Annotated in this window: 33 protein-coding genes (1 of these 33 only partly in view); 21 read left to right on the top strand and 12 right to left on the bottom strand. The window is 53.3% G+C overall.

The annotated features are described in order from the left end of the window. Positions 1-1,189 carry the 3' portion of an aminopeptidase P family protein gene (locus B036_RS0104085; protein ID WP_020567414.1) on the top strand. The gene continues 599 nt to the left of window position 1, outside the view, so only the last 1,189 of its 1,788 coding nucleotides appear in the window; its start codon lies beyond the left edge, outside the window; the stop codon is at positions 1,187-1,189. 297 nt (positions 1,190-1,486) lie between these two features. Here B036_RS0104085 and B036_RS0104080 read toward each other — a convergent pair whose 3' ends face one another. Further along, entirely contained in the window at positions 1,487-3,982 is a 2,496-nt protein-coding gene (locus tag B036_RS0104080) for an outer membrane beta-barrel family protein (protein WP_020567413.1), read from the bottom strand. A 248-nt stretch (positions 3,983-4,230) separates the two neighbouring features. On the opposite strand from B036_RS0104080, the gene B036_RS0104075 reads away from it, so the two are divergent. Continuing rightward, complete coding sequence (locus tag B036_RS0104075; protein WP_020567412.1) at positions 4,231-5,250, top strand: sensor histidine kinase; 1,020 nt, start codon at positions 4,231-4,233, stop codon at positions 5,248-5,250. A 102-nt stretch (positions 5,251-5,352) separates the two neighbouring features. Here the strand turns inward: B036_RS0104075 and B036_RS0104070 are convergent, their stop codons facing one another. Continuing rightward, positions 5,353-6,402: an MBL fold metallo-hydrolase gene (locus tag B036_RS0104070; RefSeq protein WP_020567411.1), complete on the bottom strand. Its 1,050-nt coding sequence runs from the start codon at positions 6,400-6,402 to the stop codon at positions 5,353-5,355. Between the two features lie 77 nt (positions 6,403-6,479). After that, entirely contained in the window at positions 6,480-7,997 is a 1,518-nt protein-coding gene (locus tag B036_RS0104065; protein ID WP_020567410.1) for a M20/M25/M40 family metallo-hydrolase, read from the bottom strand. A 507-nt stretch (positions 7,998-8,504) separates the two neighbouring features. On the opposite strand from B036_RS0104065, the gene B036_RS0104060 reads away from it, so the two are divergent. After that, positions 8,505-9,308 (top strand): pseudouridine synthase, encoded by an 804-nt coding sequence (locus B036_RS0104060; protein ID WP_020567409.1) that lies wholly within the window; start codon positions 8,505-8,507, stop codon positions 9,306-9,308. Between the two features lie 133 nt (positions 9,309-9,441). On the opposite strand, the gene B036_RS0104055 is transcribed toward B036_RS0104060, so the two are convergent. Both B036_RS0104055 and B036_RS0104050 read right to left on the bottom strand, forming a co-directional pair. Then, positions 9,442-10,260, bottom strand: a complete 819-nt coding sequence (locus B036_RS0104055) for a mechanosensitive ion channel family protein (protein WP_020567408.1) — start codon at positions 10,258-10,260, stop codon at positions 9,442-9,444. Positions 10,261-10,425: 165 nt separating this feature from the next. Beyond that, positions 10,426-11,241: a mechanosensitive ion channel family protein gene (locus B036_RS0104050; protein WP_020567407.1), complete on the bottom strand. Its 816-nt coding sequence runs from the start codon at positions 11,239-11,241 to the stop codon at positions 10,426-10,428. Between the two features lie 105 nt (positions 11,242-11,346). Here B036_RS0104050 and B036_RS0104045 point away from each other — a divergent pair, with 105 nt between their 5' ends. The 6 genes from B036_RS0104045 to B036_RS0104020 all read left to right on the top strand — a co-directional run bounded on the left by B036_RS0104045 (position 11,347) and on the right by B036_RS0104020 (position 22,659). Next, positions 11,347-11,832, top strand: a complete 486-nt coding sequence (locus B036_RS0104045) for a regulatory protein RecX (protein WP_020567406.1) — start codon at positions 11,347-11,349, stop codon at positions 11,830-11,832. 161 nt (positions 11,833-11,993) lie between these two features. Beyond that, on the top strand, positions 11,994-12,353 hold the full coding sequence (locus B036_RS0104040) for an SET domain-containing protein-lysine N-methyltransferase (RefSeq protein ID WP_026231672.1): 360 nt from the start codon (positions 11,994-11,996) through the stop codon (positions 12,351-12,353). A gap of 73 nt (positions 12,354-12,426) precedes the next feature. Next, the gene (locus B036_RS27980; protein ID WP_020567404.1) at positions 12,427-13,188 is read left to right on the top strand and encodes a hypothetical protein; all 762 of its coding nucleotides are present in this window, start codon (positions 12,427-12,429) and stop codon (positions 13,186-13,188) included. Positions 13,189-13,697: 509 nt separating this feature from the next. Next, a complete protein-coding gene (locus tag B036_RS0104030) occupies positions 13,698-20,849 on the top strand; it encodes an Ig-like domain-containing protein (RefSeq protein WP_020567403.1) in 7,152 nt (2,383 codons plus the stop codon). Between the two features lie 5 nt (positions 20,850-20,854). After that, a complete protein-coding gene (locus tag B036_RS0104025; protein WP_026231671.1) occupies positions 20,855-21,802 on the top strand; it encodes a PorP/SprF family type IX secretion system membrane protein in 948 nt (315 codons plus the stop codon). A gap of 119 nt (positions 21,803-21,921) precedes the next feature. Then, positions 21,922-22,659: a hypothetical protein gene (locus B036_RS0104020; protein WP_020567401.1), complete on the top strand. Its 738-nt coding sequence runs from the start codon at positions 21,922-21,924 to the stop codon at positions 22,657-22,659. A 112-nt stretch (positions 22,660-22,771) separates the two neighbouring features. Here the strand turns inward: B036_RS0104020 and B036_RS0104015 are convergent, their stop codons facing one another. Then, on the bottom strand, positions 22,772-23,068 hold the full coding sequence (locus B036_RS0104015) for a DUF3817 domain-containing protein (RefSeq protein WP_026231670.1): 297 nt from the start codon (positions 23,066-23,068) through the stop codon (positions 22,772-22,774). 514 nt (positions 23,069-23,582) lie between these two features. Here B036_RS0104015 and B036_RS0104010 point away from each other — a divergent pair. The 3 genes from B036_RS0104010 to hisA all read left to right on the top strand — a co-directional run bounded on the left by B036_RS0104010 (position 23,583) and on the right by hisA (position 27,767). Next, on the top strand, positions 23,583-24,746 hold the full coding sequence (locus tag B036_RS0104010) for an acyl-CoA dehydrogenase (RefSeq protein WP_020567399.1): 1,164 nt from the start codon (positions 23,583-23,585) through the stop codon (positions 24,744-24,746). Between the two features lie 143 nt (positions 24,747-24,889). Continuing rightward, positions 24,890-26,605 carry a hypothetical protein gene (locus B036_RS0104005; RefSeq protein ID WP_026231669.1) on the top strand — a complete coding sequence of 572 codons (1,716 nt, stop codon included), beginning with the start codon at positions 24,890-24,892 and terminating at the stop codon, positions 26,603-26,605. A gap of 448 nt (positions 26,606-27,053) precedes the next feature. Continuing rightward, on the top strand, positions 27,054-27,767 hold the full coding sequence (hisA, locus tag B036_RS0104000; RefSeq protein ID WP_020567397.1) for a 1-(5-phosphoribosyl)-5-[(5-phosphoribosylamino)methylideneamino]imidazole-4-carboxamide isomerase: 714 nt from the start codon (positions 27,054-27,056) through the stop codon (positions 27,765-27,767). Between the two features lie 188 nt (positions 27,768-27,955). Here the strand turns inward: hisA and B036_RS0103995 are convergent, their stop codons facing one another. From B036_RS0103995 to B036_RS0103980, 4 genes are all read right to left on the bottom strand, one after another. Beyond that, complete coding sequence (locus B036_RS0103995; protein ID WP_020567396.1) at positions 27,956-29,185, bottom strand: alpha/beta hydrolase; 1,230 nt, start codon at positions 29,183-29,185, stop codon at positions 27,956-27,958. Positions 29,186-29,469: 284 nt separating this feature from the next. Beyond that, positions 29,470-30,090: a hypothetical protein gene (locus B036_RS0103990; RefSeq protein WP_020567395.1), complete on the bottom strand. Its 621-nt coding sequence runs from the start codon at positions 30,088-30,090 to the stop codon at positions 29,470-29,472. Between the two features lie 91 nt (positions 30,091-30,181). Then, positions 30,182-30,757 carry a Crp/Fnr family transcriptional regulator gene (locus B036_RS0103985; protein ID WP_020567394.1) on the bottom strand — a complete coding sequence of 192 codons (576 nt, stop codon included), beginning with the start codon at positions 30,755-30,757 and terminating at the stop codon, positions 30,182-30,184. A gap of 419 nt (positions 30,758-31,176) precedes the next feature. Then, complete coding sequence (locus B036_RS0103980; protein WP_020567393.1) at positions 31,177-39,030, bottom strand: Kazal-type serine protease inhibitor domain-containing protein; 7,854 nt, start codon at positions 39,028-39,030, stop codon at positions 31,177-31,179. A gap of 419 nt (positions 39,031-39,449) precedes the next feature. On the opposite strand from B036_RS0103980, the gene B036_RS27975 reads away from it, so the two are divergent. From B036_RS27975 to B036_RS0103960, 3 genes are all read left to right on the top strand, one after another. After that, a complete protein-coding gene (locus B036_RS27975; protein WP_020567392.1) occupies positions 39,450-42,602 on the top strand; it encodes a PQQ-dependent sugar dehydrogenase in 3,153 nt (1,050 codons plus the stop codon). A 230-nt stretch (positions 42,603-42,832) separates the two neighbouring features. Then, positions 42,833-45,649, top strand: a complete 2,817-nt coding sequence (locus B036_RS0103970) for a M16 family metallopeptidase (protein ID WP_020567391.1) — start codon at positions 42,833-42,835, stop codon at positions 45,647-45,649. A 273-nt stretch (positions 45,650-45,922) separates the two neighbouring features. After that, positions 45,923-47,050, top strand: coding sequence for a serine hydrolase domain-containing protein (locus B036_RS0103960; protein WP_020567390.1), 1,128 nt, complete (start codon positions 45,923-45,925; stop codon positions 47,048-47,050). Between the two features lie 10 nt (positions 47,051-47,060). On the opposite strand, the gene B036_RS0103955 is transcribed toward B036_RS0103960, so the two are convergent. Both B036_RS0103955 and B036_RS0103950 read right to left on the bottom strand, forming a co-directional pair. Continuing rightward, positions 47,061-47,573, bottom strand: coding sequence for a DUF6155 family protein (locus tag B036_RS0103955; RefSeq protein WP_020567389.1), 513 nt, complete (start codon positions 47,571-47,573; stop codon positions 47,061-47,063). Between the two features lie 481 nt (positions 47,574-48,054). Further along, positions 48,055-51,723: a BamA/TamA family outer membrane protein gene (locus B036_RS0103950; protein ID WP_020567388.1), complete on the bottom strand. Its 3,669-nt coding sequence runs from the start codon at positions 51,721-51,723 to the stop codon at positions 48,055-48,057. Positions 51,724-52,439: 716 nt separating this feature from the next. Between B036_RS0103950 and B036_RS0103945 the strand changes: the two genes are divergently transcribed. The 6 genes from B036_RS0103945 (at position 52,440) to B036_RS0103920 (ending at position 57,615) form a co-directional block, all read left to right on the top strand. Further along, positions 52,440-52,877, top strand: a complete 438-nt coding sequence (locus tag B036_RS0103945; protein WP_020567387.1) for a thioredoxin family protein — start codon at positions 52,440-52,442, stop codon at positions 52,875-52,877. Continuing rightward, positions 52,874-53,866 carry an FAD:protein FMN transferase gene (locus B036_RS0103940; protein ID WP_020567386.1) on the top strand — a complete coding sequence of 331 codons (993 nt, stop codon included), beginning with the start codon at positions 52,874-52,876 and terminating at the stop codon, positions 53,864-53,866. Before B036_RS0103945 ends, B036_RS0103940 begins: the two co-directional genes overlap by 4 nt. Next, positions 53,859-54,071, top strand: coding sequence for a DUF4266 domain-containing protein (locus tag B036_RS0103935; protein WP_020567385.1), 213 nt, complete (start codon positions 53,859-53,861; stop codon positions 54,069-54,071). The genes B036_RS0103940 and B036_RS0103935 overlap by 8 nt, the downstream gene beginning before the upstream one ends. 164 nt (positions 54,072-54,235) lie before the next feature. Next, positions 54,236-55,555 carry a DUF3570 domain-containing protein gene (locus B036_RS0103930; protein WP_020567384.1) on the top strand — a complete coding sequence of 440 codons (1,320 nt, stop codon included), beginning with the start codon at positions 54,236-54,238 and terminating at the stop codon, positions 55,553-55,555. 120 nt (positions 55,556-55,675) lie between these two features. Then, positions 55,676-56,353 carry a response regulator transcription factor gene (locus B036_RS0103925; RefSeq protein ID WP_020567383.1) on the top strand — a complete coding sequence of 226 codons (678 nt, stop codon included), beginning with the start codon at positions 55,676-55,678 and terminating at the stop codon, positions 56,351-56,353. Beyond that, positions 56,350-57,615 carry a sensor histidine kinase gene (locus tag B036_RS0103920; RefSeq protein WP_020567382.1) on the top strand — a complete coding sequence of 422 codons (1,266 nt, stop codon included), beginning with the start codon at positions 56,350-56,352 and terminating at the stop codon, positions 57,613-57,615. The genes B036_RS0103925 and B036_RS0103920 overlap by 4 nt, the downstream gene beginning before the upstream one ends. Positions 57,616-57,671 lie beyond the last annotated feature (56 nt).

The following is a 57,671-nucleotide window of genomic DNA, read 5'->3' as shown; positions in this document are numbered from 1 at the left end:
GCTACTCAACCTGCGGGGTTCCGACATCGATTTCAACCCGTTGTGCGTGGCCTACTTCGTAGTTGGCCGTAAGGGGGACCATACCCTGTTTGCCGCGCCTCGCCCCGGCTTTGAAGCCTGGACCGACAACCTCCCCGACGGCCACCGGCTGGAAGTGCATGACTACGACAAGATCAGCAGCTTCCTCCGGCGAACCAACGCCATCAACGCCGACATCGGCCTCGACCCCGCCACCATCTCCGCCCGGTTGGCAATGCACGCCGGCGAAGACAAAACCACCGAGGTCTCCAGTCCGATCCCCGCCTGGAAAGCGGTAAAGAATGACAAGGCACTCGAGCACCTGCGGGCCACAATGGCCCGCGATGCCGTGGCCCTGCTGCGGCTGCGCCGCTGGCTCGACGGCGCCATCGCCGCCGGTGTCGATGAGGCCGCCGTGGCCCACAAGCTCCACGCGCTGCGCGCGGAAGACGAACACTTCATCACCGACAGTTTCCCAGCCATCGTCGGCTACGCCGGCAACGGTGCCATCGTGCATTACCGCGCGCCAGAGGAAGGGTCGGCTAAACTGAAGGCAGAAGGCTTATTACTTCTCGATTCCGGTGGGCAGTACACCACTGGTACTACCGACATCACCAGAACCTTCGCCGTCGGCGAAACGACGGAGGAGATGCGCCGCAACTTCACCCTCGTGCTGCAGGGCCACATCGAACTGTCGATGGCGAAGTTCCCCGTGGGCACCTGCGGTGCTCAACTCGACCCGCTGGCCCGCATGCCGCTGTGGCGGCATCAGCTCAACTACGGCCACGGAACGGGCCACGGCGTTGGCTTCTTCCTCAACGTCCACGAAGGGCCGATGAGCATCAGCCAGCAGACCAAGTCGCCCAACGCCCAGTATCCCCTTGCAGCAGGCATGGTGGTAAGCAACGAGCCCGGCTACTACAAAGTCGGTGCCTACGGTATCCGGGTGGAGAACCTCGTCGCCGTCCAACCCGCCTCCACCGATGGTTGGCTGGAATTTGAAACACTGACCTACTTCCCCATCGAACGAAGCCTCATCGAACAGCACATGCTGACCAAAGACCAGGTGGACTGGGTCAATACGTATCACGCGATGGTGCTTGAGCGGGTGGGGCCGTTGCTGGAGGGGGAGGAGTTGGAGTGGTTGGAGGAAGGATGTGCTGAAATTTAAATCGCTTGTCATGAAAAGCTTTCAAGACTGTTACTGATCAATGTAATCCATTCTAATCAGCGATTCCAAAACTACTAGAATAGCCAAATAACCGCTTGTCAAGAAACACTTTCCAGGCGGTCACGAATCAGCGTCAATCAGTGTAATCCGCTCAAATCTGCGATTTGAATACTGCACTACAACCCCTCTACTGCACCCGCGTCCCCGCCCAAAAAAAGTTCCGCCCAGCTACCAAATGGTAACCGGGCGGGCACTGTTATCAAACATCTCACTAGTAATAAGTCTTTTGGCAGCGCACTAGAAATCATCTCCGCCACCATCATCTCCGCCACCACTCCGTTGGCGGTTCTGCTTACCCTTCACTTCGCGAAGGCTGTACTGGAAGCCAACGTACACAATCCGGCTTTCCCGCTGGAATTCGCTGATGGTGGACAGGCCGCTGATTTCGGTGGTATAGCCGAATTTGCGCTGGTTGAACAAGTCGGTTACGCGGAGTGTGATGGCTCCGAGATCGTTCAGGATCGGCTTACGAAAACCAAGATCAAAGCTCTGCATGGCGTTCAGTCGCCCCTGGGAGGTGACACCTGGGCTGCGGTAGAAGTAAGTGAATTGGCTTTTCACGTTCCACGGCATTTCGTAGGAACCTTGCAGGCGCCCGCTGAAATTATACCCGTTGGCCTGTACGGCACCTTCCTGGAGCGTACCGTCAATTTCTGTCCGGTAGGCGTTGGCGGAGGCCGTCAGGTCAAACTTTTTGCTGGGCCGCAGGGTCGTAATCAGTTCTACGCCATAGTCGCGGCCGCTGTCCAGGTTTGCCTGGGTGCCAATCTGGATACCGCCGGGCAGGGTTTCCGTTACGCGGGTGATCAGATCTGATTTTGCGCGGTAGTAAACACCCCCGGTAAAGGTGCCCATTCCGAAGCGCTGCTGAAGGTTCAGCTCGTAGCTGTTGATGATCTCGGGCAACAGGAAGGGGTTACCCGTCCGCAGGTTGAGGGGGTCGCCGCGGTCAACGAAGGGGTTAAGGTCGCGGTCGCGCGGGCGGCTGACCCGGCGGGAGTAGCTGGCCTGGATGGTCCCGCTTTCACTCACTGCGTAGCCCAGAAAAACGCTCGGGTACACCTTAAAGTAATTGTTCTCAAAGGTCTCGCCCGTTGGCTCAGCCAGGAAGCTGGTCGTATAGACCTGCTCGGCCCGGAGACCTCCGCTGAAGGTGAATTTATCAACCTTCCCGCCAAAAGTGGAGTAAACAGCGTGGACGTCTTCGTCGTAAAAGAAGCGGCTGCTGTTAGAGTCTACCCGGAAGAACTCCTGAGAATCCTCATCGTAGATATTAAAGTCCGCCACATTGTCGATACGTTGCATGGTGGAACGCCAGCCGGCTTCAAATTTGAAGTCTTCGCCGATCTTTTGGGAGTAGTCCAACTGACCGATGTACTGCGTGCGGCCGTTGGCCGATGGGCTGTTTTGAAAGGACTCGTCGAACAGGTCACCTTCAGGCCCGAAGATCGATTCGTCGTAGTTTTCAACTTCTGTTTGGTCGCTTTCGCTGTATTGGAAGCTGGCAGAAAGGTTGCGTCCGGGTTTGGCGAAGGTGGTGTTATAGTCGGCCCGCAGTTCATAATTTTCGCGCTCCTGCGGCTCGACTTCGGTACGGTAGCTGACGGAATTAAGGTCGCCGTTATCGTCGAAGAACTGAGTGGATCGCAGGTTAGTGCTTTCGCCGGTGCTGGTCCGGTAATTACCGCTAATGCCCAGGGAAGAATACTTGTTAATGGTGTACTCCGTGCCGAGGTTGAAGCCCTTACTTTCGTTCTGACGAAGACCGTCGAAGGTAAAGTAGCGGCTGTAAGTGGTATCTGCAAAAGTGGCGGTTTGCTCGCGGAACCCGCGAAAGAAACGCTCGTCGTAGCGGCCGTTTACACCTAAGGTGGTGTTGAACTTACCCTTGCGCCAGTTGGCGTCAACGCTGCCGTCGAATTTGTTGCCGGTACCGGCGTTGAGGTTAACCGTGGCGTTAAAGCCGTCCTCTGTTTTCTGTTTCAATACGATGTTAACGAGCCCTGCCGTTCCTTCGGGATCGAACTGGGCACCGGGATTTGTAAGCACTTCAACGCGTTCGATATTGGAAGCCGTCAGGGTTTGCAGGAAGCCGGCTTGTTGGGTAATTGCGCTGGGCTTACCGTTGATCAGGAAGCGGACACCGGCAGAGCCGCGCAAAGAGACATTGCCCTCCAGGTCGACGGTGATGCTGGGAATTTCGCGGAGCAGGTCTTCGGCGTTGCCGCCGGCGGCGGCGATGGACTTCTCTACGTTAAATATCTTACGGTCCAGGCCGAGTTCCATTACGGCGCGTTCGGCGGTAACGGTAACTTCGTCGAGGTTGTTCCCTCCTTCACTGAGGACAATGGCGGGGAGTTCGACCGTCGTCTTATCATTGGTCAGGGTCACCATCTGGCTTTGGGTGGCGTAACCTAAGAAACTTGCTTCCAACCGGTAGGTACCGGCAGGCAAATCAATAATTTCATAACGCCCGTCAATATCGCTGCTGGTGCCTTTCACTAATTTATCGTTCGCGTCGTATAAACTTATGTTGGCAAAACCCATTGGCTCCTGGTTGGTACCGTCCGTAAGTTGGCCTTTAATGCTCTGGGCGCTGACGCAGGTGCCGAGGAAGAGGGCAAAGAGCAGGGTTAGCATTGTGACGTAGCCCCGATTCCGCCCGACGCTGTGTGTCTGGCTCCAACCCGGGTTGATGGATGGGATTGATAGCGTTGTGATTTGCTTTTTCATTTTTTTGTTGTTTGATGAAGCAAACTTAGGGTGAATGACAGGGCACTATGAACCCGTTCGACCGTAGGGTAAAAAGTATCGACAGGACAGCTTTTCCACCTAAAGACTACAAAATGCCGGATGGTAGAGGAGAATGGGGGGATGGTAGAGCAAAAGGTTAAGTAAGCACCAACTCAACTACCTTAGTGGCATAAAGGGGCGACCAATGGTCGCTTTCACCAGTTTGCTGCCTCCGGCAGCTTAGTCCAATGCCAAACTTTTTTCAACGGTACAACAAGCATTTACTTCACGTCGCCTTTTGGTTGATGTACGCTTCCTATTTTTTCTATGCCCTCAGTTTTGGCAAACGAGGAGACCTGGACTGGGTACGGCTGGTTCCTGATTTTTTCTTTCACATCATCATGTTGCTCATCGTTAGCTACCTGAACTACTTCTACTTCCTGCCCCGGCTGATTCGTGACAGGAATGCCGCCCGCTACCTACTGGGGTTCCTTCCCGTATTCGCAGCATTATCCTATTTACTCCTACTGGGAAAACGGTTTCTCATATCGGGTATTGGCGATGGTAACGATAGCTGGGCCTACTCTACCCGCTTCGGCCTCAGCGTCTTCATGGCCGTGTTTTTCGTAACGGCCTTCGTGGGGTTACTACGGTTCATCGAGGATTATTTTGAACTCGAAAACCGCCAGCTGACGTCGGAATTACGGTTTCTGAAAGCGCAGGTGAATCCTCACTTCCTCTTCAACACCCTGAATAATCTTTACTACCTGGCGGTGAACCAGTCGGAGCAAACTCCCGAGGTGATAGCTAAACTCAGCGGGATGATGCGCTACATGATTCATGAGAGCAATGAGGAAAAGGTTCCACTGAACCGGGAGGTGGAATACATGGAGAACTACCTGGACCTGGAGAAACTACGATTGAACGAAGATATCCCCATCACTTTCGAAGTACACGGAGAAATCGCCAGTGTCCGGATAACACCGCTTATCCTGATCACCTTCCTGGAAAATGCCTTCAAGCATGGCATCGGTAACGCCGGCAAAGGTTCCTGGATAACGGTCAGTTTAAAAATGGAAGGCAACACCCTGCACTATATGGTGGCCAACAGCATTGTCGGGCAAACAGAAAAGACGGTGCGGGAAGCCTCGGGCATTGGCCTGACCAACGTTCGACGGCGCCTGGAACTGAGTTACCCCGGAAAGCACAACCTTACCGTAACGGAAGATGCTGAACGCTATCGGGTCCACCTCACCATTGACCTCTGACCAACCATGCCTGCTGCAGCCGATCACTTTTGAACGGTTCTTCAGGTACGCAGAGAAGGTCCGTTTCGTCGCTCTGCTTACGCTCCGAGGTTAAGCGCGCGTCTAAAACCACCACGCCTCCCCCACCGCAGGCTGTACCAACCGTTCCACCATCCCGTTTTCAGCCATCAGCTCAGTCGCCCAGGTGATCGGCTCACTAGCCGGTTCATTGCTCAGGTCGTAGGTGCCATGGTGCATGGGCCACCAGCGTTTCGCCCCCAGATCGAGGAAGCCCCGGTGGGCTTCCTCCGGACTGGCGTGGTTCTCCTGCATCATGTAGTCCGGCTTGTAGGCACCAATACCCAGCATGGCGACATCAATGTCGGGGAACATGTCTCCGATCTCTTTCCAGTAGCTGGTTTTGGCGGAGTCTCCGCCAAAGTAGATGGTGTGGCCGGCTGGCGCGCCTGCTTCTCCAACTTCCTCTGCACCTGCGGCCCCGCCCAGATCCTGTACTTCCAGCATAAAACTACCCCACAGCACCCGGTTAAAGTCCGTCAGCCCCCGCCGGCACCAATGGCGGCTGGGTAAAAAAGTGATGCGAACGCCGGTAGTTCCAGTCTCAAAAATCTGGTACCAGCCCGCTTCTTCGATCGGAATATCTTCCACCCATTTTCCGATCACGCTGGAGAGTTTCAGCGGACAAAGTACTTTCCTGATCGGATTGTTTTTACAGATCGCCCGGATGCACTTTTCATCTACGTGGTCCCGATGATCATGGCTAAACAGCAGGTAATCGACGTCCCGGATTTCCTCATAGGTGAATGGCGGAAAAACCCGTCGGGGTACGAGGGGCATGTCCGTCAGCTGCGGATCTACCAGGAAGCGAACGCCATTGAATTGAAACAGAAAACAGGCATGCCCCAGCCAAACGATCCAGTTTTCGGTGCGGTTTTCGAGGTAACCGACGCCGGTCGCCACCGGTGGCGTCCAGGTATCGGCTTTTTTCTCCGCACGTTGGGGGTTACGGGAAAAGATCATTCTTAGCAGTACACTCCAATCGGGTCGGAAGGGGTCGCGGTCGTATTTGAATTCTTTGCCTTCGAATGGGTTACCGGTCCAGCCAATTGGCTTAGCGGGATGGAAAGGAAGGGCGGGGTTATTTATGATCATACGAGGAAGCGGAAAGGCCTGTTGGCCAGGCTTATAACTGGTAGAGCCGGCGCGGCCCTCCGCCCCATAACGGGCAGTTACCGGATCGGTTCAACCAGCACCCCATACAAAGTCTCCGCCCCCGAGAAATAATTCTTCAAGAGAATGTTCTCGTTCGGACTGTGCTGGTTATTATCTGGGTTGACGAGTGGCAATACGATGGCCGGCACATCGAGCGTCGTTACGAAGGGCGCAATCGGCACGGAGCCACCCATCGTCCGGATCAGGACCGGGTCCTTTTTGAAGGTGTTGCGCAGGGCGCTTTGCAGCCATTTCCCGGTTGGGCCATTGAGGTCGGTACGGAAGGCACCGTAGCTCGTGTTACCAGCAAAACTGGCCAGGCGGGGGTGGTTGGCGCGTTCCTCATCGGTGGGTTCGCGGCCCTCGGGGATGATGTAGAAGCCCTGTGCTTCGAGGTAACTTCTGATGAGATCCAGCAGACGATCACCGTCGGACTCTTTGACCAGGCGAAGGTCCAAATTGGCCACCGCGGTACTCGGGATGATCGTCCGGGCGGCGCTGCCGACCCAACCGCTCTGCATTCCGCGGATGTTGAGGCTGGGATACTGCAAGGCTTCCTGCAGGTTAGTGCCTACTCCATCCGGCTGGCTAAAACCAATGCGGGCGTGAGTGGCGGGAAGGTCGTCGGGCACACCCGCCAGCAAACGACGGGTATCGGCGTCAATCCTGATCCCGTCGTAGTAACCGGGAATGGTAACGCGGCCAGCCTCGTTTTTCATGCCGGCCAGCAGCTGCGCCAGGCGCAGGGCCGGGTTGGGGGCGTAGTTGCCGTAGTGGCCGCTGTGTTGCGACAGTTTCGGGCCGTAAACCGTGAGGCGCGCCGTAGCAATGCCCCGGGCACCACCGACGATGGTGGGCTGGTTGGTGGTGTGTACCGGTCCGTCGAGGATGATCAGGTGGTCGGCCGCCAGTACTTCGCGGTGGGTTTCCACGGCGCCGGGCAGGTCGGGGCTGCTGGCTTCTTCCATCGGGTCAACGATGAATTTGACGGTGTAGTTTGGCCGTTTGCCGTCGGCGATCATTTGGTCCCAGGCCACGAGGAAGAGCATGATCGGTGCCTTGGCGTCGGAGCTGGCGCGGGCGAACAGGCGGGTCTCGGTGGTTTCGGGGTTCGCCGGCAGGGAGGCGACTTTGTCGTATTTGGTGGTGCCGTCGGCCATGCTGGTCATGTGACCGTAGACGGGTTTGAAGGGCGGAGAGAGTATCCATTTCGAGACGTCTACCGGCTGGCCGTCGACGTGTCCGTAGAACAGGACCGTTTCTGGGTCCACGGCCGCTGCCTGGAAGGTAAAAAGCAGCAGGTCAATGCCGGCATTTTTAAGGCGTTTACCGGTAAAGCCCCGTTTCCCGAATTCCTTCTCGAGCCAAACGAGGTTGGGCTCCAACTGTCCGTCGATGCGGGCATCGTTGGGAATGCTCAGGAACTGCTGGTAGGTATCCAGGCTTTCCAGCGTGCGTTGATTCAGCGTTTTTTGGGCGCTGACGCAGGTGCTTAGGAAGGTTAGTAGGAGCAGGGGGAGGAAGGTCTTCGACATGTGGCTAAGGTAGGAAAAGTCGTTGATTACCCAGAGCCGTGAGATTATGCGTTAAAAAGTATCATAAATAGCAAATGTGACCTGATTTCGCGTAGCGAATAAACATTGGTTACTCTGGACGAAGTCCGGGGTAACCGACTAACCGTTTTTCTATACGACGCGCAGTGTCGTTATACTTCGGTGGTACTATCCGTTGCCTGGGACTGCGTCGTGCCTCCTTGTCCCAAGCAACCTAAGGGGTGGTCGCTACGCGACAACATTACCCTCATTTTCTTGAAGGCTTCAATTGGATTTTCACACATAAAAAATGCCTTTTTCTTTACATGAATCCAATAACGTGTAAAGAAAATTGAGTTTTCTTTATACGTTGGTTTTTAATACACTGCCTCACAAATCTTCCCCTTGCACCTGCGGCCGCGCCAAAATAAAGTCAAACAGTCAGGGAGTCAGATAGCCAAGCAGTACCTTGCCCCCTCTCTGACTCCTTGACTCACTGACTCCTCGACCATGAAAACCCCCAGACGCTTTCAACGCTCCCAGGCCCGTAACGGCGGAAAACCGCCCGGCCGGGACCGCTCTGCCGATTCCATCATCGGCATGCGGCTCAACAAGTACCTGGCCCACTCCGGCGTAGCCAGCCGTCGGCAATGCGGTGACATGGTAAAAGCCGGGATGGTGCAAGTGAACGGCGAAAAGGAAATCAACCCGGCTTACCAGGTAAAGGAAGGCGACGTAATTGCCTACAAGGGTAAGGTGGTCAGCCCCGACGAACAGTTCGTTTACATCTTGCTGAATAAGCCCAAAAACGTGATTACCACGACTTCGGACGAGCACGACCGGATGACCGTTATGGACCTGCTGGCCGACCCCGAGCTGAAAAACTACCGGCTCTTCCCCGTTGGCCGACTCGACCGCGACACCACCGGCTTACTCCTCATCACGAACGACGGGGACGTGGCCAAACGCCTCACCCACCCCAGCCACGAGGTTAGTAAAATCTACCACGCTACGCTAGACAAGCCCTTCACTCAATTGGACCTGGCGCAGATGGAAGTCGGCTTCGAACTCGAAGACGGCCCCTTTTCCGTCGACTGGGTCCGCTACGCAAAAGAGGACGATCCGCTAACGGTCGCCCTCCAGATTCATATCGGTCGTAATCGGATCGTCCGCCGCGCCTTTGAGCACTTTGGTTACACTGTAGAGCGGCTGGACCGGGTCTACCTCGCCGGACTCACCAAAAAAGATTTACCCCGGAGTTTTTACCGGTATCTTAGTGAGGAGGAGGTGCGAATGATCCGGCACTTTAGCTGAGTTGGTGAGTCACTGAGTGGCTACCGCAAGTACCCGTTCGCGGCGCTTCGCTTGCTCACCTTAGTCGAATACGCGCAGCGAAGTGAGTGGTAACAGCGGCAGCAACTCAGTAACTCACAGACTCAACAACTCACTACTTAACCTGGTGCATGTGCACATCCCGCTGCGGGAATGGAATGCTGATGCCTGCTTTGTCAAACTCCTTTTTGACGTTCTCCTGCATGTAGAAGAAGGTATCCCAATAGTGCTCGCTCTTACAGAACGGGCGGGTGGCGAGGTTGACGGAACTGTCTCCGTGCTCAGCAACAACCACACCCTGCTTGGGGTCATCAATTATCCAGGGACATGCTTTACCTACGGCAAGGATCACTTCGCGGGCTTTGTCAATGGAATCGGTGTAGCCGATGCCATAGGTCAATTCGACACCAATCGTCCCCTGACCACTGATGTTAGTGATGATGTTGCTGGAAACGGTACCATTGGGGATGATCACCTTTTTGTTATCAAGGGTAGCCAGGATGGTATTGAAGATGCCCAACTCGGTAACGGTACCGGTTTGGCCGCCACCGATGTTGACGAGGTCGCCTACTTTATAAGGTCGGAAGAAAAGCAGCATTACGCCAGCAGCAAAATGGCTCAGGGTACCCTGTAAGGCAAAACCAATGGCAAAAGTCAGGGCGCCCAAAACGGCAACAAAGCCAGTAGCCTCGATACCTACCTGGCTTACCGCAACGAGTACAATGAGGATTTTCAGGCCCGTACTCACCAATGATTTGGCAAATTTCACCACAGTTGGATCCACCTTGTTGCGCTCCAGCTGTTTGCCGAAAATTTTTGTCAGGCGATTAGCTACCCAAAAGCCAATAATGAGGATTAAGAGAGCTACGGCAATCTTGATGCCCCAAGCCATAATCAAGGCCTTATGTTCGTCGGTAATAAAAGTTAAATCCATGGATGTAGATAGTGAAAGAAGTGATTGATTAAACTAGTGGATACCGAAACTTTCATTGAACAAAAAATGATTTTTCGAACATAAGGTTGCGGATCGTACAAGCATGTGACGACCAAATTATGAAAAAGTTACCTGGAACCTATGAAAAAGTTAATGCCAGCAAGCTTATTGCTTGATGTGCACATCCATTTGCGGGAACGGAATACCAATACCTGCCTGATCGAATGATTTCTTGACGTTCTCGGTAATTGAGAAAAATGCTGGCCAGTAGTTTGCATTTTCGGTCCAGACCCGCACGGCAAAATCGACGCTGCTGTCGTTCAGGGTTTTTACGAAAATGTCGTAGCCTTTAGTCAGGTCCACTACTTCCGTCGCTTCAATAACCTGGCTGATCACGGCGCGGGCCTTGTCAATGTCATCTCCGTAGCCAATGCCGAAAGTCATGTCTACCCTCCGGATACCCTGAGCGGTCATGTTTTCGATGGCGTTACCCATTACTTTACCGTTGGGGATCAGGATTAGGCGGTTGTCCAATGTAGTAAGGATGGTATTGAACACCTGGATGTCTTTAACGGTACCGGTGTAGCCATCGGCGGTGACGAAGTCACCTACTTTGAAGGGTCGGAACGTCAGCAACAGAATACCACTGGCGAAGTGCCCCAGGTTGCCCTGCAGGGCGAGCCCCACGGCAAGGGACAGGGCAGAAAGGATGGCAATAAAAGAGGTGGTTTGGATACCGAACATCCCGGCGATCGATAATATGAGCAGCACCTTCAGGCTGATCCCGATAAAACTGGTCAGGAAGCCTGCAACGCTGACGTCAACCTGGCGGAGTTCCAATATTTTTTTCACTTTTCTTGTTAGCCAGTTGATCAGCCAAAAGCCTACAACCAGGATGAAAATGCCGGAGAGTACCTTAAAGCCAACTGCCAGGAGTACTGGTTCGTAATTCGTCCAGAATTCGTTCAAATCAAAATTCATTCAACACAAAATTTAGCAAGGCCAACCGGCCCTAACCAACACAATGGAAAGGTGACACCAAATGTTTGCAAACATTTTACTACATTTGTATAAAATACGCACAATTTGTTCGCAAAAGATAAAAAGGTTGCTTACACCTACGAGCAAGCACTCGATGCTTTACAGCAGTATTGTGCCTACCAGGATCGCTGCCACAAGGAAGCCCGACAAAAAATGCGCGAGCTTGGCTTTTATGGTGACCCGGCAGAGGAAGTCATTTGTGAACTGATCAAAGACAAATACCTGGACGAAGAGCGCTTCGCGCGCTCCTTTGCCCGGGGCCGTTTCAAAATGAAACGGTGGGGCCGGCAGAAGATCACCCGCGAGTTGAAACAACGTGAGATATCTGCTTACTGCATCCGCAAGGCCATGACAGAAATTGAAGAAGAGGATTACCTGCTGGTTATTGAAAACGAGTTATTACGGCGGGATCGGATCGAGAAAAAAGCAAGTCACCCTTACCTTCGACGGAGAAAACTCGCGGACTATATGTTTCAACGAGGGTTCGAATCACACCTGACCTGGGAGGCCATCAACCGGCTGGAGCTTTAGAAGCTATCTGTATTTTACCCTTCGGGCTACCCGCGCCACCACACAGTAGTCGCGAAGCTAAATAATGTACTGACCATCGTCCTAGTCATTAAGGTATTATCTTATCGCTGGTCAGACGTTCCTGACCAACTAAATCGCTGTGTATCCTTCATCTCCCATTTTTGTACTTAGCCCCCAGCAGTCGTGGTGGTCGTGGTGTTTTTACCGGACAGGAGATCATGGCCGGCACCACCATTGAACTGGCCCACGTTATTTTACTCTCTGCCGCTGACCGGAAGATCATCCACGAAACCCGCCTACACGATTATTACTTTCAGTGGGACGGAGACCGGGCGGCGATCGCACTTGGTTTGGGCTCATTGTACAACCATTCATCGGCAGCTAATGCCGAGTTTGAACTCGACTACGATTTTGAACAGATCAAATTCAAAGCATTACGCCACATCAACCCCGGAGAAGAGATTACGACCGATTACCGAGTCGGCAATCCAGAGATGAAGCTTTGGTTTGAAGAGGAATAAGGGGTTGGACACTTACATTTGTCACTTGTTTTGAAAGACAGCACTTGAAAAAAGTCCTGTTAAATACTCTTTTATGATCTACGGTACCCGCGCTAAACACCTCGGCAGTTTCCAGGTGAAAGAAATTCCCTGCCCATACTGTGAGCACACCGGAGACCAGAACATGTCCATTTTCGGTCGGTATGCACACGTTATGTGGATCCCTCTTTTCCCGATCGGTAAAACGCCAATCGCAGAATGCGTTCGCTGCAAACGCACGTATGACAGTACTGAATTTTCCGACAAAATGCACCACATTGGAAGTGAGCTGGGTGGCCGGGTAAAACCGCCCACCTGGATGTGGGCTGGCCTGATCCTGATTGCGGGTGTATTAGTGCTGGGTGTCGTTTTCAGTGCCATTGCTGACCGCCTGCCCAAAGACCCCAGAGACGAAATGCTCAACCAGGACATTGGCGCAATGATGGCCGAGCCCATGGCGGAATTTGATTCAACGGCCCTGACGATCGACAATATGCTGACCATGTTTGTCGTGGAAGAACTACAGCCCGAGACCTTCACCTACCTCACCAAAGTTCGGGGAGACAATGCCCTCATTCTGGTCACCATCCCCAATCTGGAGCTCCTCGAAAATAGTGCGAGGCCGGAAATAATGCAAACGGTGGAAATGATCGTGGCCTCGCAGGAAGCGCTTAACGATAAAAATAAATACTATGGAATCATGGGTGCGGAGGCCCGATTCATGCTCGTCAAGACTCCCATCGATTCCTCCTACTCAACTTATGCCAATAAAGATCTGCTCTATGAATTCTATGGTCCTGGCCCAGTGAAGGAGTAGTACGAAGAGGGGAAAGGGGGGAATGAAAAAGGGGAGAAAGGGTGTTATAGTCCCTTTTCTCCCTTTTCCTTTTCCTCCTTTATTTTGGGCGAGGCCGCAGGTGCAAGGAAAGGGACGAAAGAAGCAGGGCGTGAAGGCTTAGGGGGCTACTTAGTGCCCCCTTGCTCCTTTTACGTAATTTATGCACCTGCGACCGCGCCAAAAATCAAAAAGTGCGCACAGGCTGATGTTAAAGAATACTGATAGTAGGCAATAAAGCGGACGAAAACCCTTCTGAAGCAAACCTTCCGGCTTTAAAGAAACTCATATCCCTCCGGCCCTCGTATATTTGCCTAAGCTAAGCGGACAATTCCCCCACCGCCTTCTACAAACCGATTTTAAGTATAATCCCAATGAAAATTAATAACACTCTGCGTCCTGCGGAGGCAGACTTGAGCACGATAACGTAGCTCAATTCTCCCCACCATAGTTTCCCTTTTCGTTTTTATCGTTCGTAATCTCCCCACGGCATGAACCGTACCCTACCCCTTTTTACTTTCCGGCACCGCGTATTGCACTATGCTGCCGCATTGTTAATATTATTGTCCGTTTCTTCACTCAACGCTCAAGCTGGGCTGGTGATGTTTATTGACGAAGCTCCTGCCGACGAAACGGTGGCATGCTTTGGCGATGTGAGACAACCGCCCAGGTTGCGGGCAACCCGTTTACTGACTCCGGGAATATTCGATACGGTTTCAGTAACCGCCATTGATAGTTTCAGCGCGCCAAACGCACCCTGCGTTGGCGGTAGCGTTTTCCATATCTGGGAGATTAACGGCCGGATCAATTCCGACCGGGAAGTACAACAGGTTAGTTTTGGCCCTGCGCCCAATGGCGATGGCCCAACCATTGATGTAAGTACGTTACCGCCCCTTCGTGATTCCGTAGATTGCCTGAACATAAATGAATCAGGCCACCCAGACAGCTACGACCGCTGGCTTGGTGACCGCAGAATAGCCGTTTCAGCAAGAGCTCAGGCTGGCTGTTCTCCACTGGTATCCGTTGATGACGATGCCCCCGACGCCTTAATAAACTTTGCCTGTAACGACTCCCTCACCGTCACCTTTACCGTTACTGACCTTTGTGGAGGCATGGCTTCCGTGGAGTTTGCTTACATCTCGGTTGATACTACCGCACCATTCTTCGTTGGGATTGTTCCTGATACCATCGTACTTAACTGTGGAGAAGCCATCCCACCTGTTCCCGATATTTCTCTGATCGAGTGCGATACGATGCCAATGACGACTTACTCGGAGACGAGTTCTCAGGTAATGGACGGCAGTTGCCAGCAATATGAATTTAATGTAGAACGTACCTGGACAGCAACGGACCGCTGTGGAAATTCCACGATCATCCGCCGGAGATACGAGATAAGAGATACTGAAGCACCGGACTTTACCCGCCCCTTCAACATCAACCTCACTTGTCTGGAAGACCCTTTCGATCTGGACCTCACCGGCAGACCGTCGGAATTAAGCGATGATTGTTCACCGGACGAAACATTGGTAGCCACTTTTGTTGACCAAGTCATCGGTGCTGGGGTTTGCCAGAATAGCTTCGATGTAGAACGAACCTGGACGGTTACGGACCTTTGCGGTAATAGCCGGGTCAGGGTGCAGCAAATTCGGGTTCGGGACAACGTCCCGCCAAATTTCACGCCACCGGCTAATAACGTAGTGGTAAGCTGCGAAAACTACCTCAACACCGAAATTACCGGCCAGCCCTTTAACCTTAACGATCAGTGTGACGAAACCGTCAACCTCCGTTTCGAGGACGAAATATCTCCCGGAGCCTGTGCTAATAATTTTACGGTAGCGCGAGAGTGGCGAATATTTGACGACTGTGGCAACAGCCGCTCGTTTACCCAATCGCTCATCGTAGTAGACACCACCGGCCCCGTATTAGTTACGGCACCGACCGACCTGCTGACCAGTTGCAATAGCGGCCGTCCTCAGGAGTTCGTCTTCAACAGCTGGGTACAGAACCTGGGCGGCGCCCGCTTCATGGATGGTTGTTCTCCGGAAGGCAGCCTCACGATTCGCCTGGTTGAAACCGGAACGGAAAACTACCCACTGCTGCCGCCAATCATTTGTCAGCAGGCAGATGGCAGCATACGGCGTTTATCGGTAGATATTATCGTGTCCGACGAGTGCGGCAACAGCACGACGACCACCATGCAGTACCGGCAGACAGATGAACAGCCCATCAATATATTCGACTGCCCGGAAAGCCTGCAGGTCAGCACTGATGACGGAGCCTGTGTTGTCAACGTTGGATTGCCTCCTCCCACCATTCAGGATCAATGTTCCTCGGGGACACCTTTCCAACTCAATCTCCGGGATACCGTAGCCATCACCAGTCAGGCGATGAATCCAGGTCAGCTGGGCTCCGTACCGGTTGATCCTTTGGTCTTCCATCTCGAAATCCCCGACGCACTGCCGGTGAACGGATTTACTACTGGTATTTTCACCATTACCCTGGAAAATGTCGACGCGGAAGGCGAAGATGAATTCTTCTTTATTTACGCAGAAGACGGTGCCCTGCTGGGCACTACCGAGCGAGGCACCGTGCAATGTGAAACCGTCGTTACGGTGGACAGCATCACCCCCTTCCAGTTCACGCGCTACGCACGTGATGGCGTGATCAGTATTCGGCTGGAGCCAAACATCCCTGCTGGTCGGCCCGGCACTTTCGCCATCAACAACCTCTGCCAGGGGGGCAGTGTTGCCCGCATTCATCTGCGCCAGGCAGCCTTCCGCTTAACGGAGATCGTTTATGAAGTCGACATCGACGGGGCTGGCTTCAATCGCGTAGACCCTGTCGATTCTTTATTTACTTCATTGGGAGTGGGCCTTCATCAAATTACCTATCGGGCAACCGATTGTGGCGGTAGTTCAGATGAATGCAGTTATACCATTACCGTTGAAGACCGGGAGCCCCCCGTAATTACCTGCCCCGACGACGTAATTCTTTATGCTCCGGCAAATTCATGTGAGGTGTTTTTGGCGGTCCCCCTTCCTACCAGCATTACGGACAACTGTGCCCCTTACACCATTACGTCCGAGCGAGTACCATCCGGAGGAGGCCTGGCATTCTTCCCGTTCAACTACGATCCTAACCTTAATAGTTTTCAGGCGCAGCCCATCGATCTGCTACTGACCGATATACCTCCTAACATCACCGACAGTATTGACCTCGACGTTTTCTACGTAGGCACTTTCAATAATCGGCGGGCAGTGATGGAGGTCGTCTTGCCTGATGGTACAATCCTCGATACAACGCACCGGGGAGGCGCGACCTGCAACCAGCAGGGCGTTCTAAGTATTCGGGTTTCCGCCGAAGAAGTCCTGGCGCACCTTGATGCTGACAACCAGCTGCCGCTACAACTCCGGCCACAGCCCGTCACGGTTCCTCCAGGGCAGGAAGGTGATGGGATTACTCCTTGCAACGAAGACAACATTGAGGAAGAGGGCGGCGACGACGGAATTTCCGGCGTATACGTCATGGCGACCTACCGGACCCTATTCCTCAATTATTTTTCGGAAGGAGCTACCACAACCCCACTGTCCAGCACCACAGAACTTAACCCCATCCCTGAAATCACCTTTGGTCTCGGCGTTACCGAATTTTCCTACCTGGTGGCAGACCCCGTTGGTAATGCAGATACGTGTACCTTTCTGGTAACGGTGAGGGACACCATGGCTCCTACAGCTGTTTGTATCGCTACCACCATTTTCGTGGACCCCTCTGGCCTCGATGAGTCAACGGTAAGCCCTGAAACCATTGGTGGAAACAGTACCGACAACTGCGCTATAGACTCTATGTGGATTTCACCTTCTGTATTCAATTGTGATCAAACGGGACAGACACAGACCCTGACCCTGGTTGTAATAGATGGAAGTGGTAATCAGAGCTCCTGTAGCACCATTGTAAATATTGCACCTAGTCCACCAGTTCCTACTGCAACGACAACATTGTGTGGTGGAGACACCCTACGGCTTTTTGCTAACCCACCAACCATCGCAGCTCCAGGCCAGACCATTTACACCTACCAGTGGTTTGACCCGGACGGCATGTTGATCAGCACTCAGGAAAACCCGGTGATCCCCGGCGTAGATGAAAGCCGGGAAGGTGCCTATCGGGTGGTTATTCGCGGACTCACCGGTTGTGAAGGCGAAGGTGTCGTTAATATCGATATTGGTAATATTCCAACAGCCCCCGTCATTACAGCCCCACAGCGAGTATGCCTTGGGGATAACGCCATCCTTACCTCCACTTCGAATTATGCTGGCCTGATCCGGTATGAATGGTTCAGGGGGCAACCCGGCGCTGGCACGCTCGTAGGAGAAAGCCCAACGGCCTCCTTTGGCGCACCATTTGCCAACGGACAGACATCCGGTAATTTTTACGCCATCGTGTACGTAAATGGCTGTGCCTCTCCTCCCTCAAACGTTGTAGTAGTAGGCACGACGGAACGCCCTGAAATCAGCCTTGAAGACGATACTGCCATAGTCTGTGAGCTGAGTGAAGTGACTTTTTCTGCTCAGGGGCAAGCTTCCTTAGCGTACCGCTGGACGGGCCCCAACAACTTTACCAGTGCGGGACAAAGCATTACCCTCACCGATATTCAGCTCGAAAATGCCGGCACTTATTACGTACAGGCCATCCGTTCAGAAGGATGCTTCAGTTTACCTGATTCCGTAACCCTCACGGTTCTACCCGCAAGTGCACCGACTACATTGGAGGCTGTTTCCGCTATTTGTCTGACCGATACGCTGGTCCTTTCGGCGGCCGATACCGATGGTAATCGGTATTTATTCTCTGGCCCCAACGGACTGGAGTTTGACCTCGATGAGCCAACACTTCGGATTGCTCCGGTAGTGCCAGCCGTAGAAGGACAATGGACCGTCCGAATTCAGCGCGGGGCATGTCCTTCCGCTCCAAGTCCGGCGATTACGGTGACAATTGGCGCCAGTCCTCTGGTTCAGCTAACGGCCTCCCCTTCACCCATTTGTGAAGGCAATGATGTAATCCTTCAAGCCAGTAGCGACATTACCGGAGCTACGTATGAGTGGCGGGGACCAAATGGTTATTTTGCCACGGGTATTGCTCCGGTGATACAAAACGCCATGATGTCTGACACCGGCAACTACGTCCTGCGGGCAACTGCTCCGAGTGGCTGTTATTCAGAAGCTACCCTTCCAGTAAGAATCTTACCTGGAATCGTCATCAACTCTATCGATGTGTCTTCCGGCAGTTGCCTCAGTGGAGGAGAACCCGTAAGTCTTGCGGCTTCCATCAGTCCTTCATTAACCAACGGCGAGGTTTACACCTACCGCTGGGTCGGGCCAGAAGGTACCAGTAGTAACGACACCTTCAATATCCCTAACGTCAGCCTGGCCTCTAACGGGACCTACAGGTTAGAGGTAATGAATGATACTGGTTGCGTATCGCCCAGGTTTTCCATGGAAGTGGAATTCGATTTTGCCCCTTCCGCGCCAGTCATGCCTTTCACAGAGTCCGGAGAAACGGCCATTTGTGCCGGAGAAGGACTCGAACTGTTTACCAATGACTTCGGAAATGACGTCACCTACCTTTGGCGGCTTCCCGACAACACCAATATTCCGACCAACCAAAACAGTTTACGGCTGGAAGACATAGGGCCGGTACTTTCCGGTGCCTTTACCGTTCGGGTGATCCGGAATGGATGTACTTCTTTGCCATCACCAGCACGCATTATCACGATCACTCCGTTCCCTGCCATCACGGTCATGGCCGATGACCCAGCTTGTGCCGGCCAACCCATTAATTTCCAGGCTACGGATCTTCCGGGAGCCACCTATTCCTGGCGGGGCCCCAACAACTTCAGCTCAAGTCTTCCCAACCCTACAATTGTCCGGGCTGCGCCACAAACCCATGCTGGCACCTACAGTGTGGTCGCGACCATCGCGGGGTGTTCTTCAGACACGATGTCAATAGAAGTAAACGTATTACCTACACCGGGCGTCCCTGTAGTTCAACCAATCGCTCCGATATGTATCAGTGACGACGATGCGGTGCTTAATTTGGTCGTAAACCCCAATACGGCTACCGAAGGAGCAACCTACCAATGGTTTATCCAAAACGGACAAGTTCCCGTCGGTGAACCAACTACGAGCCTGTCTCTCCAGGTGGCCGATTTCGGGCTATTTGCCGGAGGCGGACTATTTGAGTTCAGTGTTCAAGCTGACCTTAACGGCTGTAGCAGCGCTACCTCTACTCCGGTTACCATCCGGCTGGACGAAATTGATACTAACTTTCAACCTGATGCAGGGCGGGATACCGTCATCTGTGCCGGACTGTACCTACTGCAAGCAGCTGCCGGTGGCACCGGGAGTGGCCGTTGGAGTATAGTAGAGGGCAACGGAGATATTAACATCATCAATCCGACTTCCCGTACGACCGCCGTACAAGGGCTCACCGAATTCGGCGGACCGTACCAGTTTGCCTGGACGCTCTCCAACGGCAGTTGCCTCAACTACGCCGCAGATACGGTGATGCTCACCGTAACCGATGGAGAAGAGGCTCTGGCTGGCGATGACGTTCTTGCCTGCGCCCGCGAAGAAGTTCGCCTTAGCGCCACTACGGTAACCTTCCCCGGTAGTGGTGGTCGTTGGAGCCAGGCATTAGCTCAGGAAATCCTGGGGGTAGTCATTGCAAACCCAACTGATCCCAATACCGTCATCAGAGGCTTACAGCCCAATAATATTTATTCCTTTACCTGGACAGTAACCAGTAATTGCGGCGTCAAATCTGATAACGTATTGGTTACGATCAGCGATCCGTCTCCATTTGCAGGGCCTGACCAGGTTGTTTGTTCCGGTAACCGCCGAACGGTGCTTGCCGCCGACCAGGCGACCATCGGCTCCTCCGGCAGGTGGAGTACTCCAGACCCTGACATCACAATTGTTGATGCCGAAAGTTCCACCACTATGGTCATCGGACTTGTGGCTGGAGACAACACTTTCATCTGGGAAGTAGATGAAGGCTTTTGTAACGAGCTTTCCCGTGATACCGTTATCATCTCCTACGTCGAACCTCCCCAACCGCGAGACGACGAATACGCGGTAGACTTTCAGGGCGGAACCACCTTCGAGCCAGGAGAGAATGACAATAACCCCGCAGGTGCAATTATCACTTTCATAGATGTGCCTCCGGGTGCAGTTATTACCGACAATGGTGGCGGCAGCTTCTCCTTCGTCTCTCCCATAAATTTTGTGGGAGAGCTGGCAGTTGACTATGAGGTGACCAGTGATGGCTGTACGACCGCAACGGCTACCGTATTCTTCCAGATAGGTAAAGGCATCGATTGCGTACCACCCAATATTTTTACCCCCAATAACGATGGGATGAACGATGCCTTCGTGGTGCCTTGTCTTATCGATACGGACCGTTTCCCCAACAGTGAGGTTACGATCTATAACCAGTGGGGAGACGAAGTATTTCGGAGCGGCCAACCTTATCTCAGTGATTGGGATGGCACCTTCCAGGGAAGCCCACTACCAGTAGCCACCTATTTCTACACCATAACCTTCGGAGACGGGCGTGAGGGCGCTTCCGGCTCGGTCAGAATTGAACGTTAATCGCCATGAGGAACTTTACCAGAATTCTCACCTTTCTCTTGTTGACCTCCGGTGCTTTATGGGCGCAGCAAGATGCACAGTACACCCAGTTCATGTACAACAAACTGGGTTTCAACCCGGCCTTTGCCGGCGCTGTGGAATCCACCAACTTCCAGGTCGCTGCGCGCCAGCAGTGGCTGGGTTTGGACGATGCGCCAACGAGCCAGGTGGCCACTTTCAACACGCCCCTGACCTCGGCAGGCACCGGTGTGGCTGCCCGGTTCAGCCGGGTGACAATTGGGCTGGAGCAGCAGTACAATATCGAAGGAAGCTACGCTTACCGTTTTGCGCTGGGCCGGGGAACCCGGCTGGGGCTCGGAATTTCCGCATCGGCCAGGTACTTTAACATCGAGTACGGGCGCGCAACGCCAACGCAAGGTGGCGGAGTTGACACCGCGATTCCCGGCGCAACGGAATCACGGGTAACGCCTAACTTCGGTGCGGGGCTTTACATCGACGGACCGGCCTACTACGTCGGCATCAGTGTCCCCCGTTTGCTGGAAAGTGATATTGACCTGGGGGCAGAGGAGGGCATCATCTCCCGCGAAGCCCGCCACTTTTACTTTATGGGTGGGGTGAAACTACAGCTGTCCGAAAAACTGGCTTTAGAGCCTCAGTTCCTGGCAAAATACGTGGCTGGTGCTCCTTTTGACGCCGACGTTAACCTCACGGCTCATTTAGGCCAAAACCTGTTCACCGGAGTTTCCTACCGCCTGGGGGGCAACGGCGGAGGTGAAAGCGCCAGCGTACTTGCCGGCCTCTATCTCTCCGAAAACCTATCAATGTGCATGGCCTATGACCTGGGGCTCAGCGATCTGAAGGGAGCTCAAAACGGGAGTATCGAGTTGGTGGTAGGCTACAGTCTGGGAGGTCGCAGCAACGGTAGTCAAGTAGTTGACCCCAGGAATTTGTAATTGGCCGTTGGTGGTTACTGATTAGTAATCCGGGGGCGCGGCCGCAGGTGCAAAGTAAGGGTTAAGGGCAAAAGAGGTAAGGATGTGGTTACCGCATAGTTATCCTAACTTTGTCCTCCATGAACCTTCCCTGCACCCGCGTCCCCGCCCTGATGTCATTTCTCTTCTTAACCATCCTTCTCACTGGCTGCAATGCCGATCGTGACATACGGGATTACTACTTCCCGGCACGCGAGCTGACCACTGGCCTGGTCTATGCCTACGAAAACATCGGCACCCTGCCCGGACCGGAAATCGACTATACCTACTATCTCGGAGTTGACGTTGACACCGCATTATACCTGAGTGTCACCCAATATTCTCAGTTCCTGGAACCTAAGCAACAGAGCCGTCAGGAAATAAAAAATGACGGTGTTTACCTGCGGGAGATCACCCTGCTACGCCCGGATACGAGCGGACCATCCTTGCCAATGCCCACGACGCTGATCCACGACCGGGCGTTCCCCTTTTATCTAAGCGACGAAGCTACCGAAGCCTACGGCTACCGACTCAGCTTCACTGACCCGGACCGGCCCCAAACCCTAACCTACGTGACGATGAACCGGCGCTTCGAAAGGGACACGACCATTGAAGTACTCGGAAAAAACTATCCCGGATTGCTATTCAGCCTGGAGGGGGAAGTCAGCCTGAGGGATACCGAAGAAGGTGATATCAGTCCTCAGTTTACCGGTTACGAAATTTACGCCAAAGGGCTGGGCCTGGTAGAACACAAACGTGAACTTGGCAGCGGTGCTTCCCTTGGCGGGCGGCTACAGGAACGGTTGACCATGGAAGATTTTCTGGAGCGGGTCAGGTAGTGAATGGGAGAATTAGTGAATGGGAGAATGTCTACCGCTGTAACCACTTACTGCGCTGCGCTTATTCGCTGAGGTGAGCGAACGGTGCATGCGATAGCTATTCATTAATTCACTACTCGCGGAACAACTTCCAGTCTGCCCAGAAAGTCCCAAATGGAATAATCGAGGCCAAAAGTCCCAGGCCGATCACTTTCCAGTTCCATCCTTTATTGAGACCTACGGCAACCACCAGGTAGCAATAGCCAATGAACAAAAAGCCGTGGGCCATCCCGATGATCTTGTTGGGCTGCGGCTGGTCGAAGTAATATTTCAACGGCATGGTAACGAAGAGAATCAACAAGAAAGAGACCCCTTCGACGAAGCCGAGCACGCGAAGACGGCCCAACTGGTTTTTCAGTAATTCTGTCATGGCGCGAAGGTCGTAATACATTCGCCCGCATTCGTCAGCGGGATGTAAGGCGCTGAAAATAATACCTAAAAAGGACCCTGAGTCAATAAAAAATGGTTAATCAGCAGGGTATCTATCTCAAACGGTAAGGGTTTGGGATACAGTTGACCGCCGGTCGGTAGCTCAGCGCCATACTATTCCCAAACCACTTAATGATGAGTATAGCTACCTGTCGACACCAATCCTGATCAGGTGGCAGTAAGCCGCTGTTGGTTGCCGGTGTGATTGAATATTACAGCGGCTGGGGTGAAAACCGGTCTATCCCATTAACCTTCCCTGCACCTGCGGCCCCGCCCCCACCTCTGAAGGATCGGCGAAGTGCATCAGCACCGCTAAACCTGACCAGCACCAGACAATTTCCAGGCGAATTTTCGCTAACTTCGCGGCCGATTACCTAACCAGTAATCCATTAGCCCTGAGTTGTCGATAACCCGAAAATTTGACAACCAGAATAATCAGATAATTTGCCCCGACCATGAATTTCTCCCTCAACGAAGAACAACTTGCCGTACGTGAAGCCGCCCGTGATTTCGCGCAACGTGTCCTCAAACCTGGTGTTATTGACCGGGATCGTGACATGATCTACCCTACCGATGAAGTGAAGCAGATGGCGGAACTCGGTTTTATGGGCATGATGGTCAGCCCCGAATACGGTGGCGGCGGAATGGACAGCCTCAGCTACATCATCGCCCTCGAAGAATTATCTAAAGTAGACAATAGCTGCTCCGTGATCATGTCCGTCAACAACAGCCTTGTCTGTTACGGCCTGGAGCACTACGGTACTGAAGATCAGAAGCAAAAGTACCTGACCAAACTCGCTACCGGCGAATGGATCGGTGCCTTCTGCCTCAGCGAACCAGAAGCTGGTTCTGATGCCACCAGCCAGCGTACCACGGCCATTGACATGGGGGACCACTACCTCCTCAACGGTACCAAAAACTGGATCACCAACGGTGGCACCAGCCAGGTTCACCTCGTGGTGGCTCAAACCGACGTCGACAAAGGGCACCGGGGCATCAACTGCCTCATCGTCGAGACCGATTGGGAAGGCGTTACCATCGGCGCTAAAGAAGACAAGTTAGGTATCCGTAGTTCCGACACGCACACGATCATGTACAATGACGTGAAGGTGCCTAAAGAAAACATCATCGGCGAAGACGGTTTCGGCTTCAAATTTGCGATGAAAACCCTCGCTGGTGGCCGGATCGGCATCGCCGCTCAGGCCCTCGGTATTGCCGGCGGTGCCTACGAATTGGCGACCGCCTACAGCAAGGAACGGGAAGCCTTCGGCAAGCCCATCAGCCAGCACCAGGCCATCGCCTTTAAGCTGGCCGATATGGCCACCGACATTGAGGCCGCCAAAATGATGGTGTACCGCGCCGCGTGGCTCAAAGACGAGGGCAGAGACTTTAACCAGGCTGGCGCTATGGCCAAACTCTTCGCCAGTTCCGTTGCCATGAAACACACCGTAGAGGCCGTGCAAATACACGGTGGCTACGGCTTCGTCAAAGAATACCACGTGGAGCGTCTGATGCGCGACGCCAAGATCACCCAGATCTACGAAGGTACCAGCGAGGTGCAAAAGATTGTAATCAGCAGGGGACTGCTGAAGGGAGAGCTTTACGTGGAGACGGAGTAATTGATGCTATTGGACCATTGGAGCTGTTGGTCTACTGGTGCTATTAGTATCTTGATGCTGTTGGACCGTTAGCTCGGTAGCCAATAGATCAACAGCTCCAACGTGCGGCAGCCCAATAGACCAATAATACCAATAGACCAATAGTGCCAACAGACCAACAGATCAATAGACCAATTACCTGGCGCGTTTGGGCCGCGATTGTCGCCATCACCCTAGGTTACACCTGGTTTTATTATCAAAAAATGCTGTCCGGGCCACTCGTCATCAACGACGACATGGTGCAGCATTATCTTTGGTTGTTCGTTGACCATTTCGAACTCAATTGGAAGGATACTTTTTACGCTGATGCTTCCGCTGCCATCCAGCCGCGCGGTTTTTACTGGCTGTTAAAGATATTGGGCCTGATACTCGATCCCGTTACCATTTCCCGGGCGGGGCCGTTCCTCATTTCGCTGCTGACGGTCGGCTTCGGGGTTGCTTTACTGCGTCGTTACACGCACGTTTTAATCGCTTTGGCGGGTTGCTTACTGGCCGTTCACCTGGGCTTTCATTCCAGTGTCGGCTTCGTGGCACGGGCATTTTTCATGCCACTCATCCTTGCCTTTGCGTACTTCCTGATCGGAAAGGAACAGCCTTGGGGCGTAGCTGCCACAGCACTATTTTCGGCCCTCTTTTACCCGCCGGCCCTACTGCTCAATGGCGGTATTTTCGGTTTGTACAAGTTGGGACAACTGATTATTTGGGGGCGCGGCCGCAGGATGCACAGCAAGGTAAAAGAAGCAGAGAAGGCCATTTCGCCCTTCAAGTACTGGTACGTTTACCTACTGGGCTTCGGCCTGGCCCTTGTGGTCGTTTGGCTGCACGCGGAACGGGTGGCGGAGCACCCGTCCCTCGGCGGTTACCTTGAGCGGGTAAAGCTGATCAGCTGGCCGGAGTTTCGGTCCGGAGGCCGGGTGGGCATTCAACACGCCGTTAAGGGGGATGTACCTTCACTGCTCCGGTACCTCCTGCCAGCCAATTTCCATTCCCCGTTCGGCAATTGGTTTCCATATCTCTTGCTGGCGCTGGCCGGAGGTTTGTCCATCCTGCACCGCCGCCGCATCGGACAATTAGGCTGGTGGTTATTGGCTTTTGCCGGCGTGGCGGTGGCGTGGTACTTCATCGCCCGCCAACATTTCCCCCTGCTCTTTTTACCCGATCGTTACCTGATCTACCCCTGGCGCTTGTGGACACCAATGATTCTGACGCTGATAGCCGCCGGAATCTGGCTTTTCCAACCCAAAACCTGGCTGGCCGTATTGCTGGCTGCGGGTCTGCTCGGCTACGGCTATTACCGTCAGACGCCAGACCAACTCCCGACGACCACGCAGGAGGGCCGGGACCAACTTTTCGCCGCCATCAACGCCCTGCCCGAAGCTAGCCTGATCGCCGTTACGCCCAACCTTGCCGATCAGGTCCCCGTCTTCGCCCACCGCAATGTCTTCATCAGTAATGAGTCCGCCCACGCTCTCTACTTCAAAAGCTACCACGACTACCTAATGCCTCGTTTCCACGACTTCATGACGGCCTACACCACCACCGGAGACAGCCTCAACAACGTCGTCGAATTCATGGATAAGTGGGACATCGACCACCTGCTAATCGACCGTAAACAACTCCGCGAGGGCTGGATTCGCACCTTCGAGCCCCACCTGGCTTACTTCAACAAACGCATTGAAGGCACCGACCCGAAAGACCGCACCTTATTACACCTCCCTGATTCGATGGGCGTGCTGGTCCAAAACCGGCTGCACTTAGTCTCCCGAGACGACTTGGCTTCCCTTACCCCAACAGACCCCGTAGGGGTCAACCCTGAATAACCCCGGATGAAGAAGCTGGACGCAGTCCGCTTCGTAATCCGGGGGGGGGAAACGCAGGCCAGCAACAAGCCCCTCGCCTCCCAACAGACCCCGTAGGGGTCAACCCTGAATAACCCCGGATGGAGAAGCCGACGTAGTCCGCTTCGTAATTCCGGGGGGGGGAAACGCAGGCCAGCAACAAGCCCCTCGCCTCCCAACAGACCCCGTAGGGGTCAACCCTGAATAACCCCGGATGGAGAAGCTGGACGCAGTCCGCTTCGTAATCCGGGGCAAGCTAATCCCACTCGGCCGCAACGCGGCGGCCCTAAGCACGGCCAGCCCCGTGCCTCAACTCACCCCTGGTAAAGAGATACGTATCCAACCAGCCCCCTCAAATCTCCCCCTCCGCTCCGTACCTTTGCGCCCCTAACAGACCAATAGCACCAACAGACTAAAAGACCAACAGCCCATGCACATCATCCCTGCCATAGACCTGATCGACGGAAAATGCGTCCGCCTCACCCAGGGCGACTACAACCAGAAGACCATCTACAACGAAGATCCGCTGGCCGTGGCCCGCGAGTTTGAGGCCGCAGGCCTCAGCCGCCTGCACGTCGTCGACCTCGACGGCGCCCGGGGCGGCGGCATCGTCAACCACAAAGTCCTGGAGAAGATTGCCAGCGGTACCAGCCTGCACATCGACTGGGGCGGCGGTATGAAATCTGACGAGGACCTACGCATTGCCTTTGAGGCTGGTGCAGCCCAAGTCACTGGTGGCACCATCGCCGTGAAACAGCCGGAGGTATTCCTGGGCTGGTTGGAGCGCTTCGGCGCCGAGCGGATCATCCTTGGGACCGACGTACATGGCGACAAGATCGCCGTCTCCGGCTGGGAGGAAGCCTCTGATCGGGAACTCTTCGAGTTCCTGGCCGACTACGTCTCCAGGGGCGTCCGCTATACCATCTGCACTGACGTTAGTAAGGACGGCCTGCTGCAGGGCACGGCGCGGGAGCTCTACGCCCGTATCCGCCGGGAGCAGCCCGATGTGCAGCTCATTGCCAGTGGTGGCGTTGCCACCACTGATGACCTCGATGCCCTGGCCAAATTGGACTGCTTCGGGGTGATTGTGGGGAAGGCTATTTATGAAGGGCGGGTTTCTTTGGGAGAGTTAAGTGAGTATTAGCCCGGCCGAAGCTCTCTCCGACGGCGAGCGGTCAAGCGGCTCTCCAAGCACGTGAAATTGATATAACTAATGCCCCCTCCCCACCTAAAAGTAAAGTCCTGAGCAACAAAGCGCTGCGGGCTCCACCAATGCCCGCTACCGCTCGTGGCGGCTACCTCCTATGTCGACAATCTGGCTTACTCCCCTTCTTACTCTAGTTCCCCTAAGTCCTTCTCGTCAAAGAACCTGTTCCCTTCATAGTGCTCAACGCAATACTTCAAGCTCATTTTGCCCTTCTCCAGTTCAACGTTATACGCTCGTGACGTATTAGCGATAAAGTAGGACGTGGTAAGCCGACTGTCCGGATATTTCCTAGCAATTTTCTCTAAGAATTCAATGGCCTCTAACGGGACTGCTAAATCTTTGGCAAAGAAATCAACGAAGGCGTCTAATTGTCCCAATAGAAAACGTCCCATCATTTTCTCATCGCTACTTAGCATACGATAAGCTAAAGACTTGGCACCGTCCAAATCACCAAGTTCCTTCCTGTAGTGGAATAAGATTATTTCCTGGTATTCAAAGTCATTCTTTTGCTCATCATACTTGATCAACTCGTTAAATAGATTAACATTTCTGTTATTGACACTCTCAACAATGAGATAGCCATAGTCATCTTCATTAATATCAGTCAAAATACCATAATGGCTTTTCATTCTTTGCCCATAATCGTCAACGTATTGTGCTACGGAGAAGTCAACAAATTTCGACGCACTGATTAAGCATTCAAAATTTCGGTAGTCCCTAAAAGTAAATTTCAGTCCATCAAGAAGAGACACTACAGGCAAGTCACCATGATTAGCATTGTAACCGGAAATTAGGACACCCTCGTTGTCTAACTTCCCGGAAAGCTCCTTAGCCAAATCGTTAAATTCATTATCCTTAAACCCGTATCCTAAGAAGTAGCTCCGTTCGCCCATCACCTTGAGGCGGTTCTCAAGACGTTCGTTAAATCCATCGCTTCCCTCCACTAAGGAAAGCGCGATTACGCCATCGAAAACAACCTTTTCCATCAGTAACGAGTTCGTCACGAACTGAGCAGTATTAGAATGGCCGATGATCACATCATAACCTGAGGTACTATAAGTACTATCAACGTAAGGAATTAGTTCCCGTGTAAGGAAGTCGTACAGTTTTTGGGGACCAGGCAAATAGCCAATCCCCTCAAAGTTCGGCTCGGTCTCTTCGCCCCTATTGGCATGGTGCACCCCAACGACAATGGCCGCCGGAATGGAATTCGTGCCCAAATCGTAGCCATCTTCATCTGTTTCATTACCTAGGTGTTTGACATAGTCAGCGACTATCGGAAACAACGATTGTCTGTCCAGTGTGTAAATCACGGGGTATTTTCGGTCGGTAACATATCCTTTGGGAAGCTGCACACTAACAGTTCATTCTGCTCCTGGAAAGAATTGAGAAAGTAGTTTTTCATGTTTAGTCGTAGGCCCTTCTCTCTGACCAAAACCGCTGGCACTAAATAGAATGGCAGTAGCGAGCAAAAGCAAAAGCTTCATAATTCTATGTATTAATAACGAATAATTAGAAACTATTCAGGGTAGATAGTGGACCTCGTGTATTCTGCATTACCCGGAGTAAAAAACTTGACGAGTTCTGCTACTGGATCAACTTGACGCCTCCCTCCGGTAGACCGTTGAGTGTCGAACCACTAAAAGTTATATCCAAAATGCAGCCCCGGCTCACCGAAAAAAAATTTAGTCCACTTATCATCAAATTGTTTGAACGGGTCGGGCATGGTTGTGTGGTAAGGCCGGTGGGTAACGGCAACTGACGGCTCAATGAAAAACTTGTCGTTAAACAGCTTAACATGGTAACCTAATCGGTAGGTATTGAATATTTGAAAGCCTTTATCTATCTCCTTTCCGTCACCGTTTACAAAAGATTGCCAGGCACTCATAACGTGTACACCAGCATACAGGTTCTTCCACAAGTATCTTTGGTAGGCAAGCGCAAAGCCACGTTCTTGAATGTATCCAGTATATTTTTCTTCGGGGTCATTATAGAACTTCCCGTACGGAATACCGAGCGACTTATGGTACCTCCAGGTTTTCAACTCTAAGGACACTACATCCCTTCCTGTCAGGCGATAACCAAGATTTAGCTGTACAAAATGGGGTTTGTCTTCCGGGAGGAAATTTCCTAACATGAAGAAGCTGCTGCCAATAAAACACTTTTTATAGGTGCTAATCTGCGTAGCATACTGGGCGTCGAGTTGTGCACTGACCGTGAATACTAAGGCGAGGCCTAGAGCTAAAATTCTAATTCGCATATTCTGAGCTATTTGTTAACTATGATAGTGCAAAATTAGAGCGGCCGTTAGTTGCCACACGTTCACTTAAGTGAAGAAGCAAACCACTAGCTCATTTTTTTTCAAGAATCCTGGCCCTTATTCTACTCAAAGACTGAGGTTTGATTCCTAGATAGCTGGCCAACTGATGTTGAGGGACACGTTGAATAAGGTCGGGTCTTTTTTGCAACACGTTCAAGTATCGTTGCTCGGGAGAAGAAGTTTTAAAGGCATCAAAATTAATTTGTTGCTTAGCTATTAGTTTTTCTGATAAAATCCTGCACAGTTTTTCGAATTTAGGAAATTTATCAAAAACGTCAGTTTCCATAGCCTGATTTGAAACGGAGATTATAGCATCTTCCGTTGCTGCGACATAATATTCAGAAGGGCCCTTTGATAAGACGCAATTCGGGGTAACACCTTCCATTTCCGTATAGAATGCCGTTGTTTTTTCTTCTCCTTCTATCATGTAGTAGGTTCGCAGACATCCTTTTAAAACGAAATAACCGTCTTGTGAATGCTGTCCTTCTTTTAGTAAGATAGTTCCTTTTTTTATCGTTTGGAAGGTGTCTAGATCAATTATGGCATCCATTTCATCTTCTGTAAGTGAAACGTATTTGGAGAGAAAGTCGAACAATAATTTTTGCATTATTCTTTATTTCTGTATGGTGTTCCGTCCTGAAATTAGTTGTAACATTTTATGACATAATGAAGATACAGAAAGAAAGCAACCATTTAGGACAGGCAAAATACCCATCTGTAAGACAATCCTTGTTTTGCCCCGTGAAAGGTCAACTTCGTCACATCAAAGAGAAGATTCGTCTCTTACTACTGGTGAGGTGTAGGCGCAGGCATGGACCTTTAAATAGAGGTGTGTGCTGGGACTATTTGCACATTAACGCTTCGAAGCGTTGACAGGGTATAGGATCCCCAAATAAAGCCGTCTCCGACGGCAAGCGGAATAGTTCGGACGGGGACGTCCTCTACCAAAGTACTCCCCCAATAGCCTGGTGGCCCCGCAGCACAAAGCACCACGGGACCACCAGACTACAAGACCACAAGACTACCTTACCGTCTCAACACCAATTTCCCAGAAGCCACCTCCCCCCCAGCCCGCAGCTGGTAGTGGTAAGCCCCCGCAGGCAATGCCCGCGTATCCAGGCGGAAACGCTGCGGCCCAGCCTCGAGTGGCTGCGCACGTTGGATGACCGGACGGCCCAATGCGTCAAACAGGATCAATTCTACCTCATCGGGAGAGGGTATTTCAAAGCGGATGTCGACGAAGTCGCTGGCGGGGTTGGGCGCAGCCCCAACCAGGTGGAAGACGGCGATGTCGGAACCGGCGATCACCGTTTGGAGGTCGGGAACCAGACGGCGCTGCGCGCCGTTGTGTGCCTCGGCGGGGAAACCCGCCGAAGTGCGTAGGGTGATGAGACCTGCCACGGAGCGGCGGGTTTCGGTGGCTCGGATGGCTAGTTCAACCACTTTTGCACCTGCGTTCAGCGCCCTGAAATCACCCGTCTCGCTGAACCAGCTCAGACGAATCGTTCCGCGTTCTGCCAGGCGTTCACCCGCACGAATACCGGGAACATCTGCCGGCAGTACAGATACCAACTCCAGCCCTTCGGCCAACATCAATTCTCCCTGCAGTGCTACCAGGTCGGCAGCTTCGGTCAGGCTGATGGCTACGGTGTAGGTCTGTCCGGCAGTCAGTACCTCGGGCAACTCCAAACTCAGTGGCAGGGTACCAGAGCTCCGGCTTACGTCAGCATCGCCCAGCAGGTCACCAGTTTTCACGGCAGTAAACATCACCATGGTATCGCTTTGCAGTACAACCTCCGCGCGGCGCGGCGCGGGGAAGACGTTGCCGTCGTTCCAGTCGGCAGCAAATTCATGGGTATTGGGCACGAAGCTCCAACTGTTACAGCCCGGCAGCTCGTCGAGGTCATCAACCAACAGGCGCTGCATCAGGAAGAGATCGAGGTTACTAAAGCTCTGGCTGCAATTCATGTCCAGGGCCACTACTTGCATCGGATCCGTGATCTGCGGCACCTCGTACCCCAGCAAATAACGCTGAGCCAGGAAGATCTCGAAGCTGGAAATACCGTTGCGATAATCGCTCGTTTTAACCGGCTCGACATAGTACATCCGGCCAACCGTCAGTCCGGTCAGCGTACTCGCCACACCATTAGCGTCTTCCGGCAGATCGAGGACATAACCGCCGTTTGGTTCTGAAAGCTGGAAGGTTACATCCTCAACTTCCTCATTATTATTGGTGTAGGCGCGGCTGCTGATGTTGCCCAGTAGGTTTTCGGTAATATCCACAAAACCGGGCAGGTAGGTTGCAGGCAATAGCAGCGGTACACCGTTACGTACCCCACTAACTTCAAGTTCCACTGGCTGATTCACCAGTTGAATGTCCGTAGTCCCCGTGCTTCCACCGAGTTGGACGTGCAGGAAGAAAAGAACGTTGATCCCGGATTCTCCCAGGTTAACGCCATCCGTGCCATTGGCCACAAAGCTGAAGCTTTGGTTGCTGGCATTGTACTGCGGCGCGATGGCGCCGGCAGACACGTGGGTAATGGTGGCAAGCGACGGATCATCCAGCGCAAAGGTGCCCGCAATCGTGGCGACGTTATCTGTTCCCTGAATGGAAACGGGAATCCGTACGGAGTTACCAGCAAAGCTGCTGGCGCCACCAATAATGATCTGCACGTTGCCGCTGGCACTAACGGTAACTTCCTGGCAACTGGTTTCAGCTCCACAGTCGTTCGTCGCCGTCAGGCAAACGTTGTAAGTACCGCCTTGCGCATAGGTATGAAGAGGATTGGTCTCGGCACTTGTGGCGGAGTTGTCACCAAAGTCCCAGGTATAGGTTCCCGGGCCGGTGCCATTGGTAAAGTTTACCGCCAGGCCGTTGACGGACGTCGTGAATGCCGGTTCCGGCAACTCGCCTTCCATACCACCGTCTATGGAAGAAAAATTCATCTCCGAACAACCTTCGTTGCTCCAGGCCTGGACGGAATAATCTCCGGGAGGACTGGAAATGTATAGGTCCCCCATTACATCAGTAAGCTGCTGTACGAGCGGTCCATTGACCACCACTTGATAAGGCGCGCTTCCAGCAATAAAGTGGATAAAAAAGCCGCTGCTGTCACAGCTGTTATCGATGGAGAGTTCAAACAGGTTAGCGGACGTAAAGCGGATCCGGGTAGTCTCCATATCCATACAGCCATTTGCTTCCGTCACCTTGATCTTGTACTCACAAGGCTCCCGGTTAAGGAGTTCAAACTCGCGCTCTGTAGTGGTAAAAGTAGTGTCTACCATCCCGTCACAAAGGCGCGTCACTTCAACATCGAAGGGACCAACACCGCCGTTGATGTCGTTCCACAGCTGATTCAATTGGCCACAATCGTTAAAGATCAGGGAAGTCACCAGGTCAAGGTCCGTCGTTGTATTGTTGATGGAAAACTGGCCTGTTTCCACGCAGCCGATACTGTCGGTAACGAAGACGGTATAGTCGCCGCTGGGTAGGTCCGTTCGCGTAAAGGTCGTGTCATTGGTCGTCACGTTTTCACCGACGGGGCCGCTATAGACAATATTGAAGGGGGCGCGGCCGCGGGTGATTTCGAGGTTAAAGGAGCCAAGTTCGTTACACTCGCCCGAAACCGAAGTCAGGTCGAAAAGATCGACATCTCCCGGAAACACCGTTATAACGTCCATAACCATACAACCGGCAGCGTCAGTTACAATGATTTTGTAATCACAGGGCTCCAGGTCCATCAGCTCGAAACCGACGTCGCCAGACACAAAGTCCATCAATGTCGTGCCGTCACACAGACGGATCACCTCGATGGAAAATGGCCCGGTGCCGTTGAAAATATCGACCCATATCTGGTTGTATTGGCCACACTCGTTATAGATCAGTGCAGCCTGGAGCACCAGGTCATTAGTGGTAGCCTCAAGCGTTACCGTTTCTGTCTCCGCACAGCCGTTGGCATCTGTCACCGTAAAGGTGTAAATACCTGCCGGCGCATCGTTGATCGAAAGCTCATTGCCGTTCACGGTATTGCTTCCGGACTGTGGCCCGGTGTACACAACGGAGTATGGCGAAGTGCCCCGGATGAAGTTTAGGTCGATCCGTCCGTTCTGTCCGCATGGTCCGCTTACGGGCGTAACCGTAAACAAGTTAGCAGCGGCATCTTCCACACAGGTTTCAGTCATGACCATACAACCCGTGGCATCGGTAACAACTACCTTATAGCAGCACTCTTCCAGGTCCGTCAATTCGAAGCCGGTTTGCGCAGTCGTGAAAGTGGTATCCACCGTGTTGTCGCACTGACGGGTAACCACCACGGTAAAGGGACCGGTACCGCCATTGATGTCGTTCCAAAGCTGGTTGTACTGGCCGCAGTCGTTATTGATCAGTGCCGTTTGTAGTTCAAGATCGCTTGGGATGTCCACTAAGGTTACCGCTTCTGTTTCGGTACATCCGTTGATGTCGGTGACCGTAATGGTGTACGCTCCTTCGACCAGACCAGACAGAATCGCTTGTCCGTCAGCATCGTTAAAGCTACCACTGATGGGTCCGGAATACACAATGGTGTATGGCCCGACCGCATTGCTGTTCATCACCATAACCTCAATGCTGCCTGGCTGGCCACACACGCCGTTCGTGACGATAGCATTGAACAACTGATAAGGTTCTACAGTGACGGTGCGCATGGTCATACAGCCGTTGGCATCCGTTACCACAATCTTGTAATCACAGGGTATCAGGTTGACGATCTCAAAGCCTGCTCCACTCATTTCCACGTCGACTTCTACGCCGTCACACAACCGCGTTACCGTTACGGTGTATGGTCCGACGCCGCCTACAATATCGTTCCAGATTTGGTCGGGCCTACCACAATCATCGGTCACGATACTGGAAATTACGTCGAGGGTACCGTCGTTCAACAGCGTAATGCTTTGGGTTGTCTCACAGCCCGAGCCGTTGGTTAAGTGGAAGGTATAAGTACCTGCGGGGAGGTCATTGACACGATATTGCTGGCCTACCAGATTGACGCTGCCGCTTACGGGTCCTGTCCAGTTAATAAAATAAGGATCCTCTCCTGCGGTGATGTCCAGGTCGATATAACCGGAGCCACCACACGCGCCGTCACCGGCCGTCAGGATCAGGAAATCTTCGTTCGGGTCAACGTTCACCGTAAGCACCCGGCTACTGCTACAGCCGTTGGCATCCTCCACTGCGATGGTATAGGTGCAGTTGGCCAGATTCGTCAGATCAAACGCTCCGTCGGCGGAAGTGAAAGATCTGTTTTGGCCGGGGCAGGCATCCGTGGTAACGGTAACCAGGAAGGGTGCATCACCACCAAACATCAGTGTCCGGATGTTGTCCAACTGGTCACAATCATTAGCAAAAAGGAAACTGCTTTGATCATTGGCAGAGAGGCCGCCATTGACCATTATCTCGGTTGTTGCTGAACAGTCGCCGAAATCTGTTGCCGTGATCGAGTAGGTCCCGGGCGGGAGGTTGATCAGACCAGTGCCCGTACCGTCAACCGTCAGGCTGCCGCTGACTGGCCCAGAGTACACGACGGTATAGTTTGGCGTTCCACCACTGATGATGAGTTGTAGCTGCGAGTCGTTGCCGTCACAGGCCGCCAGTGTTTGGGTGATGTCTAAGTCGAGGTTTCCACCATTATCACCCACAAATACCGTTTCTGACTGGTCACAGCCATCATCTCCCCAGATGGAGAACGTATAGGTCCCCGTCGGCAAATTGTTGATGACGGTAATTTGTTCGGAAGTATTAATCGTCCCGGAAACCGGGCCGGTGTAGTTGATCGTATAAGGAGCTGTTCCGGTAGAGATGTTAACGCGGACGGCACCCGGCAGGGAACAGTTGGCTGGTGTTGCCGACACATCGACTTCCATCTGCCCGCTACCAACCACCAGTTGTTCCTCGTAGGAACAGCCAAAGGCGTCGGTCAGCGTAAAGGTGTATTGCCCGGCGGGCAATGACCGAACGCGGAAGTTGTACCCGTTTACCGTAGCACTGCCCGTTACCGGACCACTCACCGTAATGTGGTAAGGTAAAGTACCGTTTGGTGCCCGAACAACGATTTCCCCCGGGCTGCCGTCGCAGCCAGCGGGCTCCGTCCAGGTCGTCACCTCAAGGTTGCCGGAGGCGGCGTCTATCCAGACGTTTTCAGTAATTGAACAACCTGCGGCATCGACTACCCGTACGGTATAATCTCCCGCCGCCAGCGGTGTGATCACGAAGTTGACGGAATTGGTCGTAAACGTCCTGGTAAGGTCCCCACTAAGGTAAACGGTGAAGGGAGCAACCCCGCCCGAAGTAAGACTGACGTCAATACGGCCATCTTCACCGCAACCAGCCGCCGTAGGCGTCATCGTTCCGGCCAGGCCACCGTCACCATTACTGATGGTGAAAGGATAAGTAAGTCGGCAACCGTTGCCATCTTCGATGGTCGTTACATAGTTACCGGGAGGAAGATTCGTAAAGCAGAAATTGCCGGTCGTACTGAAAGCCGAACGGCAAACGGGGCCAACGTAGTGGGCAGTATAGGTGGGGCTTCCGCCAAGTACCTTCAGGCAAATGCTGCCAGCGGCCTGTCCGCAGCCTGTTCCCGTCTGACTGAGCAGGTTGGCGCTCAGATTACAGGAGGAGGCGCAGTCTACGGTAAGACTGTAATTAGAGATTGCACCATTGTACCCATCTACGACCACATAGTAGGTTCCGGCGGGTAGGTGCTTAGAGATTTGTTCGTTACTCGTTCCGGCATTCTGACTGTAATACAGGCCACTCCGGCGACTACACTCGCTAAGCAGAAAAAGCTCCAGATTAGCATTCAGACCGGTCAGGTCGATCGTTACCAGGCCAGCTTCGGTGATCGTGAAGGTGTGCACGATTTCCGGACCGTTGTTCTCTACGTTCAGGGTTTGCCCGCAGGTATAAGTAGATACATCATCCGTACCTCCGGCGTTGGTTCCGTTATAAGTGACACCACAGGTTAGTGGCACCGACTGACTACAGTCGAGGTAGCCACAGCTCAGTTCCAGGCGGTAATCACCGCCAATGCCTGCGGCTCCCTGGTCTACCACAATGTAGTAAGTCCCATTGGGGGCATCTTCTAAAACGATGCCTTCGTTATTCGTCTGGCTGTTGGAAGTGGTACTGGAACCGACGACGGTGTAGTTCCCACAATCACCGGTCAGCAGGAACAGATCCATGTTCAGTCCGGGCGTCATGATTTCCAGCCCGACCTGTAGGTCACCAGCAGAAGTTTTTTCAAAGACGTAGACCCGATCCGGCCCCTGCATCAGTAAGCCCGTTGCTCCGGGGTAGCTGTTGATTTGGTTACCGGCACCAACCGTAGATTCATTTGGCAGGTAGTCACCACATTCAATGACCGTTGCTTCATCACACCAGCCGGATGAACCGTTACACGGTCCGTTGGTATAGCTGAGCACGCCCGCCGCATCTGCGTAGCAGGCATTGATGTAGGTCTCTCCGTTGCAACCACAGACAAAAGCGGAGGTCGTACCACAATCCTCCGTATCGTTAATCTGACCAGGATCGATACAGGCCATATCACAACCACCGGAAGTATAACTGCGTATGCCGGAAGCTTCTGCAAGACAGGCACTGGCATATTGCTCTCCGTCGCAACCACAAACAGGGCCACTGTTTTCGGAACAGACCAGGGTAATAATGCCCGTTGATTGGTTCAGGCTGGTGCCGCTGCTTACTAAAATCAGATTAGGATCATAGCAGCTCAAGTCGTTGCTGCATACGCCGGAGGTATAGTTAACTACGCCAGCTGCTTCGGCGACACATGCGTTTGAGTAGGTAACGCCATTGAATCCACAGACCGGATCATAAACCGTGGGGCAGTTCGCTGAAGGGTTCATGTTTTCTACCACCAGACCGGGACTCCAGCAGGCACCTGGCGTATAAAAAGTTATCCCGGCAGTCTCCGCGAAACAGCTGTTGAGATAAGTGATGCCATCGCTACCACAAACGGGGTTAACGGTAAAGGAACAAGCCATGAGTTCTTTGAACACCAGGGTATCCGTAGCCACAGAGTGTGTTTGAAAATCTTTGTCAAACAGGATTAGGCTGTCAATGACGATGGTAACACCCACCATATCAGCAGGGTCCAACCCTGCAGCCAATGGCATACTGATGCGGGTCAGGGGCCTGGCATTGCCTACTATCCGATTTTGGTGATCTATGGCCGTAATCGTAAAGTCAATTTGACGGGCAGTACTGTCAACGTGCAACCAACGTACCAGTTGGTTGCCAGCTCCAAGGGAGAAGACGGATGCCTCTTTAGCGTAGCCTTCATAATCAGCCAGTAGCTCCCGGGAGAAGGTAGCGTTAAAACTCATGCCGTGAAACGCTGAGAAAGTACTGTCTGGTCCACGGAGGTTAACGTCCAGCAGCAACATAGTCCCCGTAGGCGTTAATTGAATGCCCGCAGGGAGTAACTCAAGAAAAGCCTCGTGATTACCCGAAGTGTCAGGTTTTACCCATGGGTCTGCATTGGGGGCGGGGACGCGGGTGCGATGCTGGTTTAGGAAGAGCACGCGAAAGTCACGGCCGTTCACCAGACCATCTCCATCGAAATCAGCAAAGGCAAAGTTGTGTCCATCGGGATAAGTGGTTTCCCAGACTTCTTCCGTTGGCTGGCCAACCCAGCTGCTACTGGCATTGGGTCGTTTCTTTCCGTTGGTGCCTGATGCATGCGCCCAGAACAGCATATCTATGCCGTTAACTGTGCCGTTTTCGTTCGCATCGCCAGGCCATACTACCACTTCCTGTGCACTCAATGGAGCAGACATCATGGACAGCACAGCCAGGATTACGCTGTAGGTAAAAATCTTTTTCATAATCGGGACTATGGGATAAAACTTCTGTGTTGTTAAAAATCGGCTCCCTTTGGTTGGTTAAACGTGGAGCGTAATAAATCGGTAAAGCGCTAAACTGCCTGGTGAAAGCATCGTTATTCGCAAACCAAAAACCGAAATCGTCACGATTCCTCTCTTTGACTTGACGAATCTCTATCGAAAGGGTCACCTGTGGTGTAGTAGCTAAAGCATCCTAAAGGTAATCATTTAGACCGTTTTCCTACGAATTTTCACCTTTCCCGGGGTCATTACTACCGTTAAAGCATGCTAACAACACTATTCGGGTGTTGGCCCGGTAAAGGTTAAGGGGAATTTAAAGATTGCACGTCTTCTACGTATGTACCCGGACCCCAAGTCCTTAACCGTAAAGACTACCTTAGGCCTTCACAAAGCACCCCACCATGATCACGAAGCAACCGCTTCTTTTTCCTGCGCTACTCCTCCTGATTTGCGTTCTCGGCATCATTTCTTGTTCCTCAGACCAGCTTCCGGCAGGCGACCTGATCGAATTACCGGCCGATGGGCCGGTACTCATGGTTGGCAACCCCGACCGGACGGTACTGGACCAGCTAAAAAGCGCGCTCTCTCAACGGAGCCTTACCGCACCTTATCATAATCTGGATGAGGACAGTCTTTTCAATTACCGCAACCTGGTTCTCCTTCGGGTGGAAGCAGACAGCCTGACGGCCCATCGCCGCCGGTCCGTCGAACGCTTTGTACTGGCCGGAGGCCGGCTCTTAATTGTTGATAGCAGGCCCGCCGTCCCCTACGCCTGGACGTGGTACGACGGGGTTCGGAGGATCACTGATCAGGTAAGTGACCACGGTGCCGGAAAAGTATTAGCCATCACCGGAACGGGGCTGGCGCCGGAAACGTTCTTTGCTTCAAAATCAGCCAATGCACCTGCGCCCGCGCCTGATTATGCCGCCCTGCCACCACCTGCCCCTAAAGCCGACCGGTTCCAACTTGAAGTGCTGGACGACAACATCTACGAACCCATGGAAATGGAGGTCCTGCCAAACGGCGGTGTACTATTTCTGGAGCGTAGGGGAAAAATGAAGCTATGGGAAAAGGGTACCACTAAGCTCGTTCGTGATTTCGACGTGTGCATCGAAGGTAACTATGAAGACGGGCTCCACGGCCTGGCCCTCGATCCAGGATACGGGAAAAACAACGATTGGATCTACCTGTACTACAGCCCCTCACCCTGCGATTCGACCGACCAACTGCTTAGCCGTTTCGAATTTACAAAAGGTGTACTCGATACCGCCAGCGAAGTCGTAGTGCTGCGGGTTACCGTGCAGCGGGACAAGTGTTGCCACAGCGGTGGAAGCGTCGAATTTGATCGCAACGGATTGCTGTATCTAAGCACCGGCGACAACACCAGCAGCAAGGAGAGCGACGGGTACAGCCCCATTGACGAACGCCCCGGACGTGGTCCGTTCGACGCCCAAAAATCAAGTGGGAACACCAACGACTTGCGGGGCAAGATTCTACGCATCAAACCAACGCCCGAGGGCGGTTACACCATCCCGGAAGGCAACCTCTTTGCCGATGGCGCGGGCGGACGGCCTGAGATTTACGCCATGGGCTGCCGGAACCCCTTCCGCATTACCATTGACCCGTGGACTAATTTTTTGTACTGGGGAGACGTCGGCCCCGATGTCGGCCAGGCTGGCCGTTACGGCCCGGAGAGTTTTGATGAATGGAACCAGGCACGCTCCGCCGGCAACTTCGGCTGGCCCTACTTCGTGGGCGACAACTACGCCTTCAACGACCGGGATTTTGCCACCGATGAAGTTGGTGCCCCTTTTAACCCCAAAAAACCGGTCAACGAATCTCCTTATAACACCGGCGCCAGGGAGCTACCCCCGGCCAGGCCGGCGTTCATCTGGTACCCCTACGGGCCCAGCAAAGAATTCCCGGTACTGGGCCAGGGCTCCCGCACGGCCATGTCCGGCCCCTTTTACGATAAGGACAACCTGGTGCCGATCACCAACAGCGCATTGCCGGAGTATTACCACGGCAAATGGTTCATTTACGAATGGGCCCGCAGCTGGATCAAAGTCGTCACACTGGACAGTGCCCGCGAAGAGATCGTTCAGATCGAAGACTTCCTTCCCGAAGTCCCGATCAGTAAGCCCATCGACTTTAAAATCGGGCCCGATGGGTCGGTCTACCTACTGGAATACGGCAACGATTACTTTCTCAACAATCCGGATGCGCGGCTGGTCCGCATAAGTTATTCTGCCCGAAATCGCCCGCCGGTAGCCAGGCTCGCCGTCGACGAGGTGGCTGGTGGCCTGCCTTTCTCCCCCACCCTATCTTCCGAAGGCAGCACTGATCCGGACCCGGACGACAGCCTCAGTTATCGTTGGTACATTGAAGGAGAACTGATGGCCCAAACGGAAGATTTCCGACCTACGATCACCAGGGCGGGCCCGCACATTGCCAAACTGGAGGTTACCGATGCTGAAGGCAGCACGGCAGAAGCGGTCACCACGCTGACGGCAGGCAACGCCCGGCCGGAACTCGAATTGGTACTGGAAGGCAACCAATCTTTTCTCCTGCCTGGCCGTAAGCACCTCCGTTACACCGCTTCGGTGGAAGACGAGGAGGACCGAAGTTCAGGTCTGCTAAACATCGACCAGGTGGTCGTCAATGCTGCATGGCTGGATGATTCAGAACTGGTGGACGGTGTTCGCCGGGGCGAAAAACAACTGCCCTCGGGCGATCTGCGTTGGGCCTCGGGCGAAGGCCTCATTGCCGGGAGCGATTGCTATACCTGCCACAAGGAACGGGCAGAGAACGTTGGGCCAGCCTACCTCGCCGTAGCCGGGCGGTATGATGATAAACCTGCCACCATCAGCAATTTAGCGGCGAAGGTGATCAAAGGCGGTAACGGCGCCTGGGGAGAATCGTTGATGAGCGGGCACCCTGCATTGAGCCAGGCTGACGCCGAAACGATGGTTGGTTACATCCTCAGCCTTAACGACGGCGGTCGGCTTCCGCTCTCCGGAAGTGTTACTCCGGGAGAAGGCAGCGGGAGTTATGTCCTCGCAGCCAGTTACCGTGATCAGGGCGGGCGCGAAGCGCCGCCACTGGTAGGGCAACGGGCGGTGGTTCTGCGCCCCACCGTTCTGCAGGCCGAAGTAGCCAACGATGGGCTGTACCGCGCGGCCGTGCCGCAGGGCGGGCAAAACAATGCTTTCAAAGTGGTCAACTTCCGTCCGGGAGGCGCTTTGCGCCTGGCCAACATTCATCTGTGGGGGCTCCGCTCTTTCAACGTGAGCCTGCACGCCAACGTGCCAAGTGTGTTGGAACTTCGGTACGGTAGCCGGGACGGTCAGTTGCTGGCCAGCCAAAACTTGCGCCAAACGGAAGGATGGAATACCTACACCAAAGAAAAACTCCGTCTCCCTGCGACGGTCAGAGACCTACCGCCGGGTGACCTGTACCTGGTTTGGAAGGGAGAAGGTGGCGTCGCAGCAGATGACATGGGCCACCACCGGCCGGGGGATGTTGGGTTTGTGGATTGGGTGGGGGTGGAGTGAAGTCATCCCTCTTTTGAGGTTCCTCAGCAGCTGAGGCGCAAGAAACGAACTGACTCGTCCGTCGAGCTAAGTCTAAAAGTAATATCTTGTCCTGATCTCCCGGCGGACGAGTCAGGCCGCTACGCGTCCGCCTCCGTCGACGAGGGACCATATTGCATTAAGGCAACCCATAAGGTTACCCTCCCGTCCTTTTATCTTTACCTTCCAATATTCAGCCCCAACCAAAAAAAATGTTCCTTAGATCAATCAGCCTCCTGACCTTCCTCGCGCTCTTTGCCTGCAACGCCGACAGCAATACCAGCGACACCACCGGTAAATTTTCTATTCCCTTCGAGAAGTTCGAGTTAGACAACGGCCTTGACGTAGTTTTTCACGTCGACAAGTCTGACCCCGTTGTTGCCGTTGCGCTGACCGCGCACGTCGGCTCCGCCCGGGAAAAAGAAGGTCGCACTGGTTTCGCCCACCTCTTCGAGCACCTCCTCTTTCTTGAATCAGAGAACCTGGGTAAGGGTGGTCTCGATGCCATGAGTGCCCGCATCGGTGGATCTGGTGCCAACGGTTCTACCAACCGAGACCGGACCAACTACTTCCAAACCGTTCCTAAGGATGCTTTAGAAAAGATGATCTGGGCCGAAGCGGATAAACTTGGCTGGTTCATCAACACGGTAACCGAGCCCGTTTTAGCTAAAGAGAAACAAGTCGTTAAGAACGAAAAGCGGCAAGGCGTCGACAATCGTCCGTACGGCCATAATTCCTACGTGATCGACAAGGCGCTGTACCCGAAGGACCATCCCTACAACTGGCAGGTCATCGGTTCGCTCGAAGACCTCGACGCCGCCACAGTTGCCGATGTGCAGGAGTTTTTCCGCCGCTGGTACGTACCTAACAACGTTACCCTGGTGGTTTCTGGTGATTTTGACCCGGTACAAGCAAAAGCCTGGATCAAAAAGTACTTCGACGAGATTCCAACCGGTCAGGAAGTCCGCAATATGGAAAAACGGCCGGGCAAGCTGGCCGGCACCATCAAATTGTACCACGAGGACAACTTTGCCCGCCTTCCCCAGCTCACTATGGTTTGGCCGACGGTGGAACGTTACCACCCCGATACTTACGCGCTCGACGTGCTGACCGAATACCTCAGCGAAGGAAAAGAAGCGCCACTCAACCAAGTGCTGGTCGAAGACAAACAATTGGCTCCTCAAACCGGCTTTTACTCCGGCAACTCCGAGCTGGCTGGCGAAGCCCAACTCGAAATTCGTGCCTTCCCCGGCACTTCACTTGATTCTGTACTTGCAGGCGTACTAACCGCTTTCGCCCAGTTCGAAGCAACGGGCATTTCTGAGGTCGACCTTCAGCGCATCAGTGCCGGACAGGAGACCAGTTTTTACAACGGCCTGTCCAGCGCGCTGGGTAAGGGTTTTAATCTGGCGCAGTACAACATCTTCGCAGGTGACCCGGGTTTCGTGGAGAAAGATATTGAAAACATACTAGGGGTCACTACCGCCGATGTGAAACGGGTATATGACAAATACATCAAAGGCAAACCATACGTAGCCACTAGTTTCGTACCGAAGGGAGAAGCCTCCCTTGCCCTGACGGGGTCCACCAAAGCGGAAGTCGTAGAAGAAAAAATCGAGATCGGTGCAGAGGAATCATTCGATGCTTCCATCGCGGCCGAGTATGAACCGACCCCCTCTTCTTTTGACCGTTCGGAGGAACCCGGCTACAACGGAGAACTGGAACCTACACCGCCCACCGTTTGGCAAACCACGCTGGAGAACGGCCTGAAGGTTTACGGCATCGAGAACACAGAAGTACCACTCATCAATTTCAACCTGGTCATTGATGGTGGACAGCTGTTGGAAAGTCTCGAAAAGCCGGGTGTTACCAACCTCCTGGCCGAAATGATGACCAAGGGCACCAAGAATAAAACTACTGCGGAATTGGAGGCCGCTATCCAAAAACTTGGTGCTAACATTAACGTCTTTGCCGGCCGGGAGAGCATTACGATCTCTGGCAACACCCTGGCTCGCAACTACGACGCTACCATGGCACTGCTCCGCGAGATCCTCCTTGAACCTCGTTGGGATGCAGAAGAGCTGGAATTGATCCGTCGGGAAACCCTCAGCGAGATCGAGGGGAGAAAGGCGGAGCCCAATGCCATTGCACGTTCCGTCTTTAACGGTCTGGTGTATGGCAATAACAACATCCGTGCCTACGAAATGGAAGGTACGGAGGCGTCAGTTGCTGCCATTACCATGGCTGATTTACAAGCTTACTACAACAGCAATATTTCGCCCTCTGTTGGCCGAATGCACGTGGTCGGCGCCCTGAGTGAGCAACAAATTTTGGCCCCACTAGAAGCAATGTCTTCAGCCTGGCCGGCCAAAGCTGTCAGGTTGCCCGATTGGCCGTTACCGGAGCAGCCCGAAGAAGCCAAAGTGTATTTCTACGATGTTCCCGGAGCCAAGCAATCCGTCCTCCTCATCGGCAGCCCCAGTCTGGCCGTCACTGATGCCGATTATTACCCGGCTACCGTAATGAATTACATCCTGGGTGGTGGCGGCTTCGCCTCCCGTCTCACGCAGGAACTGCGGGAAGGAAAAGGGTACACTTACGGTATTCGTTCGGGCTTTACCGGCTCCAAGGAAGACGGGCGGTTCGCCATCAGTAGCGGGGTGCGCAGCAACGTCACCCTGGAGTCTACCCAGGCGATCAAGGACATCCTGGAGGCCTATCCCGAAACCTTCTCGGAGCAGGACCTGGAAACCACCCGTAGTTTCCTGACTAAATCCAACGCCCGGGCCTTCGAAACCGCCGGAGCCAAGCTCAACCTCCTCGAGAACATGAGCGAGTATGGCTGGAAGGCCGATTTCGTAAAGGAACGTGAAGCCATTGTACGCGGCATGAGCCAACAAAAGATCAAGCAACTGGCAGATCAGTACCTCCAACCTGATCGGATGATCTGGTTGGTGGTTGGTGATGCCGCTACGCAGCTGGACCGGATGAAGGAACTGGGGTATGGGGAACCCGTTCAGCTTAATTAGAGAATGGGTTGAGGCCTTGTAGTCGAATGGGGCCGTCAGGCTCCCGGAGTGAGTGACGGCGGCAGCTTACCGTAGTAACATCGGTCAAAATCGCTTTACTCCCTTGCCAGATACGGACTGGGAGGTCTACAGTAGTTGGGTCTTGCCCATCTTTGTCTCAAAACCTCCCCTTGCACCTGCGGCCGCGCCACCTTATAGCTTTTATCGTCCGTCAAAAGTTTTTCGTCGAAAAACACCGAAGAGTTCCTTTTGTCCATGAGATATTGAGAATCCATGAAAATCCTCTTTTACGTCCTATTAGCCATCATTTTATTAATTGTCGCTTTTTTCTTCTGGTTCTTCGTTTTCCATGCTTCCGTGCCAGAACTGGAAATCCCTCCAAGCACTGATAAAACTGTGCGGACTGAAAAAATAGACCGCTACCTGGCGGGCTTACAGGCTGACGGCAAATTTAACGGAGCTGTGCTAATCGCCCGGGAAGGGGCACCGCTACTGATGAAGACCTACGGGTTTACCGATCATACACGTGCAACGAAGCTCGACACTAAATCTTCTTTCCGACTGGCTTCCGTTTCCAAGCAATTCACCGCCGCTGGCGTACTCCGTGCCCAACAACTCGGCCTACTGGAGATCGACAACCCCGTTAATGATTACCTAACTGGTTTTCCTTACGCCAAAGTAACCGTCCGGCACTTACTGAACCAGACCAGTGGCGTTCCCGATCAGTATATGCAACTGGCCGAAGCCCATCGTGAAGAGATTGGCGACACTCTGAGCATTAATGAAGTCGTGGAATTAATGACTAAATACGCCCCGACGGTGGAGGGTCTTCCCGGAGATGCTTACGCCTACTCCAATACTGGCTACGTACTACTAGCTGCCATTGTGGAAGCCACCAGCGGTCAATCCTTTGAAGCCTTCATGCAAAGTCAGCTTTTCGATCCACTGAAGATGCCCCAGACCCGTGTTCTCAATCACTTCTCAGACACGAAAAATTTTCCGGAAAAGACCGCTGGCTTCATGCAACTTCCCGGCCTTACGGACCCCTTGATACCTGGCTTCCTGGATGGCGTAGCTGGCGACGGCGGTGTATTTTCCAGCATTGAGGACTTTCTAATCTGGGATGAATTCTGGAATGGCAACAACGAACTCGTAGCTGACAGCCTGCTCCTGCAGGCCTTTGTCTCACCAACCTTAAACGACGGTGCCAAGTCGGACTATGGATTCGGCTGGGTGCTCAAACCATCGGGCAATCACTGGCATAATGGTGCCTGGCTGGGCGCGCGTACCATCATCAAACGCTACCCCGCCCAAAAAGAAGTGATAGTAATACTCGATAATTCGGACAATATTCGTTTTGATAAAATAGCCATGGCCGTTATTGGGGGATGGGAGCAATAAGCTGGGCCCGCTACGACCAATACTCATCATAAACTTCCTGCAAGCTGGCATCGCTGTAATAATCAGGGCCATCCCATGCATCCACAATGGCTTGCGCCGTCAATTTAAAAGTATCGAGCATCAATTCCTTTTGCGCCAGTTTTGCTGACTGTATAAAACTCTTCTGTACTGAATTACAGAATTGCTCATTATCGACATTATAGTATTCCATGGCCTCGACCATCACGGCAACACGGTAGAATTGCAGCTCGATGAGGTCTTTAGTATGGATAGAGATTTCCTTGAAATCCTTGATTACTTTAGCTGAATTGCTGCGTGCCCTCCTGCCCATCCGGCGCCGGCCGGTAAAGAACGTTTTGCGCAGGGTCGTCTTATATTTTTCCAGCAGCTTCCGGGTGTTCCCGCTCAGTTCCATCTTATAATATTCCCGCAGAACCGGGAAGCGTTCGTAGAGTGCTTTGAGTTCCTCGCGGAGCTCGTCTTCATCCAGTTCAGCCAGCAGTTTCAGGAAGTCTCTTTTCATCGTGGAGGTTATGGGGGAGGGAATTTGGTGCGCTGTTTTGGGGCGCGGACGCAGGATGCAAGGTAAGAATTATGGAACAAGGTTCGGAACGAAGTCCCGCCTGACCGCTGCTATACTTATCACGAAGTAGTTTGGGAAATCCCGTGACGCTGAGCGCCTGCAAACCCTGCTGCTCTCAAGTCAACCGTATCCCAAACCTTCACGGTTTGGGTATATTACTACAACCTACTGAATGCACCCAGGTTGTTATTTAACCTCAAAAACCATGTCAGCTGCTCGTTGAAATTCTTCAGCTCCAGGACATTGATAGCGTTTCTTCCGGAAAACAATCAAGTCGCCGCACTGAACCATCGGCTTCGGAACAAAACCGTTGTTAAGAGTATTTTGATTTCACTCAATTTAGGAGTACCAATACCGCACCAGCAAAACGTTGGTCCTTCGCGCTCCTTCAAAGTGTTTTTCTGAGGAAGACGGATCCTTCTTAAAAGTTAGTCCCCAATCCCACCTGAATCAACCCACTCTCCTCTTCCGAGAACCCAGCCAGTACGCTAACCGTAAACGACCGTGAAAGCGGAATGACGTAAAAGCCTCCACCATAAGCTGTGTGAAAATCGCTCTGCTCTTCCCCCCCCTCTAGAATCTTCCCCCGGTCGTAGAACGCGCGGATACCGATGGCGAAGGGAGCAATACGGCTGCGGATGAGCGCTACGGGAGAACGGAACTCAGTGTTGTAGAAGAAGTACCCATCACCCACAAAGCGGTTACGCTGGAAACCACGCAGACCGTTCTGGCGACCGAGCGAGGGGAGTTCGTAGAACGGCGCAGTTCCGCTGCTTGTGGCGTACCCCGTACGGAAACTCAGGGAGATCGGAAAGCGGCGGGTGCTGAAGTGAATCTCGGCGGCGACCTTACTGACGCCGAAGTTGGCGGCTTCGCCCCTACCGTAGGCTTGCTTATGACTGGCTTCCAACATCACGCCTTTGGAGGGGAAGGCCGGGTGGTCACGCAGGTCGAGAACCACCTCGGATTTGACGTAGCCGAATACCAGGTCCCCATCGCCGTAAAGCCGGTCAGGGCGGTCCAGGATGGTCCCTTCCCGGTCGGTCGTTTTGTTGTTCTGGTAGCCGGTGCTGACGTCAACGTAGCTACGGCCGGCGAAGCGGCGGCGTAAGCCACCCTGCACGGAAAAATGTTGGAGACTGACGAGGTTAAACACGTTGCGATCCACCTCCGGATCCTGCATGGAGTTGTTGCCCAGGCCGTAAAAGAAGTTGTAAAGGTCTGGCCTGCCGAGGCGGGTGGCAAGGACGACTTCGGCGTTACGAACCACCTCTCCGAATTCGACACTGGCTTCCAGGGCGGCATTACCCAGAGAACTGCCTTCGGCAAAGACTCTGTAGCGGGTGCTGAAGTCGCGACGGGTAAAATTACGGCGGGTGTACGTCAGCCCCAGGCCAGCCTGAAAGCCGTTGTAGGAATTGTACCCAACGCTTGCTATCGGAACGAGTGTATTGTATTTGAAGCCGGTACGGTCGTAGTAATAAAGCTCGTCACGCCAGTTTTTTACGTACTTCAGACCGGGAGCAGCGTCAGTTGGCTTTTCTCCCTTTTGGTCGTCGTAGACGTAGACTTTATCCGGATTATCGCCAGCTGTTGCTGGAGCAAAGGTGTCTTCTCCCTGGCCACCAATAAGGCGGACGTGGATGTCGTCCCCAACCCGGCCGACGGTGGTGAACTTATCGTCGTCCCCAAGACCGTAGAGTCTTACTTCATTTGTTTCCGCGGGGAGGAATGTGCGCTCGTAGATCACCAGGCCTTTACTCTTTCCTTTCAAGTCGGTAATGGTGACTCTGAGGCGACCGTCCTCAAGTGCTTCGAGGAGGAAAGCTTCCTCGTCATTGGTACCAACAATGTCGACGGTACGAGCCTGAAGTTCGTAATACTCGTCGGCATAGTCTAACAGCTCGTTACGACGTTTTTTAAGTTTTTCAAGCACAATTTCCTGTTCGCGCAGGTATTTTTCATTTTGTTTTGGCGGGGACGCGGGTGCAGGAATTTGTTGAAGGGCATTGCTGAGTACCTCGTCGGTAAGAGCGGACTGAATGGCCTTCGCCTGTTCGCGGTATTCCTCGCGGGAGACGCCGCTAAGGAGCATCCGATCCATGTGGCGGGCCTGAAAGGTCAGGCTGCGGATATCGGGTTTATTGTAGCCAAAGTTTTCGAGGTTGGCAATACCCCAGCGTCGGGAAGCCAGGAAGGGGAACAGGCCGTCCATGCGGGAGAAGACGTTGTCGCGGTCGCGGGGAATTGGCCGGATGCGCTTCAGACCGTCCTCGTCAAACTCCGCCCACTTCCAGTTGTCTTCGTGCTTTGACCAGTCGCCGACGAGGAGGTCAAACAAGCGCGCGCGAACGAACTCGTCGTAGTCAATCAACACCTCCTGATCGTCGTAGCGGACACGGAAAAGTTCGAAGCTTTTGAGTACGTCGTCGGCGCCGAAAGTGCCGGGCTCCCCCTTCTTAGGTTTGTCCCCCTGGGGTTTGATCTCCAGGGTGCCGAGCAGGTTACCGAATTTGGGGTTGAAGTCGCCGAGACCGGGCCCGGGGGCCAGGGAGTAGAGCGTCGGGGTGGCGTGCAGGATGCCTATTTCTTCCAATAGCGGGGCAACGATCAGTCCGCCGTAAGGATGTCCGCTGGAGGTTTGATCGCGGACAGCGTCACCGAGGATGGTATTGCGCAGTTCGTAGCTGAAGGTGCCAGAGGGGTCTTTATCCACCGAGCGGAAGACGTAGCTTTCGCCATTGGCCGCTCGAAGTTTAAGGGACGTCGTTTGGCGCCCACCGCCTTCGCGTACTGGCTGGAGGCCACCCGGGAAATCGGAGAGTTTGATGACCGGTACGTCCACTTCAGTAGTCCAGATGTCGCGATAGTGCTTACCGAGGAAGAATTCCCCGAAGGCGGAACGCTTGTACTGGGCGCCGGGGGCTAAGAGAAGGCTCGGGGTGGCGGGGGCGGCGTAGTTCAGCATGGTCAGGGAATCGATACCGCAGGGCGGGAAGGCCGGGTTTAAGGGGAAGGTATCGTAAATGATTCCGCAAGGAGCGTTGAACAACAATTGTGAGCGCTCGACCAGTTGGTCTGCAGCTTTAATATATTTGTAGGTTACGCTGCCGTCGGCCGCGTAGCACAGTTCGGTGAAGCCAGCGTTGCGGCTGGTGTGGATGGCGGGCTTGTGTTTGGCAACCCAGCGGCCCGGGCCGGCGGCTCCGGCATTGAGGATATAATTACGACCGAATTTGAGTAGCTGTTGACTGTGGTCCTGCGCACCGACGAAGAGTAGTCCTTCAAACTGACTGTTGTAATCCTTTAATTTATCCGCCAACAGGGCGAAGCGGGCATTGGTGAGTTCTTCCGGAGTACCGACGTTCTGGCGATAAGAGACACGGAAACTGCCAATGATGGGTGGGAGAAAGTGGTCGCGGGCCGGAAATTTGCCGCCGTAGCGCCCCTGAGACTTGGGCGGATAATGGCCGGCAATGATGACGTTTTGGTCCTGGTTTTCCTCAATGGCACTAATAATCTCATCGAGGGCGATAGATGGGTCGGCGAAGTCGCAATTGCCATCCGCAGGGACGGGTTTGTCATTGGGATGGTTCCACCACTGGGTATTAATCATCATGAGCAATACGGTGGGCGCTAATTCCACGAACTCCGGGCCAGGGCAACCTTTGTCCAATGGCCAGTGCAGATTGTCCAGATTTTGGTCTTCCAGGTAATCTTCCAGGGCGGTAACGCAACTCAGTCCGTTTTTCCCGGATTTATCCCAGTCCCGATCGCCGGGGATAAGGTAAAACTCCGTTGACGGATTATCGCGAATGAGTTGGAGGACCGGAGTTAACGTTGGAAAGACCTCGGGGCCATTTCCTTTCTTCTTGTCGTAGTTAACCATGGCTTCGGTGCATTCCGGAAAGTAATCGCCGGCGAAAAGCACGGTGGCTGGGTCGCCGGGGCCGTTGATGCTTTGCTGAAGAGAAGCATAAATAGCGGGGTCAGCATCGGCGGTGTTGCCAGCCACGAGGAGGCGGAGCTGCGCCGGGAGAAACAGCGGCAGCGCGAGAAGTATCAGGACAAAAAAAGAAGCTTTCATCATATTATTAGCAAACAGCTGGAAGGCCGGGAATGTGCTCCTCCTAGTGTGGTAGAGAGCGGACTTAGCGGAATCGGTTACAAAATTCGTGGTAGAAATTGGAGGAATTCTGTGCCTCCAATGTGTCTCCAGAATTCGCTTCCAAATTTGCCAATATTAATATTCCTCTTTTGATCACTTCCCGAAAGTACGCCGGTTGCCCAAAATTCTCTCCACCGGAAATGGTTACGTGTGCATAACGAAATGCACAATTTTTCAGAAACGGACGTTTCGTGTTAACCGAAAGACCGGACGCCCGCAGGTCAACCAGGCCCTTCCGCTTCGTTTTAGGTCCTTGTTGACGCTACGGGGTCCTTAACACTCTCAGGACCCCGTGGCGTCCCTTAGCCCTGAAACTGCGGAGCAGTGAAAGGGATAAGGGACCCGCGGGCGTCCGGGCCGGGATGTTCCAATCGGTGCATCTCGTTATACACACAATGGTTACTACCGGCAAACGGACCATAATCATCGTGTTCGTTCCTCAACTTAAAATGAGCAGATCCCTCCAAACAAAGCTTTTCTATAAAGGCAACCTTTTCCGAACGCTTTCCGTACTGGCTTAGGCAAAGAATGGAGAATGCTTGCTCCTTAAAACTTCCAATATCATGTTATCTGGCCACCTCCCGACCAACCAATTGACACCCCCCTCTTACTAAGCCCTTCTCATCAAACCAACTATTATGAAAACTGCTTTCTTAGCGCTCCTCATCGCGTTGTTTACCCTTCCCCTTTCTGCTCAACTCTGGCAACCTGACTTTGAGACCGCACAGAAAGTTGCCGCCGAAAAAGGACAAAACATTGTACTTGTCTTCTCCGGCTCCGACTGGTGCGCGCCCTGCATTAAACTGGAACGGGACGTTTGGGAACAAGAAGAATTTGCAACTGCCGCAGGAGAGAATTTCGTCTTTTACAAGGCTGATTTCCCCCGGCGCAAGGCCAATAAACTATCTAAAGAAACAAGTGAACGCAACGCCTCACTAGCCGAACTCTACAATACCCGGGGTTCCTTCCCGCTGGTCGTGGTGCTTAGTCCCGAAGGTGATCTGCTTGGCCAGACCGGTTATAAGAAAATCAGCCCCGTGGAGTACGCCGACATGCTTAAAAACTTCACCGAATGATCAGGCACCTCCTTTTTTCGCTGCTCTTTATGCCGTTATTGATTTGCGCTCAGGTAACCAGCCACGAGACGCTGCTCCTGATGGGTTCCCGGTTCGACATTACGACCGTGGGCGCGGGCGCAGGTGCAGAGGAAGGGTATAATGCAATGGCCATAGCTGAGATTCAACGCATTGAGCGATTGATTTCTAGCTGGGATCCTAATTCTCAAACCTCGGCCATCAACGCCGCCGCGGGGGACCACCCCGTAAAAGTCGACGCCGAGCTTTTTGGCCTCATCCAGCGGGCCCTAGGCCTGAGCCGGCTTACCGACGGTGCCTTCGACATTTCCTACGCAAGCATGGACCGCCTCTGGCGATTCGATGGTTCCATGAAGGCGATGCCTGAAGCCGATAACATCGCCGCTTCTGTCGCCCGGGTGGGGTTTGATAAAATCGTCCTCGACGAAGCTAAGCGCACCGTGTTTCTTCCCGAAGCCGGCATGAAGATTGGATTCGGGGCCATTGGCAAGGGATACGCCGCAGATCGGGCACGTCAGCTTTTGGAAAAGGCCGGATGCAAAGCTGGCATCATCAACGCATCCGGCGATCTGACCGCCTGGGGGCGGCAACCCTCCGGCGAGGACTGGAAGGTGGCCATTACTAATCCGCTAAATAAGGAGAAGGCGTTCGCCTGGTTGCCGGTGAACGGCCGTGCTATTGTCACCTCCGGAAATTACGAGAAGTTCGTCCGTTTCAACGGCACCCGCTACGCCCACATCATCGACCCCAGAACAGGTTACCCAAGTACTGGCATTATAAGCGTCACCGTCCTCGCCCCAAGTACTGAGCTTGCTGATGCCCTGGCTACTTCCGTCTTCGTGATGGGCGTTGACACTGGCCTCGACTTCATTAATCAAATTCCTAACGTCGACTGCATCATCGTCGACGAAGACAACCACCTGCATACTTCAGGCAGCATAGACCTTCAAACCACCTACCAACATGATTAAGCGCTTGCTTTTTTGCCTTATCGCCGCAGCTGGCCTGTCCTCCTGCGTAACCGTAAAGGGTTATGAAATGGTCAACCTCAACGATCCTGACATGGCCCTTTCCCCCACCAGTATAGACGGCTACCAGACCACTTTCCAGAGCTACCGCGAAGCCGCCTCCGGCGCTAACGGCGGCAAAACAGGTGGCGGCTGTGGCTGTAACTAGGTTGCAGGTTGCAGGTTGCAAGTTGCAGCTGTACTGACCGATCCCGGAGGGATCAAACCGTTTTAACCCCGGATGCAGCGGCGTGGCGCAGCCCGTCGCGTAATCCGGGGTACACCGATGCAGGAACGATAGTTCCAGCATACTCACTCCACCAACGATCATCCATGAAGCTATACCTCCTCCCCCTGCTCCTCCTACTCCTCCCCTGCACCTGCGCCCTCGCCCAAAGTACCGTGAAGGACACGTCGTATAAAAAGCGCGTGCTGGAAACCGCCGAGCTGCAGATTCTTACCAGTTACTACAGCCAGGACGGAAATAATGCCGCCGTTTCTGGAGGGACCGGTACGGAGCAACTGACCGATATTCACCCAACCGTCATCTACGCTGTTCCACTCAACGACGATGACGTGCTCACCGTCAACGTCGGCATCTCCGCTTACTCTTCGGCATCCTCCAGCAACGTGAACCCCTTCGACGGTGGTGGCCGGGCCGACCCCTTCCAGGCATCTTCCGGTGCTTCCAAAGGTGATAATTGGACGAACGTCACGGCCAGTTACAGTCACAGTTCCGACGATCGCAATATCGTTTGGTCCGCCAACCTCTCCGGCTCAACTGAATATGACTACACTTCGGTAGGGGTCGGCGGTAGCTACACACGAATCATGAACCAGAAAAATACGGAACTGAGCCTGAAAGCCAACGTTTTTATTGATGGCTGGAACGCCATTTACCCTTCCGAGCTTCGTCCTTTCGACGATGGAAGTGGACTGACCAACCGTCTCTTTCAAAGTCATACCATTACCGGAAATGCTAACTACAACCCCAATTTCGCACGGTTGGACAAGACGGGCCGCCAGAGTTACAACCTGGGGGTAAACTTTAGCCAGATACTGAGTCGCAACTTGCAGGGTAACCTTTCCCTCGACGTGGTACAACAAAGCGGGCTGCTTTCCACGCCCTTTCAGCGTGTTTATTTTGCCGACATTGAGAACAGCTTCATCGAAGATTTCGCCCTGGCCGATGACATCGAACGGTTGCCGAATAGCCGAACGAAGATCGCCCTGGGTGGCCGCCTGCATGCGTACATCAATGAGCGCATCGTCGTCCGCTCCTTCCTACGGTACTATACCGACGATTGGGGCATTAATTCGGTGACCGCCAACGTGGAAGTGCCGGTGAAGATTACCCAACAATTCACGCTGCGACCGGCCTTCCGGTACTACACCCAGACGGCGGCGGATCACTTCGCGCCCTACGACGAGCACCTGTCCACCAGTACGTTCTATACGTCTGACTACGACCTCTCTGAGTTTGTCGCTAATCAATATAGCCTTGGCGTCACTTATACCGACATTCTCGCTTCCGCTCATATTTGGCGATTTGGGCTAAAGAGCGTGGACCTGAATTTCAGTTCGTACAACAGAGATAACGGATTCTCGGCCATTCAGGGAGCTGTGGGGGTTAAGTTTGTGATTGAGAAATAGGTATCTCCATTGAAAGGCATCCCTGATGCTGACAAAATGCATTTCCAGGAGGATTCGACTTCAGTAGTTCTACAGAATTTCTCCAAAATCTCTTCCCTATTTTACACGTAAATCCATCTTTTGAAGATCCTCTTAATCGAAGACGAACCCAGTCTGGCTGCCTCCATTTCCGGTTACCTGGCTGCTGACGGCCACCTGGTAGAAAGCGTCGGGACCTTAAACGACGCGCTGGATAAATCCAGCGTGTACGAATACGACTGTATCCTGGTGGACATTGGCCTGCCAGATGGCAGTGGGTTGGACATTATACGACAACTTAAGGCGGACCACCAGCGCGCCGGCATCATCATCGTCTCTGCTAAGGACAGCATTGACGACCGGATCACGGGCCTGGACCTGGGGGCGGACGATTACCTGCCGAAACCCTTCCACCTGGCGGAACTGAACGCGCGAATTCGTGCCATTTACCGCCGCAAGTCCTTTGCCGGCGAGCGGGTAATCGAGTTCGGTGAGATAACGGTGAACCCAACGGAGCAGGCGGTGACGGTGAATAGCCAGCCGATCAAGCTGACCCGATCGGAATACAGTTTACTGGAATATTTTTTAGCCAATCCCAACCGGGTGATCACAAAGGAAAGCGTAGCCGAACACCTTAGTGGTGACGATGCAGACCTTCTGGATAAAATAGATTTTATTTACAGCCACGTGAAGAACCTGCGCAAAAAGCTATTGGAGGCCGGGGCTGGAGACTACATTCGGAGTGTCTACGGAGTGGGATACAAATGGGCTAAAACATGAAACTGCTAAACCGAACAAGTCGGTATTATTTGTTCTTTTCGCTGCTGATCTTCGCAATTATCGGATTGGCCTTGTTTTTCGCATTGCGGTACACGCTGGACCACAGTACGGACGACAGCCTGGAGCATACCCGCCCCGCCCTGGCCCGGGAACTGCTGCAACTGAAGGAGCTGGAACCTACCATGTACATTATGGATGAGATCGTGGAGGTTCGTCCAATTCTTCAGGTATCCGATCGAGAGTTCTTTAGGGACACAACGATCATGGTTGTGGAAGATAACGGAGCGTTAGAACCAGAGCCGTTTAGAAAATACACTTACGAAGAACTGGTCGACGGTAAACCCTATCAGGTTTCCATTAGTCTGAGTACCGTCGAGAATGAAGACCTCATCCGGACTTTATTATTGGTTGTGCTTGGCGGGCTATTACTTTTTCTACTAGCCATCAATTTGCTGAACCGTTATCTGTCGAGGGAACTTTGGCGGCCATTTTACCAAACACTGGCGCAAATCAAGGATTTCTCCATACAAAAGGATAAAGCACCTTCGTTCTCACACAGTGACACCACAGAATTTGAGGACTTAAATCGAAGCGTGGAAGGAATGACGGGGCAACTGATCAAGGAATACAATACCCTACGCCGCTTTACGGAGAACGCGAGTCATGAGTTGCAGACCCCGCTGGCCATCATCAGGAACCAGATAGACCTGCTGCTGCGGGAAGGAGAACGAAGTGAGCAGGATTACAACATCATTCAACAAGTAAGCGAGGCGGTAAGCAGGCTCGGTAAGCTGAATCAATCTCTACTGTTGCTGACGAAGATTGAGCGGGGGCAGGTGCCGGAAGCAGAATGGATCGACCTCAATCCCCTGATCGAGCGGAAGCTGGAACAATTAGTTCCGGGCCTGGAAGCGCGGGGCATCTCCCTGCATAGAGAGTTGGCACCACGATCGGTACGGATGCCGCTGATGCTGGCGGATATTTTACTGAATAACCTGATCGGTAACGCCATCCGGCACAACGTTGACGGGGGGGATTTGAGCATCCGGTTAGCGGATGATTTTCTCGTCATCGAGAATACGGGCCCACCACTGCGGCAGGCTCCTGAACTGTTGTTTGAGCGGTTTCGGAAGGAGAGCAAATCAGCTGAATCTTTGGGCCTCGGCCTGGCGATCGTGCGGGAGATCTGCGACAAATACAACTACAACCTACGGTACACCTCCGAGGCGGGGCGGCACCGAATGACGGTGGCGTTTGGTTGAAAAATATTGAGAAGAAAAGAAAAAACCTCCGCCTTTTCAAGGGAGGAGAAAAAACA

It is taken from the genome of Neolewinella persica DSM 23188 (genome assembly GCF_000373105.1).
GTDB lineage: Bacteria > Bacteroidota > Bacteroidia > Chitinophagales > Saprospiraceae > Neolewinella > Neolewinella persica.
This window is presented reverse-complemented; position numbering and strand designations above follow the sequence as displayed.

Excerpts from the sequence above, each read along its gene's own strand:
- B036_RS0104030 (WP_020567403.1), top strand. The coding sequence starts at position 13,698 with ATGAACCGTACCCTACCCCTTTTTACTTTCCGGCACCGCGTATTGCAC.
- B036_RS0103920 (WP_020567382.1), top strand. The coding sequence starts at position 56,350 with ATGAAACTGCTAAACCGAACAAGTCGGTATTATTTGTTCTTTTCGCTG.
- B036_RS0103940 (WP_020567386.1), top strand. The coding sequence starts at position 52,874 with ATGATCAGGCACCTCCTTTTTTCGCTGCTCTTTATGCCGTTATTGATT.
- B036_RS0103960 (WP_020567390.1), top strand. The coding sequence starts at position 45,923 with ATGAAAATCCTCTTTTACGTCCTATTAGCCATCATTTTATTAATTGTC.
- B036_RS0104055 (WP_020567408.1), bottom strand. The coding sequence starts at position 10,260 with ATGGATTTAACTTTTATTACCGACGAACATAAGGCCTTGATTATGGCT.
- hisA (WP_020567397.1), top strand. The coding sequence starts at position 27,054 with ATGCACATCATCCCTGCCATAGACCTGATCGACGGAAAATGCGTCCGC.
- B036_RS0103935 (WP_020567385.1), top strand. The coding sequence starts at position 53,859 with ATGATTAAGCGCTTGCTTTTTTGCCTTATCGCCGCAGCTGGCCTGTCC.
- B036_RS0104070 (WP_020567411.1), bottom strand. The coding sequence starts at position 6,402 with ATGATCATAAATAACCCCGCCCTTCCTTTCCATCCCGCTAAGCCAATT.
- B036_RS0103950 (WP_020567388.1), bottom strand. The coding sequence starts at position 51,723 with ATGATGAAAGCTTCTTTTTTTGTCCTGATACTTCTCGCGCTGCCGCTG.
- B036_RS0104075 (WP_020567412.1), top strand. The coding sequence starts at position 4,231 with ATGCCAAACTTTTTTCAACGGTACAACAAGCATTTACTTCACGTCGCC.
- B036_RS27980 (WP_020567404.1), top strand. The coding sequence starts at position 12,427 with ATGATCTACGGTACCCGCGCTAAACACCTCGGCAGTTTCCAGGTGAAA.
- B036_RS0104065 (WP_020567410.1), bottom strand. The coding sequence starts at position 7,997 with ATGTCGAAGACCTTCCTCCCCCTGCTCCTACTAACCTTCCTAAGCACC.
- B036_RS0104060 (WP_020567409.1), top strand. The coding sequence starts at position 8,505 with ATGAAAACCCCCAGACGCTTTCAACGCTCCCAGGCCCGTAACGGCGGA.
- B036_RS0104080 (WP_020567413.1), bottom strand. The coding sequence starts at position 3,982 with ATGAAAAAGCAAATCACAACGCTATCAATCCCATCCATCAACCCGGGT.
- B036_RS0103985 (WP_020567394.1), bottom strand. The coding sequence starts at position 30,757 with ATGCAAAAATTATTGTTCGACTTTCTCTCCAAATACGTTTCACTTACA.
- B036_RS0103945 (WP_020567387.1), top strand. The coding sequence starts at position 52,440 with ATGAAAACTGCTTTCTTAGCGCTCCTCATCGCGTTGTTTACCCTTCCC.
- B036_RS0103970 (WP_020567391.1), top strand. The coding sequence starts at position 42,833 with ATGTTCCTTAGATCAATCAGCCTCCTGACCTTCCTCGCGCTCTTTGCC.
- B036_RS0104050 (WP_020567407.1), bottom strand. The coding sequence starts at position 11,241 with ATGAATTTTGATTTGAACGAATTCTGGACGAATTACGAACCAGTACTC.
- B036_RS0104010 (WP_020567399.1), top strand. The coding sequence starts at position 23,583 with ATGAATTTCTCCCTCAACGAAGAACAACTTGCCGTACGTGAAGCCGCC.
- B036_RS0103980 (WP_020567393.1), bottom strand. The coding sequence starts at position 39,030 with ATGAAAAAGATTTTTACCTACAGCGTAATCCTGGCTGTGCTGTCCATG.
- B036_RS0104020 (WP_020567401.1), top strand. The coding sequence starts at position 21,922 with ATGAACCTTCCCTGCACCCGCGTCCCCGCCCTGATGTCATTTCTCTTC.
- B036_RS0104025 (WP_026231671.1), top strand. The coding sequence starts at position 20,855 with ATGAGGAACTTTACCAGAATTCTCACCTTTCTCTTGTTGACCTCCGGT.
- B036_RS27975 (WP_020567392.1), top strand. The coding sequence starts at position 39,450 with ATGATCACGAAGCAACCGCTTCTTTTTCCTGCGCTACTCCTCCTGATT.
- B036_RS0103955 (WP_020567389.1), bottom strand. The coding sequence starts at position 47,573 with ATGAAAAGAGACTTCCTGAAACTGCTGGCTGAACTGGATGAAGACGAG.
- B036_RS0103990 (WP_020567395.1), bottom strand. The coding sequence starts at position 30,090 with ATGCGAATTAGAATTTTAGCTCTAGGCCTCGCCTTAGTATTCACGGTC.
- B036_RS0104015 (WP_026231670.1), bottom strand. The coding sequence starts at position 23,068 with ATGACAGAATTACTGAAAAACCAGTTGGGCCGTCTTCGCGTGCTCGGC.
- B036_RS0103930 (WP_020567384.1), top strand. The coding sequence starts at position 54,236 with ATGAAGCTATACCTCCTCCCCCTGCTCCTCCTACTCCTCCCCTGCACC.